Source organism: Pseudomonas sp. FW300-N1A1, assembly GCF_058789115.1.
Genome location: NZ_JBYTBK010000026.1, coordinates 8,972 through 65,380 on the forward strand (window position 1 = coordinate 8,972; position 56,409 = coordinate 65,380).

Sequence of the window (56,409 nt, forward strand, 5' to 3'; positions counted from 1 at the left end):
TGTGCACTCGACAGGATTCGAACCTGTGACCGCTCGGTTCGTAGCCGAGTACTCTATCCAGCTGAGCTACGAGTGCATGTGTGCTTTTAAACCAGATCACAACTGATTGAAACAAGGTTGCCTGCATGACTGCAAACAACCCTTTAAATGGTGCACTCGACAGGATTCGAACCTGTGACCGCTCGGTTCGTAGCCGAGTACTCTATCCAGCTGAGCTACGAGTGCATTTGGTGCTGCGCATTATAGTCCGTCGAATCTTTTTTCCAAGCACTTTTTCTAGTAATTTCAACAACTTACCGAAGAAGCCTGATTACAACGTGCTAAACAAATAATGGCGGAGAACGGGGGATTCGAACCCCCGACACCCTTTTGAGGTGTACTCCCTTAGCAGGGGAGCGCCTTCGGCCACTCGGCCAGCTCTCCGCAACACGGGGCGTATCTTAACCAACCTTTTCCCCGTTTGCAAACATAAAAATCGATAAAAATTAATGAGTTGGTTCTTCGTCCTTCTCTTTCTTTATACGCAGGTAGATTTCCTCACGGTGAACCGCGACCTCTTTGGGTGCGTTAACGCCGATGCGCACTTGATTTCCTTTAACGCCGAGCACGGTTACGGTGATTTCGCCATCACCAATAATCAGGCTTTCTGCGCACCGACGAGTCAGAATCAGCATACCTTTCTCCTCACGCATTTCAGTTCAGGGACAACAGTCTGCAAAAAAAAAGCGCTCGACCTGCAACCGGAACGGTCGCAGCTCTTCACGCCTAAGTATTGACTAGCGCGCGCAAAAGAACAGGCTTGCGCGCGCCACTCAAAAAATAAAGGGCGCGGTCAGGCCGCGCCCTCCGGGCAACGCATCACTCGCCCTGTGGGGCCGGTGCGTCCAGCTCGAAGGCTGTGTGCAGCGCGCGCACAGCCAGCTCCAGGTACTTCTCTTCGATCACTACCGAGACTTTGATCTCCGAGGTGGAAATCATCTGGATGTTGATGGTTTCCTTGGCCAGGGCTTCGAACATGCGGCTGGCTACGCCTGCGTGGGAACGCATGCCAACGCCGACGATCGATACCTTGGCGATCTTGGTATCACCCACCACTTCACGGGCACCGATCTCGCGAGCGGTGTTTTCCAGCACGGCCTGGGCCGCCTGGTAGTCGTTGCGGTGCACGGTGAAGGTGAAGTCAGTGGTGTTATCGTGCGCAACGTTCTGCACGATCATGTCGACTTCGATATTCGCGGCACTGATCGGGCCGAGAATCTTGAAGGCCACGCCCGGGGTGTCTGGCACGCCACGGATGGTCAGCTTGGCTTCATCGCGATTGAAAGCGATGCCGGAAATGATCGGCTGTTCCATGGTTTCCTCTTCATCGATAGTAATGAGGGTGCCCGGACCCTCCTTGAAGCTGTGCAGTACGCGCAGCGGAACGTTGTACTTGCCGGCGAACTCGACCGCACGGATCTGCAGCACCTTGGAACCGAGGCTGGCCATTTCCAGCATCTCTTCGAAGGTAATCTTGTCCAGGCGCTGGGCCACGGACACAACACGCGGGTCAGTGGTATATACACCATCGACGTCGGTATAGATCTGACATTCATCAGCTTTCAGGGCTGCTGCCAGTGCCACACCGGTGGTGTCGGAACCGCCACGCCCCAGGGTGGTGATGTTGCCGTGCTCGTCGACGCCCTGGAAACCGGCGACAACAACCACGCGACCCGCCTTCAGGTCACCGCGAATCTTCTGGTCATCAATCTGCAAGATACGCGCTTTATTGTGCGCACTGTCCGTCAGAATCCGCACCTGGTTACCGGTGTAGGACACCGCTGGAATGCCACGCTTGATCAGCGCCATGGCCAGCAGTGCAATCGTCACCTGCTCACCCGTGGAGACGATAACGTCCAGCTCACGGGGAACCGGTTGATCCTCACCACTGATTTGCTTGGCCAGATCGATCAGACGGTTGGTTTCGCCGCTCATTGCAGACAGCACAACCACCAGGTCATCGCCGGCATCGCGGAATTTCTTAACCTTGTCGGCGACCTGCTCGATTCTCTCGACAGTGCCGACCGAGGTGCCTCCAAATTTCTGTACGATCAAAGCCATTTCAAAGCCGCCTCTGCCCATGAAGGGCGCCCAATAATCACTCAAACAGCTGCCTGGCCCGCCACTAGACTGCGGGCCAGACACTCTGCCTTATAAACCCTGCTCTACAAATGGAACAGTCAGGGCCAAGGCCGCGTCCAGTGCGCCAGCGTCAGTACCACCGCCTTGCGCCATGTCCGGACGACCACCGCCCTTCCCGCCCACTGCCGCAGCGGCTTGCTTCATCAAATCACCGGCTTTGAGTTGGCCAGTCAGGTCTTTGGTCACACCGGCAACCAGCACGACCTTTTCCTCATGGACACTGCCGAGCAGGATCACTGCGCGGCCGAGTTTGTTTTTCAGTTGATCGACCAGCGCCAGCAGCGCCTTGCCATCCTGACCGTCCAGACGCACGGCCAGTACTTTCACGCCTTTGACGTCCTGGGCAGAAGCCGACAGGTCGTCACCCGCCGCGCTGGCGGCCTTGGCTTGCAACTGCTCGAGTTGCTTCTCCAGCAGACGGTTGCGCTCAAGCACAGCCGACAGCTTGTCGATCAGGTTGTCAGGGCTTCCCTTGACCAGGTTGGCCGCTTCCTTGAGCTGCTCTTGCGCAGCGTTCAGGTAAGCCAGCGCCGCGGCACCGGTGAGCGCTTCGATACGGCGCACGCCAGAAGCCACACCGCCTTCGCTGATGATTTTCAGCAGGCCGATGTCGCCGGTACGGTTGGCGTGGATACCACCGCACAGCTCAACGGAGAAGTCGCCGCCCATGCTCAGTACCCGCACGTCGTCGCCGTACTTCTCGCCGAACAGCGCCATGGCGCCCTTGCGCTTGGCGGTTTCGATGTCGGTCTCTTCGGTTTCGACCTCGGAGTTCCGGCGAATCTCGGCGTTGACGATTTCTTCCAGCGCCTTGATCTGCTCAGGCTTGATGGCTTCGAAGTGGCTGAAGTCAAAACGCAGGCGCTGACTGTCGACCAACGAGCCTTTCTGCTGAACGTGGTCGCCCAGCACCTGACGCAATGCAGCGTGCAGCAAGTGAGTCGCGGAGTGGTTCAACGACGTGGCGTGACGCACCTCGGCGTCAACGTGGGTCTCGACCGGCGCACCGACGACCAGGCTGCCCGAATCCAGGATACCGTGGTGCAGGAAGGCACCGCCGGTCTTGGTGGTGTCACGCACGTCGAAACGCGCGCTGCCCGCCTGCAGGTAACCGCAATCGCCGACCTGGCCACCGGACTCGGCGTAGAACGGCGTCTTGTCGAGAACGATCACGCCCTCGTCACCTTCGCTCAATACGTCGACCGACTGGCCATCTTTATACAGCGCAACGATTTTCGCCAAACCACGGGTATCGGTGTAGCCGGTGAACTCGGTGGCCACGTCGACCTTGACCAGGGTGTTGTAGTCCAGGCCGAACGAACTGGCCGAACGGGCACGCACGCGCTGGGCTTCCATCTCGCGCTCGAAGCCTTCCTCGTCGATGGTCAGCTCACGCTCACGGGCGATGTCGGCGGTCAGGTCCATCGGGAAACCGTAGGTGTCGTACAACTTGAACACCACGTCGCCCGGCACTACGGTGCCCTTGAGTTCAGCCAGGTCCTGCTCGAGGATCTTCAGGCCGTGCTCCAGGGTCTTGGAGAACTGCTCTTCCTCGGCCTTGAGCACGCGCTCGATGTTGGCCTGCTGCTGCTTGAGCTCCGGGAAGGCTTCGCCCATCTCGGCCACCAGGGCCGCGACGATCTTGTGGAAGAAGCTGCCGGTCGCACCCAGCTTGTTACCGTGACGGCACGCACGACGGATGATCCGACGCAGGACATAGCCACGACCTTCGTTGGACGGCAGCACGCCGTCGGCGATCAGGAAACCGCACGAACGGATGTGGTCGGAGACGACCTTGAGCGAAGACTGGTCGTCATTGCTGCAACCGATAGCCTTGGCCGACGCGCTCAGCAGGTTCTTGAACAGGTCGATCTCATAGTTCGAGTGCACGTGCTGCATCACCGCGCTGATCCGCTCCAGGCCCATGCCGGTGTCGACCGACGGGGCTGGCAATGGATGCAACACGCCATCGGCGGTGCGGTTGAACTGCATGAACACGTTGTTCCAGATCTCGATGTAACGGTCGCCGTCTTCTTCCGGCGAGCCCGGTGGGCCACCCCAGATATCGGCGCCGTGATCGTAGAAGATCTCGGTGCAAGGACCGCACGGGCCGGTATCGCCCATGGTCCAGAAGTTGTCGGAGGCGTAAGGCGCGCCCTTGTTGTCGCCGATGCGGACCATGCGCTCGGCCGGGACGCCGATGTCCTGGGTCCAGATGTCATAGGCCTCGTCATCGGAGGCATAGACGGTCACCCAGAGCTTTTCCTTTGGCAACATCAGCACGCCGGTCAGGAAGGTCCAGGCGTAGGTGATGGCATCACGCTTGAAGTAATCGCCGAAGCTGAAGTTACCCAGCATTTCGAAAAAGGTGTGGTGACGAGCGGTATAACCGACGTTTTCCAGGTCGCTGTTCTTGCCGCCGGCGCGTACGCACTTCTGGCTGCTGGTGGCGCGGGTATACGCGCGCTTTTCCTGGCCCAGGAAGCAGTCCTTGAACTGGTTCATCCCCGCGTTAGTGAACAGCAGGGTTGGGTCGTTGCCCGGAATCAAAGAGCTGGAGGCTACACGGGTGTGGCCTTGCTCTTCGAAGAAGCGAAGGAAGGCTTCACGGATTTCTGCGCTTTTCATTAGGTTCTTCCACGGAGGCTGCGGCCAAAGGCCTGTGCGATTCGTCAACGGACGAAGCGACGGCAAAGGGCCGCATTATATCGGCCCTGCGCGCGCGGTACAGCGTGTTTATACGATAGAAACCGTCAATTGGACGGCCAGCATTGTCATTTACCGGAAAACTCGACGAATGTCGCGATCACCTGCTCGACCTGCGCCCGACTCACATCCATGTGGGTGACCATGCGCAACCGTGGCGCCGCACTGAGCTTTACCCCGCGCTCGCCGGCAAACGCCTTGATCGCGTCGGCTTTATCGCCCATCTGCACGTAAACCATATTGGTCTGTACCGGCTCGACGTCGTAACCGGCCGCACGCAGGCCCTCGGCCAGGAACTGCGCATTGGCATGGTCATCGGCCAGGCGCTGCACATGGTGATCGAGCGCATACAGGCCCGCCGCCGCCAGGATTCCGGCCTGGCGCATGCCGCCGCCGACCATCTTGCGCAAGCGCCGGGCCTTGCCGATCATCTCGGCCGAACCGCACAACACCGACCCCACCGGGGCACCCAGGCCTTTGGACAGGCACACGGATACCGAATCGAAGTGCCGAGTGATTTCCCGCGCATCAACTCCCAGCTTGACCGCCGCGTTGTACAGGCGGGCGCCATCCAGGTGCAGCAACAGCCCCTTTTCACGGGTAAAGCTTCGCGCCTGCTCCAGATACTGCAGCGGCAACACCTTGCCCTGCATGGTGTTTTCCAGCGCCAGCAGGCGGGTCCGGGCGAAGTGGAAATCATCCGGCTTGATGGCCGCCGTGACCTGAGCCAGGTCCAGAGAGCCATCGGCCTGCACCTCCAGCGGTTGCGGCTGGATCGACCCCAGCACCGCCGCACCACCGCCTTCGTACTTATAGGTGTGCGCCTGCTGGCCGACGATGTACTCATCGCCACGTTCGCAATGGGCCATCAAGCCCAACAGGTTGCTCATGGTGCCCGTGGGCACGAACAGCGCGGCGGCAAACCCCAGTCGAGCGGCCAACTCGGCTTCCAGGCGATTGACCGTCGGATCCTCACCATAGACGTCGTCGCCGGTGGCTGCCGTGGCCATTGCCTCAAGCATCCCTGCGGTCGGTTGGGTGACGGTGTCGCTGCGAAGATCAATAACGCTCATGAATCAGGCCTCGGAATAGGACGCGCGCGTCGCTGCAGATAGGAAAGATTGGCTACATGAAGGTTTACTGCGGCCATGCCCCCGATTAATCAAGGCTGGGCACAGGAAAAGGCGGTTCAAGCCAACGGAAAAACTGATGTATATCATCAGATAGCAGCGATGCGCAGCCCTGCGATATGTGTTAAAAACGCTTCGCCGCCAGAAAAACTGTCGGCAAACGTTCTCAGGGCGGGGTGCAACTCCCCACCGGCGGTAATTGCGCGCAATGCGCATAGCCCGCGAGCGCTTGATGTCACGCAGGCTTGGGCCGTGAGTGACGACAAGGTCAGCAGACCCGGTGTGATCCCGGGGCCGACGGTCATAGTCCGGATGAAGAGAGAACGGGATTGGCACCAAAGGGCCGTCCATGGCAACGCGCAGATACTGCACGTTCGACCTGCACGCACCCTGAATCCCTTTCGATTCATATCGCCCTGTTTTTTACTCAAACAGGAGTCAGAACAGATGCAACCCACCGCAATCGATAGCAAGAGCAAACACCATCAAGGCGAGCGCGTAGCGTTCATCCAGGCATGCTGGCACAAGGAGATCGTTGACCAAAGCCGCACGGGCTTCGTCAGCGAGATGATCGCTCAGGGCTATCAGGCATCGGACATCGACTTCTTTGAAGTCGGCGGCGCCTTCGAAATCCCGCTGCATGCCAAGCTGCTGGCCAAGTCCGGCCGCTATGCCGGCATCGTCGCGGCAGGCCTGGTGGTTGACGGCGGTATCTACCGTCACGAGTTCGTCGCCCAGTCGGTGATCAGCGGCCTGATGCAGGTTCAGCTGGAAACCGAAGTCCCGGTGTTCTCGGTGGTGCTGACCCCGCATCACTTCCATGCCGGCGAAGAACACCAGAAGTTCTTCTTTGAACACTTTGTACACAAAGGCCAGGAAGCGGCGAAGACCTGCGCCGATACGCTGCACAAGATGCGCGCCCTGCGTCGTAGCGAGCCACACGCGCTAGCCATCTAGTTGAATGATCGTTCCCACGCTCTGATCTGCACCCCAAAGGTCGGATCACTCTGCGTGGGAACGATCTGCTAGACCAGGCTTTCGTCGCCAGTCGGCACGATCAGGATGCCGGCGCGCAGGCCGTTCTTCACCTTGGGGTTGGGGAAAATGATCCGGGCGCCCTGCTCTTCGATGACCCAGCGGGTATTGGCAATGTCTTCCGCCAGTACATAGCCCACGTCCAGCTCAGAAAAATTCTCGATGTCCGCTGGCAAGTTGAGCCGGAAGCTGTCGCTGTGCTTGATGACTTCCCGTGCCACGCTGAACAGTTGCAAACCCTCCAGGCCTTCCTGCGCCATCGGCGGCTCGGTGCCTTCGATGATCTGCTTCAGGCGGGTTTCAAGGCGCGAAACGTTGACCCCTTCGTTCTGGCCGAACGGCCGGGCCTTGCCCAACTCCAGGGTGAAGGATTCGGCGTCCAGCTTGTCGTAGGTGTACGAGCTGAACACGATGGACGGTTTGTTCTGCAACAGCACCGCTTCCATCCCCGCCGCACGCAGACGGGCCAGTTCCCGACGGGAATGCTGGCGCCCCTCTTTCCAGGGGTACAACGCAAACTGTTCGATCTTCGAGCCGCGAATCGCGGTATGCAGATCGTAGTGCAAACGGTCGCGGTCCGGCAGGTTGAAAAAGCTCGCCGCCAGGCGCTCCAGCTCACAGGCGCGCAGCGCTTCGTAGCCACTGCTGAGTTCGTGACGGCCGTTGAACAGCCGGTTGACATCCTGCTCGATAAAACGCTCGCCGCGGCGCATGGCCTCGGGATTACCGAACAGGAACAGAATACGTGCACACGGCTTCAAGTCACCGCGGGCGATGTCGTGCAACAGGCGATCGAGCAATTCGATCGGCGCTGTCTCATTGCCGTGGATACCGGCCGACAACAGCAGGTCCAGGCCATTGTCACGCGCTTGGGGTGGGCGGACTTCCAACGCACCTTCACTCAGCCAGCGCATCCGCACGCCTTCGACAGTCAGTTGAGTTTTCTCCGCAGGTTCACGGCCGGCGAGGGTCAGTTCAAGCAGTTTGCCGAGGGCGAGCATAGAGCGGCTTCCTTAGTGATCGTGGTTGCAATCCGGACCGTGGACGTGATCCTCGTCATCACCGATTTCAGCTGGTTCCATCTCCAGTTGCAGACTTACCAGATTAGTCGCCAATGGGCGAAGCAGCAGGTTGGCGTATTCAGCATCGCCTTCTTCGACATCAACGCCGATCAGCAACTGGCCACGGCCGTCGTGTTGAATCCACAACTCCTTGCCTTGCCACATCACCGCCACGCGGGTGCAGGAGGTTTCCAGTTGAGTGCCGTCGGTGTCTTCAAGGATCAGCTTCAGGGTATCGCTCATGTTTACGCTCTCATCTGGAGATATAGCGGCGCGCCCTGCTCGTTGGGAGCAGGGCGCGGGCTTTCAATTGATCTGGAATGGATAAACCGCGCCCAGTTTAAGGATTTGCGTCAGTTCATCCAGTGCCGTCCGGCACTCAAGCAACAATTGTGGGTCCGCCAGATCGTTTTCGGTCATGCGGTCACGGTAGTGCTTTTCGACCCATTGGGTCAGCGAGCCGTACAACGGCGCCGTCATGATAACCCCTGGGTTGACCGCCGCCAGCTCGGTTTCGTTGAGCGCGACACGCAGTCGCAGGCACGCTGGCCCGCCGCCGTTCTGCATGCTCTGCTTGAGGTCGAACACCTTCACCTCGCGGATCAGGCCGCCGGAGCTGGTCAGGGTCTGCAGGTACTGCCAGACGCGTTCGTTGTTCTGGCACTCCTGCGGCACGATCAACAGCATCGAACCATCGGCGCGCGACAACAACTGACTGTTGAACAGGTAGGAGCGTACGGCGTCTTCGACCGACACTTGCGAGCGCGGCACGCAGATTGCCTTGAACTGACCGCCCCGCTTGGCGAGCTTGGTCGACAGCTCGGCCAGCATCTGTTCGGTATCGAGGAACGCGTCCTCGTGATAGAACAGCGCCTCACCGTTACCCACGGCGATCACGTCGTTGTGGAACACGCCCTGGTCGATGACCGATGGATTCTGCTGGGCATAGACCACGCCGTCATCGCTCAGGCCGTGCAATCGGGCCACTGCTTGCGACGCTTCCAGGGTCTGACGGGCCGGGTACTTCTGCGGCGCCGGATAACGGGTATCGAACGCACTGCGACCGAACACGAAGAACTCGACACCGGCTTCGCCGTAATCACGGCAGAAACGCGTGTGGTTGGCCGCGCCTTCGTCACCGAACTGAGCGACAGCCGGCAGGGCCGCGTGGTGAGCGAAATGCTTCTGGTCAGCGAACATCGCCCCTAGCACACGGCTGGTGGTCGGGTGTTCGATGCTGCGGTGGTATTTGCAGTTGAGGTTGGCGGCGGTGAAGTGCACACGACCATCGGCGGTGTCGGCACTTGGGCTGACCGTCGCGGCGTTGGCCACCCACATGCTCGATGCCGAGCAACTGGCAACCAGCAACGGCATCGCCTGCTTGGCCGCCTGCTTGATCACCTGTGCGTCGGTACCGCTGAACCCCAGGCTACGCAGGGCGCCGACATCCGGACGCTCCTGAGGCGCGAGTACGCCCTGGACAAAGCCCATGTCCATCAGCGCTTTCATTTTCGCCAGGCCTTGCAGCGCCGCTTCCTTGGGATTGGAAGATTGCTGGCTGTTGCTCTGGGACGCAACGTTACCGTAGGACAGACCGCCGTAGTTATGGGTCGGCCCCACTAGACCGTCAAAATTGACTTCACAGGATTTCATCAGCGAGGCTCCACGAATCTGTTTTTTATAGGCTTGAGTAACTGTTCAGTACAACCGCGTCGCGGCCTTCGCGGGCAGGCTTTACTGCATCCGCACGCCCGGTGTCAGGGCCGCTGGTAGCGTCAGGCTCGGGGTTTCCAGCGAGGCCACCGGGTACGCGCAGTAGTCCGCTGCGTAGTAGGCGCTGGCGCGATGGTTGCCCGAAGCACCCACGCCACCGAATGGCGCGCTGCTGGCAGCACCTGTCAGCTGCTTGTTCCAGTTGACGATGCCGGCACGGCTTTCCAGCCAGAACTGCTGGTAACGCGCTTCAGAGTCCGACAACAGGCCTGCGGCCAGGCCGTATTGGGTGTCGTTGGCCTCGGCAATCGCCGCCTCGAAATCAGCATAGCGAATCACTTGCAGCAACGGACCGAACAGCTCTTCATCGGGACGCTCCACCACTGCGGTCACATCCACGATACCCGGTGTCAGCAAGGCGGCATTCGCCTGTGGCTGAGTCATTGCCAGCAATGTGACAGCGCCATTGGCCAGCAGGTGCGCTTGCGCATCCATCAGTGCCTTGGCCGCTGCCAGCGAAACCACCGAGCCCATGAACGGTGCCGGTTGTTGATCGAACGCGCCGACTTCAATCGTTGCGCTGACCGCCACCAGGCGCTCCAGCAGCGTGTCGCCCCATGCACCTTGCGGGACCAGCAGGCGACGAGCACAGGTGCAGCGTTGACCGGCGGAAATGAACGCGGACTGGATGATGGTGTACACCGCGGCATCGAGATCAGCCACCTGATCGACCACCAGCGGATTGTTGCCGCCCATTTCCAGCGCCAGGATCTTGTCCGGACGACCGGAGAACTGCGCATGCAGATGATTGCCGGTGCGGCTGGAGCCGGTGAAGAACAGGCCGTCTATTCCCGGATTGGCGGCCAGCGCGATCCCGGTTTCACGGGCGCCCTGCAGCAGGTTGAGGACGCCTGCCGGCAGGCCGGCTTCGATCCAGCACTTGACCGTCAGTTCGGCGACTTTCGGTGTCAGCTCGCTGGGCTTGAACAGCACGCTGTTACCGGCCAGCAACGCGGGCACGATGTGACCGTTAGGCAAGTGACCGGGAAAGTTGTAAGGCCCGAACACCGCGACCACACCATGGGGCTTGTGACGCAGCACTGCCGTGGCATCGCCCAGTGGGCCGCTCTTCTCGCCGGTACGCTCACGGTAGCTCTGCACCGAAATGGCGATCTTGTTGACCATGCTGGTCACTTCCGTCGCCGCTTCCCACAGTGGTTTACCGGTTTCTTCGCCGATGCAGTGGGCCAGTTCGTCCGCGTGGTTCTTCAGGCTGGCGGCAAAGGCCTCCAGCACGTCGATACGCTCTTGCAAGGTACGCCTGGCCCACGCCGGGAACGCTTGACGCGCAGCTTGCACGGCGCTTTCAACCTGAGCGGCGCTGGCGCCCTGCCCCGACCACAGCACTTGCTGGGTCACCGGGTTCAGCGATTCGAAGGCATCGCCCTGACCGGCCAGCCACTCACCTGCGATATATAGCGAATTCATTATTTCGACTCCCGGGCAGCAGACAACGGCACGGCACGAACCTGGTCGCCGGCGTTGAGTTGAAGACGTTTGGCGGTCAGTGGATCGACCACCAGGGTACCGGCCGCCAAGCGCGCTGGCGCGGCGGTGATCCGGCAGTCTTCGCGCTTGCGGTTATGCATCAGGAATGGGGTGGCGTCATCACCGGGGGTACCGATGGCCAGCACCAGCGCCTGGCTGTCGCGCACTGCACGAATCTTGCCGGTTTCGCACTCCACGGCCGGGCCTGCGTCGAAGATGTCGACATAACCCTGGTAGCTGAAGCCTTCGCTCTTGAGCATGGCCAGCGCAGGCTCGGTGTCCGGGTGGACCTGGCCAATCACGCGGCGTGCGTCCTCGGAAAGAAAGCAGGTGTACAGCGGGAATTTCGGCATCAGTTCGGCGATGAAAGCCTTGTTGCCCACGCCCGTCAGGTAGTCAGCCTGGCTGAATTCCATCTTGAAGAAGTGTCGACCCAGGCTTTCCCAGAACGGCGAACGGCCCGCGGCATCGGACACACCGCGCATCTCGGCAATGATCTTGTTGCCGAACAGCTGTGGGAACTCGGCGATGAACAGCATGCGCGCCTTGGCCAGCATGCGCCCGTTCAGGCCGGTGCGGTAATCGGCGTGCAGGAACAACGAACACAACTCGGAATTGCCGGTCAGGTCGTTGGCCAGGAACAGCGTCGGGATTTCGCGGTAAATGTTCAACTCTTGCGACGCGCTGACGGTCAGGCCGACCCGAAAGTTGTACCAGGGCTCACGCAGGCCGACGGCGCCAGCAATGGCGGAGATCCCCACCACGCGGCCGTCGTCGTCTTCGAGCACGAACAGGTAGTCCGCGTCACCGCGCTCAGCTTCACCACGGAAGGTCTTTTCCGCCCAGCCAACCCGATGCGCCAGGCGCTCTTCGTTGGCCGGCAAGGTAGTCAGGCCGGTGCCGGTGCTGCGGGCCAGGTCGATCAGAGCGGGTAAATCGCTGCTGCGTACGGGACGAACGATCATGCTATCTCCTCAAACGGGTAGCCGGTAACGGCCACCCGTGAAACTCGCTGTTTTCCAGGACTCTTTCCAGGCAGGGCAGCAGGCGTTAAACCGCTACCAGGCGCACGCTGGCACCTTCACCGACACCCAGGGCTTCGGCGGCTTCCAGATCCAGGGTCACGGGCTTGCCCGGCGCATAGTCCAGCTCGAGCATGACGGCGCGGTAGTCCTGCAACTGGGCATTGGCCACCAGGTACTGACGACCGGCGCCCTTCACCGGCTCGCCGATCTTCACCGGCACCACACGGCTCTGGGCAATCGAGCGGATGCCCGAGACGCGCGCATGCAGGGTCGGGCCACCGTCGAAGATGTCGATGTAGTGATCGGTCTCGAAGCCTTCACGCATCAGGATGTCGAAGGTGATCTGCGCCCGTGGATGCACCTGGCCCATCGCCTCCTGGGCGGAATCCGGCAGCAGCGGCACGTAGATCGGGTAATGCGGCATCAGCTCGGCCAGGAAGGTCCGGCTCTTGAGCCCGCACAGACGTTCGGCCTCGGCGTAGTTGAGGTCGAAGAAGTTGCGACCGATGGCATCCCAGAACGGCGAGTCGCCATTCTCGTCGCTATAACCGACGATCTCGGTCACCACCGAGTCAGCGAAGCGCTCAGGATGGCTGGCAACGAACAGCAAGCGACCGCGGGAGTTGAGTTCCGACCAGGCCGACCCCACCAGCTCCGGCAGCACGTAGAAACTGGTCAGCAGGCTATTGCCGGTCAGGTCGTGGCACTGGGAGAGCACATGGATCTTGTTGTGGATCTTCAGCTCGCGGGAGGCGTGCACGAAGGTTTCATTACGGAAGCTGTAGAACGGCTCGGAATAACCGGCCGAGGCCACGATGGCCGAGCAACCCACCAGCTTGCCGGTGGCGGTGTCCTCCAGCACGAAGAAATAGCTTTCCTCACCGTTGAAGCTGACTTCGGCTGCAAACGATGCTTCGCTTGCGGCGATCTTGTCGCTCAGGCGTTCAACGTCGTCCGGCAAGGAAGTGACACCAATCGGGCTGTCCGCAGCCAGACGCTGTACCTCGCCCAGATCAGCCATTTGCGCAGGGCGCATCACCAGCATGGTGTCACTCCTTTATCCAGAAAATTACAGGAAAAAAAGCCGGGCCGGCCTTGAAGACACTGTGGGAGCGGGCCCGGCATGAAATTCGGTACGACGCCTGAAGGGTCAGGCGTCGAAGGGCCTATCAGGCTTGTGTCAGTTTTGCAGCAGCACGTTCGAAGCGGTCCAGACCGGCATCGATGTCGGCATCTTCCACCACCAGGCTCGGAGCGAAACGCACCACGTCCGGGCCGGCTTGCAGGACCATCAGGCCTTCTTGTTCAGCGGCATTGAAAATGTCCTTGGCCTTGCCTTTCCAGGCATCGCTCAAGACGCAACCGATCAACAGGCCCATGCCACGGACCTTGGTGAACAAGCCGTACTTCTCGCCGATCTGCTCAAGACGGGCCTTGAACTTGTCGTGCTTGGCGTTGACGCCAGCCAGCACTTCAGGGGTGTTGATCACGTCGATCACGGCTTCCGCGACCGCGCACGCCAGCGGGTTACCGCCGTAGGTGGTGCCGTGGGTGCCGACGACCAGGTGTTTGGACAGGTCTTCGGTCGTCAGCATCGCTGCGATCGGGAAGCCGCCGCCCAGGCTCTTGGCACTGGTCAGGACGTCCGGGATCACGCCGTAATGCTGGTAAGCAAACAGATGGCCAGTACGGCCCATGCCGGTTTGCACTTCGTCGAAAATCAGCAGCGCGTTGTTCGCGGTGCAGAGTTCGCGAGCACCTTGCAGGTATTCGAGTTCTGCCGGGATCACACCGCTTTCGCCCTGGATCGGCTCCAGCACCACCGCGCAAGTCTTGTCGGAAATGGCAGCTTTCAGCGCAGCCAGGTCGTTGTACGGTACGTGGGTGATACCGGTGATTTTCGGACCGAAGCCGTCGGAGTACTTCGACTGACCACCGACGTTCACGGTGAACAGGGTGCGGCCGTGGAAGCTGTTGAGCGCGGCGATGATCTCGTACTTCTCGCTGCCGAAACGGTCGAAACCGACACGACGGGCCAGCTTGAAGGCGGCCTCGTTGGCTTCGGCGCCGGAGTTGCAGAAGAAGGCGCGGTCGGCAAACGTGGCGTCGATCAGCTTATGGGCCAGACGCAGTGCCGGCTCATTGGTGAACACGTTGGACACGTGCCACAGCTTGTTCGCCTGCTCGGTCAAGGCACCGACCAGCGCCGGATGCGCGTGGCCCAATACGTTAACGGCAATCCCGCCGGCGAAGTCGATCAGCTCGCGACCAGACTGGTCCCAAACGCGGGAACCGGCGCCACGCACAGGAATGAATGCGGCAGGCGCATAGTTGGGAACCATTACCTGGTCGAAATCGGCGCGTTTTACCGCAGCGTGCTCAACGGACATCGGAGTCTCCTGATGAGAAACACCCGCCTGAAACTGGCGAGCGATGGGGGGATTGTAAGGACAGTTTCGAGCTTGGCCTTGCCGCCAAGCGACAACTTCTTATAGCGCAAAACCCGCTTTTGACCGGGTTTACGGCAATGCGACAAATAGCGTCGCAAAGGCGCAGTTTAAACTGCCGCGCAGGTTAGAGGCAGGGTTACCGGGATTTGATTTCGAGCCGTGTGTCCGCCCGTAATTATGTACCGCACCCTGGCCGTTGCCCTCTGATCTGCTTGGCACTCTTTAGACAGCCAAGGATGAGCACGATGTCATTACCTGAAGGACAACACCCCGCAGCCACACTCAACACCCAGCACTCAGAACACCCAGACAGCCACTATCTCCCCCTCAGAAACGCCGTTCCCGACTGGCTCGCCAAGGCATCATCCGCGAGGCGCCAGGCCCTCAAGCGCACACGACCACAGTTGCTCGACCGCTTGACCACGGCACCGGCCGACCAGCATACCGAGCTCAACGCTCTCAACGCCGCACACTGGAGCGCACAAAATGCTGTGGACCAGGCGCTGGAACGCCTGCAAGACGTCAACAGCTTCGCCGAACCCTTACTCAGGAATGCGCTGAAAACCCGCTTCAACCTGGAGGTGGACGTCAAGAAAACCTTCTTGCGCCTGTATATCCCCGCGACAATCCCCTGGTTCCCGATCAAGTCTGGAGCCGCCCGGACCTGGACGGTTTCGTTACTGGACGCGGCGCTGCACAACTTTGAAAGCAAAGAAACCGAAGCCGACGCCTACGAACCTGACTCAACTTTCATCACTGAACCCTCGGCCACCGGGCAATTCACCATCCTGCCCGAATTCAAGGCAACGATCGGCATCCCGGCATTTACCCGACTGTGCCGGGAACTGGATATTGGCGCCCAGTACAAGACTTACCTCGAAGACAACCTGGGCGTCTCCAACCCGGTTGTGACCACCCTTCTCCAGCCCAAGGTCATCCAGAGCCAGAAAGCCGCACTAATGGCGGCGCTGAAATTTGCACAGATGAACGGCAATATTCAGGCGGATTATTTCCTGTTGATTCAGGGGCTGCTCGAGGGCTTGCAAGGCATGAGGCTGGACGGTGAGACGTTGCTTTGTCACGACCTCAGCATAATGTCCTCCGAGCTCACCGGCATCGTGCTGTTTGCCCCGAACCTTGAGCAGAGCCGCAGGCCGGTGCGAGTGGTGGCCTATGTCCCGGATGATCCCAATCACCCGATCAAGGAGTACCCCTCGACCTCTGACTTCATGCAAGCGCTGACGGAACAACTGCGCGATGCCGACTATCAGACATTCTTCAGCCGGTTCGTTGCCCACGAACATCGAGGCTATTTTTTTGGCAATCTCGCCAATCGGCTCACGCAAGTCACCTGGCATCAACACCAACAAGGCGACCCGCAAGCCTCATGGCGCGAATCCGCCATCGACAATCCCGACCTGCAGTTCTCCGCTACCCCCATCAGGCGCACGCTGTGGCAGCACCTCTACCAGGAAAAACTGAACAAAATCCTCAATGATGCAAGGGTCATCGCCGTATCGACCGCAACAGCCGATCAGAAAGCCCGTTGGGCGCTGTGGGACTCTTTCGTCAACATCGCGACATCGATCCTCGAGATCGCGGTGCTCGTGGTAACCCCCTTCGTACCTTTTGCGGGGGGATTGATGATGGCCTACATGGCCTATCAGTTACTGGACGAGACATTCGAAAGTATCATTGACTGGACCCAAGGCCTGAAAAGTGAAGCCTTTGAGCATTTCATGGGTGTGGTCGAGTCGCTCATCCAACTGGGTACCTTTGCCGTGGGTGGCATGGTCGCGGCGGGCGAATTCCGCACTCTGCTGCCCAAGGAAATTGTTACCTTCATCGATCAATTCCAAACGGTCTCGGCACACGGCGGCAAAACCCGCTACTGGCAACCCGACCTCAGTGCCTACGAGCAGAAAGTCGAGTTGCCAGCAGGCTCGAAGCCTGACGCCCAGGGCATCTATCGGCATCAAGGCAAACGCATTGTGCGCATCGAGGACAAACACTACGCCGTGCAGTCAGCGAGCGACGCGGACAGCCATTACCTGCAACACCCCAACAGACCTGACGCCTATCAGTCACCGCTGAAACACAATGGCTCAGGCGCATGGAAAACCGAGCTTGACCAACCGCTGCATTGGGACAAGACAAAGCTGGCGCGCCGTCTCGGCCACAAGGCTGATGCCTTCACTGATCTTGAACTTGACCAGGCCCTGCACATCAGCAACACCCATGAAGACGTTCTGCGCAAGATGCATGTCCATAGCGAGTCTGAACCGCCCCTGCTGACAGACACCCTTGAACGAATGCGAATTGAAAAAGATATTCAGAACCTGATCAATCAGCTCAACAGCGACGACCCTCTGGAGTATCGCAAAGCCGATCCGCAAGCCCAGTTGCAATTACTGACGAGCTACGGTCTTTGGCCAGAAACAAAAGCGCTACGCTTTCTCAATACAGAGGGAGAGTCGGTCTGGGAATACTCCGCGAAGGAGCACCTGCCAGTCGTACAGATACACGAGGCCCAACTGCGTAATGGCGACTTGCTTAAAACCGTACTGGAGAGCCTTGACCAGAGTGAAATCAAGAGCATATTCGGTGAAAACTTCGGCGATCCGCCAATCAACATCGATGTTCGCGTTGGAAGCCTGAGCAAAAAACTCGGGCAAATCGCCGAAGACAAACGCGCCTCGCTTTTCGAGTCACGCTACAGGGGACAGGAGGCCACACAGCCGCCTCATGTCCAGACAATCATTAAGGCGGCACCGGAACTTCCCCTGAGCGTTGCCCGGGAACTACTGAGCCGGGCCAGCGGCGATGAGCTTAAAGAAATCGATCGCGGGCATCTGCCAAAGCGTCTGGTGGACCTTGCACACCAGGCCAATGAAGAGGTGCGCGTGACACGCGCGTATGAAGGGCTTTATCTGGATTCGCCAGACTCGGCGGACACCAAAACGCTGGCGCTGCGCTCGCTCGAACGATTACCCGGCTGGTCTACCGACGTGCGGATCGACGTTCATGACCAAACCTTTGACGGCCCACAGGTCGACAGCATAGGTGACGTCCAGACCCCAATCCGCAAAGTACTGGTGCTGACCAGCGATGGCCGCTACCAGGCCTACGACGCCGAAGGCCAGGAGCTGTCTGGTGCCACCGACCTTTACTCCGCCACATTGCAAGCCTTGCCGGACGCCCAGCGAAACAGCCTGAACATTCATATTGGCCAAAACACCAAACTGGAGCAGGCAATCCGAGACAACCCCCTGGAACGAACCGAGTTTCGAACAGTCCTTTCACTCCCACCCGCACCCGAACCGATCATTGAAACCCTGCGCTTGCTAGGGGCCGAAGGTTACAGCCGCAGTTCCGGCGGGCAGCCACGCACACTGGAAGATCGAGCGCGGGAGCTTTATCCCAGTCTTTCCCCGGAAGCTATCCAGACCCTGCTTCAACGACTGCAAAGCCACCCCAATGGCCCGCGCGCGGAACTCTCACGCCTGCGCAACGAGTATTACCAACTACAGGATGACCTGCATATCTGGGCCAATAACCCGCCCGCCGTGCACCCGATAACCAACGTTGCACTCAGCGAACAGGAGTTACTGATAGAAACACAAAACCGCCGATTGCTCAGGGAGCAAATACTCCGCTGCTGGCGCCGGGAGACCGCGCTCTTTGATGATGCATTGGGAACCGAGAGCGGGCATGTTTTCGAATTTTCCCAGCCGATCATCGGCGATCTCCCCATCCTGAGCGCCGACTTCAGCCATGTTTCCTCCATTTCGCTCCAGAACAGCGCGAGCGCACACTCCATTGGCCCTTTCCTGGAACGCTTCCCGGGTCTGCGCCGGCTGGGGCTGCGCAACTTTACCCTGCTGGAACTACCGCAGCCGATCAATGCACTGCCGGAACTCGAGGAGCTGGTACTGAGCGATTGCGGCCTTGTACTCACCGCCGAAAGCCAGGCAACACTGTCATCACTGAGCAAGCTTTCCGTTCTGGACCTGTACAACAATCCATTGGGGCTCACACCCAGCCTGGCAGCCATGCCTGAACTGACCTACATCGACCTTTCCAACACCGGAATTTCCAGAATTCCCGATGGACTGGTGAATCACCCTCGCATTCAAACAGCTCTTTTCAATGACAACCAGATCACCGAATTGCCCGCGGCCCTCTTCGATCTTCCCGGCAACATCAGTGAAGGATTTGATTTTGGCAACAACCCACTGTCCCCGATCACCCGTGAACGTGTAAAGATTCACTACAGCCGGACCGAGAAAGACTTTGGGGTCTATGCCGAACAGGCCGATATCGATCGAGCCAAAGCCCTGTACCCCAGCCTGGACAATGAAGAGGCCAGTGATTTCATCTATCGCTTACCCGGAACACTGACAGACGGTCGAGCCGACCTTTCACGTCGCGAGCTTGAGTTCACCAGACTCCGTAACGACCTGAGTCTATGGACGGCCGATGTGCCCGACACCCACACCGTTACTGGCGCCCCCATGACGGCCGACGAGCTGTTTGCCGAGCAGGTAAAAAGAGATGAATTCAAGCAAAAGCTGGAACAGTGCTGGCGCCAGATACCGATCGAGAGCATAGCCGTCAGCGAGTATGGTTTCACCTCACACCTGGCAATCATGGGCGACTTGCCGGTGCTGACAGCGGACTTCGGCCATGTGCCAGAAATGTACCTGACGAGCGTAGGAGACATTGCCCCGCGAATCAGCCGATTCCTGGAAGCTTTTCCGAACCTGGACAGCCTGACCGTGCGCGGATACCAGCTGGACAACATCCCCGATGGCGTCTTCAGAATGAGCAGGCTGACGGCACTGAGCCTGCCTGAGTGCAGCATCACCCTGACTCAGGAAACCGTCGATGCATTGGCGGACATGGATCGTCTTGACCACTTGAATCTGCGGGACAATCCGCTAGGCCTTAGCCCCGACCTCAGCCTGATGACGGATATCTCATCATTGGACCTTAGCCATACAGGCATCACCGAGATCCCTAGAGGAGTGTTGAGCATCAACAGCTGGACGGATGTCGACCTGAGCTACAACGCCATTACCGAGATGCCCATCGAGCTCATGGAGGTCGATCCCGGTGTCGGTGAAAGCTTTGACTTCAGTGGCAATCCATTCACCGAACAAAGCATGCAACGCATCGCCGCTTACTACCACGCAACCGAAAATGACCTGGGGTTCGAGCAAACCGACCTACCCGCCCCCATTGATCCGGCGCCTGTTACAGATATTGAAGCCTGATTACTCCCTATTGGGTCAGGTCATGGGGAGCTCTCGCTCCCTGTGGCCAACCGCGGTCTAGCCGCGTTCCGACGGCACCGACGACAGTTCGAACGGGCTGCTGCTGCGGCGCTGGTTACGGTCTTCACGCGGCGTGGCGCCAAAGAAGTTACGGTAGGCACTGGAGAAATGCGGCCCGGAGGAAAAGCCACAGGACAAGCCGATCTGAATGATCGACTTGCTGGTTTGCATCAACATCTGCCGGGCCTTGTTCAGGCGCAACTCCAGGTAGTACTGGCTCGGCACACGGTTGAGGTACTGCTTGAAAATCCGCTCCAGCTGCCGACGGGATACGCACACATGCTGGGCGATTTCGTCGGTGGTGAGCGGCTCTTCGATGTTGGCTTCCATCAGCAACACGGCTTGCGTGAGTTTCGGATGGCTGGAGCCGAGGCGGTTCTGCAACGGAATGCGCTGACGCTCCCCGCCTTCGCGAATGCGCTCGACCACCAGTTCTTCGGACACCGCACCGGCCAGCTCGGCACCGTGATCACGGGCCAGCACCGCCAGCAACAGGTCGAGCACCGACATCCCGCCGCACGCCGTCAGGCGATCACGATCCCAATCGAACAGATGACTGGTGGCAATGACCTTGGGGAAACGCTCGGCGAAATCGTCCTGCCAACGCCAGTGCACTGCCGCACGGTAACCATCGAGCAATCCGAGCTGAGCCAGGGGATACACCCCGGCCGACAGGCCACCGATCACACAGCCGGCACGCACCAGTTGCTTGAGCGCGCTACTCAGGGCCGGGGTCAATGCGGTCGGCGGCTCATCGGCGAGCAGAAACACCTTCTGGAAGTTTTCCAGCTTGCCGGTCCAGGCCTCGCCGGGCAGTTGCCAGGCTCCTTCGGCCGGCGGTTCGGCCTGCAGGAACACCAACTCGTAAACCACTTCCGGATGCACGCGCTGGGCAACACGCAAGGCCTCCTCGGCCAGCGCCAGCGTCAAGGCTTTAGTGCTGGGCCAAATCAGGAAACCAATTCGATGGGCAGTCATGGCGGGCAATCCGAAACGAAAACAGTGTTAAAAGCCGAAGGCGGCTGCAACCAAATTAGACCATCTGGCGCGCGGTGCGCAGCATGACCTAATTGGGTGCATAACGGGAGCGATTACTTCAGGCTGCCCGAGAGGAATTGCTGCAAGCGTTCGGATTGAGGATTGACCAGCACTTCACGCGGGTTGCCGCTTTCTTCGACAACGCCTTGGTGCAGGAACACCAGTTGGTTCGACACTTCACGGGCAAAGCCCATTTCGTGGGTCACCACCACCATGGTCCGGCCTTCCTGGGCCAGGGCCTGCATGACTTTCAGCACGTCGCCGACCAGCTCAGGGTCCAGCGCCGACGTCGGCTCGTCGAACAGCATCACCTCAGGCTCCATCGCCAGCGCGCGGGCAATCGCCACGCGCTGCTGCTCACCGCCGGACATGTGGCCCGGGTAGGCATCCTTGCGATGGGACACGCCGACCTTGGCCAGGTACATCTCGGCCTTTTCACGAGCGTCAGCCTTGGACATGCCGAGTACGTGCACCGGCGCTTCCATGATGTTTTCCAGCGCAGTCATGTGCGACCACAGGTTGAAATGCTGGAACACCATCGACAGGCGCGAACGCATGCGTTGCAGCTGCTTGGGATCGGCCGCCTTCAGCGCGCCGTCCTTGTTCGCCACCAGCTTGAGCTCTTCATTGTTGAGCAGGATCTTGCCCGCGTGGGGTTGCTCAAGCAGGTTGATGCAACGCAGGAAGGTACTTTTGCCGGAGCCACTGGAGCCGATGATGCTGATCACATCGCCCGCCGCTGCTTTCAGGGACACGCCCTTGAGCACTTCGTGACTGCCATAGCGCTTATGCAGGTCTTGGACTTCAAGTTTGTACATGCTGTCGGTTCTCACAAAAACAGTCAGTCGTTGAGCAAGCGCCCGTGACGCAGCGCTTCGCGCCCCGCCACCTTGGCCAGCCAGAAACCGGGTTGGGCATACCGCAGCCGTTCAACGGCAAACAGCACACCGGCCGTACCAGCACATACCGTGCTGACCCGATCAGCCAAAGGATCGATCACCTCGAAAATCTCGTCACCGGCCTCGACCCACTCACCAGGTTGACGCAAAAAACTCACCACACCGGGGTGCGGTGCAAACAGCAATTCGGTGCCCTCGAACGGCAGGCCTTCGCAGGCTTCATGGGAAGGCTTCGGCCATTCACCACTGATCAGCCCCTGCTCAGCCAGGAACGCCAGAATGCCTTCGGCGTGTGCGCAGGCCGTCGGGCGCCCGGTGTCGGCCTGACCACCCAACTCGAGGGTAGTCGCCAGGCAGGCCAATGGAATCTGTGCATCGGGGAACTGCCGGGACAGGCGTAACCACGGCAGCGAACAGGCCTCGTCAAACGAGCTGCCACCGGAGTCTTCCGCCAGCAGACCGACCCGCACATTCAGGTGCGCGGCCAACGAACGCCAGTGCGGCCAATGCTGTGGCAAGGCGTACATATGCAACGCCGCTTCGGCATCGCAATGCAGGTCCAGCACCACATCCGCCGTACACGCATGAGCGAGCAGCACACGCTGCATGCCCTGCAACTGGCTGCTGGCCGGTGGCAATGCGGCCAACACATCGCCCATGGCCTGACGGATCAGTTGCACATTGGCGTGAGCATCATCCCCCAGGCGCCCTTCCAGCAAGGCAGCCACGGGAGCACTCAGCTCAACGAAATCGCGGTTGAAATTCTTGCCGCTGCCGGCTTCGAAGCGTCCCTGGTGATTGCCTTGCAGCAATTGCCCGAGCCCCAACGGATTGGCCACCGGCACCAGCTCGATCACGCCTTTCAGGGCGCCCTGCGCTTCCAGTTCGGTCAGGCGCTTTTTCAGCTCCCAGGCCGTGCGCATCCCCGGCAGTTCGTCAGCGTGCAGGCTCGCCTGGATATAGGCCTTGCGCTCGCCGCTGCCGAAGCGGAACACCGAAATCCGGCGTTCGCTGCCCAGATGGCTCCACGGCAAAGCGTGATCGATACGTTCCATATCAGTGCTTCCGCGGAGCCAGATAGCCCAGCCAGCGACGCTCGGCGAGCTTGAACAGGCGCACCAGAATGAACGTCAGGCACAGGTAGAAAACACCGGCGGTGATGTAGGCCTCGAACGGCAAGTAGTACTGGGCGTTCACGGTACGCGCGGCACCGGTGATGTCGATCAGGGTCACGATGGACGCCAGACTGGTGGTCTGCAGCATCATGATCACTTCGTTGCTGTACTGCGGCAACGCCCGGCGCAGGGCCGACGGCAGCAGGATGCGCTTGTACATCTTGATGCGCGACATGCCCATGGCCTTGGCCGCTTCGATTTCACCATTGGGCGTGGCCCGCAGGCTGCCGGCAATGATTTCCGCCGTGTAGGCACTGGTATTGATGGCGAACGCCAGGCAGGCACAGAACGTCGCGCTGGACAGCCATGGCCAGAAAATACTCTCACGCACTGCTTCGAACTGCGCCAGACCGTAGTAGATCAGGAACAGCTGCACCAGCATCGGCGTACCGCGAATCACGTAGGTGAAGAGCCAAGCGCTCATGTTGACGATCGGCTGCTTGGAGACACGCATCAACCCCAGCGGCAGCGCCGCCAGCAGGCCGAAAAACAGCGACAGTGCAAGCAGTTTCAGGGTGGTCAGCAGGCCGCCGAGGTAGAGCGGCAGCGCCTCCAAAATGACGTTGTAGTCGAAGATCATAGATCAGCCGCCCTTACGCCTACCGAGTAGCGCTTCTCAAGGTGACGCAATGCCAGCAACGAGACACTGGTGATCACCAGGTACATCGCCGCCACTGCGAGGAAGAAGGTAAAAGGCTCGCGAGTGGCATCCGCCGCCTGCTTGGCCTTGAACATCATGTCTTGCAGACCGACCACCGAAATCAGCGCGGTTGCCTTGGTCAGTACCAGCCAGTTATTGGTAAAGCCAGGAATCGCCAGGCGAATCATCTGCGGCACCAATACCCGGAAAAACACCTGGAAGCTGCTCATGCCGTACGCCATGCCGGCTTCGGCCTGGCCTTTGGGGATAGCCATGAACGCTCCACGGAAGGTTTCCGACAGGTACGCACCAAAGATGAAGCCCAGGGTGCCGATACCGGCCGCCAGTGGATTCAGGTCGATGTAATCGTCGTAGCCAAGCAATGGCGCCACACGATTGAGCAGGTCCTGGCCGCCGTAGAAAATCAGCAGGATCAGCACCAGATCGGGAATCCCGCGGATCACCGTGGAATACAGATCGCCCAGCCAGGCCAGCCAGCGTATCGGCGACAGGCGCAGCGCGACCCCGATCAGACCCAGAACAATGGCCAAGACCATGGACGACAAGGCGAGCTGAAGCGTCAGCCATGCGCCATCGAGGATGACAGCCCCGTAGCCTTTCAACATGTTTCAGGTCCTCGAAAGTTGGGATGAAAAAATGGCGCAAACCTCAGAGCCCCTGCTGCTTGCGCCATTTCGGACTTATCGCTGCGACGTATTACTTGCCGTAAATATCGAAGTCGAAGTACTTGTCCTGGATTTGCTTGTACTTGCCGTTCTCGCGAATGGCGGCGATGGCCGCGTTGATCTTGTCCAGATCAGCCTTGTCGCCCTTGCGCACCGCGATGCCTACGCCGTCACCGAAGTACTTGACGTCGGTGAATGCCGGGCCCACGAACGCGAAACCTTTGCCGGAGTCGGTCTTCAGGAAGCCATCATTCAACAGGGTAGCGTCTGCCACGGTGCCGTCGAGGCGACCGGCAGCCACGTCCAGGTAGATTTCGTTCTGCGAGCCGTAAGGCTTGATTTCAGCCCCCAGTGGCGCCAGGACTTCACGGGCGAAACGCTCGTGGATCGAACCGCGCTGCACACCGATGTTCTTGCCCTTGAGCTCGGTCAGGCCATCGCTGACCTGGGTACCGGCCTTCATGACCAGGCGTGCCGGGGTGTTGTAGTACTTGCTGGTGAAGTCCACGGACTTCTTGCGATCTTCAGTGATCGACATGGAAGACAGGATCGCGTCGATCTTGCGCACCTTGAGTGCCGGGATCAGACCGTCGAACTCTTGCTCGACCCAGACGCACTTGACCTTCATCTCTTCGCACAGGGCGTTGCCGATGTCGTAGTCGAAACCAACGATGCTGCCATCCGGCGCCTTGGACGCGAACGGAGGGTAAGCCGCCTCGATACCAATTTTCAGAGGCTTTTCATCGGCGAACGTTGGCAAAGACAGCACGGACAGTGCCAGGGCGCCAAGAAGCACGAGTTTCTTCATCTTTGGACTCCATCGGTAAAGGGCGAAAACGGCAGAGTGAGCGACAGCCCAATATGCGAATGGGTGAAACGAAATAAACGCTGCTGCGTCCCGGCAATCGCGCGCTGAATTCAACACGGACTACGACGAGCGAGTGATCGGCATTCTAACGACAGGCCCGAGGCCGATATTTCTTCAATGCGACAACATATTACAGAAGCACCGAGAAAGCCGTTCGAGCACATTGACAGCCCTTGATGTTTATGCAAGAGCAAAAGACATTGAACCGATCCATGTTGCAAATAGCGGGCCTATTATTCGCAAACCCTTCTAATCCGGCAAGCGCAGCGTAATGTCTTATTTTTCACACCGCCTGCAAGGGCACTAAAACGGGGTTTGGCGTTTCCCTTTGCCCCGAAATCAGGTGAGCGGTGACACCTTTCAACCCACGGGTAACGCCCGGAAACGCCCGACTGGCAAACCGATATTTATTCGGTCGAGGCTTGGGCGCCTGACACGCCTGCGCCTACACGCCTTACACACTCCCCCCTGCCCGCGCGGGCTCGCCGGCGAACAGCGTTCGGTGCCCCCATGAAAAAACCCCGCCAAGCACAAGGCCTGGCGGGGTTCAGAGACTCAGGAACGGCGTTACGCGACGTTCATGGTCTTGTGGGTATCGATCAGGTGCTGCACCACACCCGGATCAGCCAGGGTGGAGATATCCCCCAGGCCTTCGTACTCGGCGGTGGCGATCTTGCGCAGGATACGGCGCATGATTTTCCCGGAACGGGTTTTCGGCAGGCCCGGCGCCCACTGGATGACATCCGGCGAGGCAATCGGACCGATCTCCTTGCGCACCCAGTTTTTCAGTTCCAGGCGTAGCGCCTCATCCGGCTCTTCACCGCCATTGAGGGTGACGTAGACGTAGATGCCCTGCCCCTTGATGTCATGCGGCACACCGACCACCGCCGCTTCGGCGACCTTCGGGTGAGCGACCATCGCACTTTCGATCTCGGCGGTGCCCATGCGGTGGCCAGAGACGTTGAGCACGTCGTCCACACGACCGGTGATCCACCAGTAGCCATCTTCATCGCGACGAGCGCCGTCACCGGTGAAGTACATGCCGCGGAACGTCTTGAAGTAGGTATCGACAAAACGGTCGTGGTCGCCGTACAACGTACGCGCCTGGCCCGGCCACGAATCAAGAATCACCAGGTTACCCTCTGCCGCCCCTTCGATGATGTTGCCCAGGTTGTCCACCAGTGCCGGCACCACGCCGAAGAACGGCCGCGCCGCGGAACCGGGCTTGAGTGCGTGAGCCCCCGGCAGCGGGCTCATCAGGGTGGCGCCGGTTTCGGTCTGCCACCAGGTGTCGACGATCGGGCAACGGGACTGACCGACGTTCTTGTAGTACCAATCCCAGGCTTCCGGGTTGATCGGCTCACCCACCGAGCCCAACAGGCGCAAGCTGCTGCCGTCGGCGCCTTCGCAAGCTGCCGTGCCCGAGGCCATCATCGCGCGAATGGCGGTCGGTGCGGTGTAGAGGATGTTGACCTTGTGCTTGTCGACGATCTTCGCCACCCGGGTGATGTCCGGGTAGTTCGGCACACCTTCGAACAGCAAGGTGGTCGCGCCATTGGCCAGCGGGCCGTAGACGATATAGGTGTGACCGGTGACCCAGCCGACGTCGGCGGTGCACCAGTAGATTTCACCCGGACGGTAGTCGAACACGCGCTCATGGGTCAGCGCGGCATAGAGCAGGTAGCCACCGGTGGTGTGCTGCACGCCCTTGGGTTTGCCGGTGGAGCCGGAAGTGTAGAGGATGAACAGGGCTTCTTCGGCGCCCATCTCTTTCGGCGCACACACGGTGCCCGCCACTTTCATCAGGTCTTCGAACCAAATGTCGCGATGCTGGTTCCACTTGATGTCGCCACCGGTGCGCTTGCACACGATGACTTTCTGAATGCTGCTGGTTTCCGGATTGGTCAGCGCATCATCGACGTTGGCCTTGAGGGGGATTTTCTTGCCGGCACGCAAGCCTTCGTCTGCGGTAATGACCACTTTGGACCGGCAGTCGATGATGCGACCCGCCAGGGCTTCGGGCGAGAAACCACCGAACACCACCGAGTGAATCGCGCCGATCCGGGTACAGGCCAGCATGGCGACCACGGCTTCGGGGATCATCGGCATGTAGATGGTCACCACGTCGCCGCGATGCACATCCTGGCCGCGCAGGGCGTTGGCAAACTTGCAGACTTGCTCGTGCAGTTCACGGTAAGTGATGTTGCGACTCTCGGAAGGATCATCGCCTTCCCAGATAATCGCGACCTGATCGCCGCGCTCGGCGAGGTGACGGTCCAGGCAGTTGTAGGAAACGTTCAGGGTGCCATCGGCGAACCACTTGATGTCGACATGGTGGTCGTCGAAAGAGGTCTGCTTCACCGTGGTGAAAGGTTTGATCCAGTCGAGGCGCTTGGCTTGTTCGCGCCAGAAGCCGTCCGGGTTGACGACCGACTGCTGGTACATGGCCTTGTAGGTCGCTTCATCAGTCAGGGTGTTGGCCGCAACCTCGGGACGAACGGGATACAGAGAAGCCGCACTCATCTTTCTTACCTCGGTGAAATAGTTGTTTTTGTAGACCTGGGTTGTAGCCCGAGGCGGGCTTATAGAACCATTCGACGATGGTAGTAACAACCCCCTTACAAAACACCGAGGCATGTGCAAACCCCTTGTAAACCGGGGCTGGGACGCCAGTCCCGTTTCACCGCCAACCCCCGAGGTAGCCAGCTTGCCGACGGACGCAACGACGCGCCGCACGGTTTTTATGCACACACATCACCCGCGCCGCTGACGAGAAAGTTTTTCTGATTGTTACAGAATATGCCAACAGTCTTTATCAAAAGCGCACCTATATGTGCGTAACCCAGGCGCCTAAAATCCGCCCTGCCAACAAGGCAATGTGATTAACCACGTTACAGCCCCCACGAAGGCCGTTAATCCAACACCCTGCAATCAAGTTCCACACGCAGCCCTACAACGGCTGCGTGCCCCCACTCGACCTTAGAAAGGTAAATCTGAAATGAAAGCTTTATTGGTTCTGGCCCTCGGCAGTCTGTGCGCAACCGCCATGGCAGACGAGGTCCCGACTGATGTCGCCCGCCATTCGGTCCCGGTAGAGGAATACACTTACTCCACTGACCTGGACATCGCCAAAGTTATCTCCATGAGTGAAGTTCCCAATGTCTGCGAAGTTGTACCGGCGCGCATGGAATATGAAGACTCGAACGGACAACGGCATATCTTGCGCTATAGCGTAATGGGCAACGGCTGCTCTAACGGCTGATCCGCGAAGTGAGCTTCAAGTCTCTCGACTGACGGACCCTGGCCGCAATTCGGTTCACTTGAGGATAGGGCTGCCTATACACACCCGTGGCGAGGGAGCTTGCTCCCGCTGGGCTGCCCAGCAGCCCCAAAAGCGGTCGCCGAGTTTTTTATGAAAGACCGCAGTAACTGTTTTTTTTTTTGGGGGGGGGCTTCGCACCCCAGCGGGAGCAAGCTCCCTCGCCACGGGACTCTCACTCACCTCAAGCTTTTCCTGAATGAACAGCATTGCGGCCTTGACCGGGCTTGGTTACTTGCCCAGGTAACTGGCACACAACCATTACCCGGCGATAAAGCTGACCCGCACCTTCAAGCCACCCTGCGCACCGTCGTGCAAGCTGATTTGCGCCAGGTGCGCCCGGCAGATTTCACCGACAATCGCCAAGCCAAGCCCCGACCCTGCGACCTGCTGATTGCGTCGGTAAAAGCGCTCGAATACCCGGCCACGGTCTTCCAGCGGAATCCCCGGCCCGTCGTCCTCGACCTCAAGTATGGCCGGGGCGCTAACGCGCAAGATCACGTTACCGCCCGACGGGGTATGGGCCAGCGCGTTATCCACCAGGTTGCTCAGCAACTCGTTCAGCAGTGTCGGCTCGCCGCGCAGCCATACCGGCTCGTCAGCCTCCAGCGCCAGCGCGACACCCCGTGCATGGGCCAGCGGCGCCATGGCCATGCCCAACTCGCGAGCCAGTTGACTCAGGTCGAGCAACTGCGCCCCACCTTCGGCAATCGCCCGCGCCCCGTTCTCGACCCGCGCCAGCGACAGCAGCTGGTTGGCCAGGTGAGTCAGGCGATCGGTACCTTGGGCGGCGTCCTCCAGCGTGTTGCGCCAGGTGTGCGGCTCGTTTGCCCGCAGCCCCAACTCAAGACGCGCCTTGAGTGCCGCCAAAGGTGTGCGCAGTTCGTGGGCCGCATCGGCGATAAACTGCGCCTGGCGCTCGAACTGCACACGCAGGCGTTCGGTGAAATGGTTCAGGGCACGCACCAATGGCCACAACTCGCGCTGCACTTGCACCAGCGGCAGCGGTCGCAGGTCATCGGGCTGGCGCTCCTCCACCGCCGTGCGCAAGCGCTCCAGCGGACGCAACGCGGCACTGACGGCGAACCACACCAGCAACAACGCGCCCCCCGCCAGCATCCCCAGACGCAGCAACGTGTCGGCCATCAGACTGCGCGCCATACTGACCCGTGCCTCATCGGTTTCCGCCACGCGGATTTCCGCCATGCCATTCATGTTCGGCTCGGTCACCGCCTTGAGCAGGCTCACCACGCGCACGTTCTGCCCCAGGTAGGTGGCGTTGTAGAAGCGTGCCAACGCCGGGTAGTCATCGGTTCGCGGCGTACCGGGCGGCGGTCCGGGCAGGTTCTCGTAGCCGGAAATCAGCTGCTGGTGAATGTCGTTGACCTGGTAGTAGATCCGCCCGGCGCTGTCGTAGGCAAAGGTGTCCAGCGCCACATAAGGCACATCGGCACTGAGGCTGCCGTCACGCTGGGAAAGCCCGGCGGCAATGGTGCGCGCCGAGGCCAGCAGGGTTCGGTCATAGGCCGTGTCGGCCGCTTCGCGACCGTTCCAGTAAGCACTCAAGCCGCTGGCGATCATCAGCACCACCAGCAACAGCGCCAGGTTCCACAGCAACCCCCAGCGCAGGCTCCTGGGCTTATGCATCGCGGCTTTCCAACAGGTAACCCAAGCCCCTGAAAGTCACGATGGCCACCGAATGGCCGTCGAGCTTTTTACGTAGTCGGTGGACATAGATTTCGATGGCATCGGGGCTGGCCTCTTCATCCAGCCCGAATACCTGGGCGGCCAGTTGCTCCTTGCTCATCACCCGGCCGGGACGGGCAATCAAGGCCTCGAGCACGGCCTGCTCGCGCGAGGTCAGGGTCAGCCATTCACTGCCCAGGGTGAAACGCCGCGTGTCCAGGTCATACACCAACACGCCGCAACGCTGCTGGCGTTCGCCCCCCAGGACGCTACGGCGCAACAGCGCCTTGACCCGCGCTTCCAGCTCGGTCAGTTCGAACGGCTTGGCCAGGTAATCGTCGGCCCCCAGGTTGAGCCCGTGGACCCGATCCTTGACGTCGCTGCGAGCGGTCAGCATCAGCACCGGCAGGTTCTTGCCCCGGCTGCGCAACCGCGCCAGCACCTCGAAACCGTCCATGCGCGGCAGGCCGACATCGAGGATAGCCACCGCATAGTCCTCGCTGCTCAAGGCCAGGTCCGCAGCCACCCCGTCGTGCAGCACATCCACCGTCAACCCCGTGCTCTTGAGCGCCTGGGCGACACTTTCGGCCAACTGCAGATGGTCTTCGACGAGAAGAACACGCATGAATCCTTACCTCATTCCGGGGATGGTCGACACCACTCTTTGGCGCGGAGTTTACAGCCGCATCCGCCGCTGTGAAGCCCGAAAATCGTGAAAGTCTTCTGAAAGGTTAGCGAAAGGTTCGCCCGTTAGAGTCCAGCCACGGACAGTTTCGACTGCCGTATTTTTGAGAGTAGTGAACGAAAAACGCCTCGATGCGTTTTCGCCCCAATAAGAACAATAAATGGAGTGTTTCACGATGCTGTCTACACAGCCTCAGGCTTCTACGCCTGCTCGCTTCTCCCGCCTTGGTACCACCGCCCTCGCCAGTGCCGCCGCCGTTGCCGGCTTTTCGCCTGTCAGTCAGGCTGCCTTCTTCGAAGACAGCAGCGCGACCCTGGAAACCCGCAACATGTACTTCAACCGCGACTTTCGCAGCGGAACCAGCGCCCAGCAATCCAAACGTGACGAGTGGGCCCAGGGCTTCATGCTCAATCTCGAGTCAGGCTACACCGATGGCGCCGTGGGGTTTGGTGTCGACGCACTGGGCATGCTCGGGATCAAGCTCGATTCCAGCCCCGACCGCACCGGTACCGGTTTGCTGCCGGTCCACGATGACGGGCGTGCCGCTGACGAGTACTCGAAACTCGGCCTGACCGGCAAAATGAAAATCTCCGCCACCGAGCTGAAGATCGGCAGCCTGATTCCGGAACTGCCGATCCTCAAGGCCAACGACGGGCGCATCCTGCCGCAGACCTTCGAAGGCGGCATGCTCAGTTCCAAAGAGTTCAAGAGCCTGACCTTCACCGGCGGACGCCTGGAGAAAGCCAAGGACCGCGACAGCACCGACTTCGAGGACATTGCCCTCAACAATAAGAACAGCCGCTTCGCCGGCACCGTACCGGGCACGCATTTCGACTTCGGCGGCGTTGATTACAAGTTCACCGACAAGATCACCGGCAGCTACCACTTCGCGCAACTGGGCGAAGTCTACAACCAGCACTTTCTCGGCCTGATCGCCTCGCAAGCGTTCGGCCCGGGTACGTTCGGCACCGACCTGCGGCTGGCCATCAGCGATGACTCGGGGCAGGCACGCGGCGGAGAAATCGACAACAACTCCCTCAACGGCCTGGTGAGTTATGCCTTGAGCGGGCATAAAATCAGCGCCGGCTACCAGTACATGTCTGGCGACAGCGCATTCCCCTACGTCGACGGTTCCGACCCCTACCTGGTCAACTTCGTACAGATCAACGACTTTGCCGGTGCCGAAGAACGCTCCTGGCAAGCCCGTTACGACTACGACTTCGCCAGCCTGGGGGTTCCCGGCCTGAGCTTCATGAGTCGCTACATCAACGGTGACAACATCAAGCTCAACAACGGTGACACCGGCAAGGAATGGGAACGCAACACCGAGATCAAGTACGTGGTGCAAAGCGGCGCCCTGAAGGACGTTGCCGTGCGCCTGCGCAATGCCACCTATCGCTCGAACTACTCCGCCCGCGACGCTGATGAAGTACGGGTGCTGGTGAGCTATAGCGTTGCCCTTTGGTGATGGACTCAACCCGTAACAACTCCAACACAACAACAACTCCTGTGGAGACGATCGATGAACTTCTCACTGCGTAACGTTACACTCGCCGCCAGTTGCCTGCTGTTCGCCGGCCCCTTGCTCGCCGCCGAATCGAGTGAACCCAAGCGTCCCGAATGCATCGCCCCGGCCTCACCGGGCGGTGGTTTTGACCTGACGTGCAAACTGGCGCAAAGCGCGCTGGTGAACGAAAAGCTGCTGACCAAGCCGATGCGCGTGACCTACATGCCGGGTGGTGTCGGCGCAGTGGCCTACAACGCGGTGGTTGCCCAGCGTCCGGCCGACGCAGGCACTCTGGTCGCCTGGTCCAGCGGTTCGTTGCTGAACCTGGCTCAAGGCAAGTTCGGCCGTTTCGATGAAAGCGCCGTGCGCTGGTTGGCAGCGGTGGGTACCAGCTACGGGGCCATCGCGGTGAGAAGCGATTCTCCTTACAAAACCCTCGACGATCTGGTTCAGGCCCTGAAGAAAGATCCGAGCAAAGTGGTGATCGGTTCCGGCGGCACCGTCGGCAGCCAGGACTGGATGCAAACCGCCTTGATCGCCAAGGCCGCCGGGATCAACCCGCGTGACCTGCGTTACGTGGCGCTCGAAGGCGGCGGCGAAATCGCCACCGCCCTGCTCGGTGGCCACATCCAGGTCGGCAGTACCGACATCTCCGACTCCATGCCACACATCCAGAGCGGTGACATGCGCCTGCTGGCGGTGTTCGCCAACGAGCGTCTGGACGAGCCGGAAATGAAGGATATCCCGACCGCCAAGGAGCAGGGCTACGACATCGTCTGGCCAGTGGTTCGTGGCTTCTACCTGGGGCCAAAAGTCAGCGATGCCGAATACGCCTGGTGGAAAGACGCCTTCGACAAACTGCTGGCCTCCGAAGACTTCGCCAAGCTGCGTGACCAGCGCGAACTGTTCCCGTTCGCCATGACCGGGCCTGAGTTGGACACCTACGTGAAGAAACAGGTCGCCGACTACAAGATGCTGGCCAAAGAGTTCGGCCTGATTCAGTAATCGCCTCTCTGTCTCGTGGCCATGCCCTTGTGCTATCCAGGGTGTGGCCCAGGAGTTTGTCATGCTCTTACAACGTATTTTTGCCTCCACGCTGTTGGTGGCCTGCTTCTGCCTGATCCTGATGGCCTGGCCCTACCAGGCGCCTTTTTCGTACGAGCCGATCGGTCCACGCGCCTTCCCCTTGCTGATGCTCGGACTGATGGGGCTGGCGCTGGTGTACATGGTGTATCGGCCATCTCCCATCAAACACAGCGAAGAAGATCCACCACTGGACCGCGAAACCCTGTTCAAGATCGCCCGTTGCGTGTTGCTGCTGCTGGCGTTCGCCGCCCTGTTCGAACCCTTGGGCTTCATCCTCAGCAGCATCCTGGTCGGCATTCCGATGGCCCGCCTGTACGGCGGCCGCTGGTTGCCCGGCACGGTGATCATCTGCCTGCTGAGCGTGGGCCTGTACCTGCTGTTCGACAAAGTGATGGACGTGCCTCTGCCTCTGGGCCTGCTCGACGTTCTGGAGAACTGAAATGGATACGCTTGGTTATTTGAGCCACGGGTTCGGCGTGGCATTGACCCCCTACAACCTGATCACCGCGTTGAGCGGCACCCTGATCGGCACCATCGTCGGCCTGTTGCCAGGGCTGGGACCCATCAACGGCGTGGCCCTGTTGATCCCGATCGCTTTCGCCCTTGGCCTGCCACCGGAGTCGGCGCTGATCCTGCTGGCGGCGGTGTACCTGGGTTGCGAGTATGGCGGGCGCATCAGCTCGATTCTGCTGAACATTCCTGGCGAAGCTTCGACCGTCATGACCACCCTCGACGGCTACCCGATGGCCCGTCAAGGCATGGCGGGCGTGGCGTTGTCGCTGTCGGCGTGGAGTTCGTTCATCGGTGCATTCATTGCCACCTGCGGCATGGTGGTGTTCGCCCCGATACTGGCCAAATGGGCAATAGCCTTCGGCCCGGCGGAATACTTCGTACTGATGGTGTTCGCCATCGTCTGTCTCGGCGGAATGGCCGGTGACCGACCGCTGAAAACCTTTATTGCGGCCTTGATCGGGCTGTTCCTGTCGACGGTCGGCATCGACGCCAACAGCGGCGTATACCGCTTCACTGGCGACAACATCCACCTTACCGACGGCATTCAGTTCGTGGTGCTGGTACTGGGCCTGTTCTCCATCAGCGAAATCCTGCTGCTGCTGGAAAAAACCCACCGTGGCCAGGAAGCGTTCAAAGCCACCGGCCGGATGATGTTCAACTTCAAGGAAGCCGCCTCGGTATTCTGGGTGAACCTGCGGTGTGGTGTGCTCGGCTTCATCATGGGCGTACTGCCGGGTGCCGGCGCCACACTGGCCAGTGCCGTGGCCTACATGACCGAGAAACGTATCGCCGGACCCAAGGGCAAGTTCGGTCAAGGTGACAAACGTGGCCTCGCCGCCCCGGAAACCGCGATCGGTGCAGAAGCCTGCGGCGCACTGGTCCCGATGCTGACCCTTGGCGTTCCAGGTTCGGGTACCACGGCGGTGATGATCGGTGCGCTGTCGCTGTACAACATCACTCCTGGCCCCCTGTTGTTCCAGCAGCAACCCGACATAGTCTGGGGCCTGATCGCCTCGTTGTTCATCGCCAACGTCATGCTGGTGATCCTCAACATTCCGATGATCCGCATCTTCACCCGTATCCTCGCCGTACCAAACTGGGCGCTGGTGCCCATGATCGCGATCATTACCGCGATCGGCGTTTACGCCGTGCACGCCACCACCTTCGACCTGTTCCTGATGATCGGCATCGGCATCTTCGGCTACATCCTGCGCAAGCTGGACTTCCCATTGTCGCCGGTCCTGCTGGGTTTCATCCTCGGTGGCTTGATGGAGCAGAACCTGCGTCGCGCCTTGTCAATCTCCAACGGTTCACTGGAGATCCTCTGGTCCAGTTCGATCACCGTGGGCGTCTGGGGGCTGATTGTGCTGATGTTGCTGGTGCCGCTGCTGCGCATCTGGCGTAAACGTGCGGTGGCAAGGCGTGTCATCGCCGATGTCTGACCGGTCTTTCAACACCTGGTGGGGAACCCCGCTGGTCGGTCTGCTGGGCGGTTACCTCGCCAGCCAGATCGGCTGGCCACTGCCCTGGATGGTCGGCTCGTTACTGGCGATCATCCTGGTGCGCTGCCTGACCCCCTGGCAATTGGCTGAGATCCCTGGCGGGCGCAAATGCGGCCAGTGGATCGTCGGCATCGGCATTGGCCTGCACTTCACCCCGGTGGTGATGGAGCAGGTCATGAGCCACTTTGGCCTGATCTTTTTTGGCGCCTTGGTCACCAGCCTGTCGGCAGTGGTCGGGGTCTGGTTACTGCGGCGTACCGGTGAAGATCGCGCCACCGCGTTCTTCTCCAGCATGCCGGGCGGTTCCGGTGAGATGGTCAATCTCGGCGCGCGCAACGGCGCCGTGCTCAGTCGCGTGGCGGCAGGGCAAAGTCTTCGCGTGCTGGTGGTGGTGCTCTGCGTACCAGCCGCCTTCAAATACCTGCTGGGCGACGGGGTGCCGTTAACGCACCCGGCCACCGTCGACTGGCGCTGGCTGGCGGTACTGTTCCCGGCGGGCGCCCTGCTCGCCTGGGGCTGGCAGCGCTTGCGCCAGCCCAACCCGTGGCTGTTCGGCCCGTTGCTGGTGAGTGCGGTGGTCAGCATCAGCGGGAACTTGCACATCGGCCTGCCCGATGGCGGTAGCCAGATCGGTCAATGGTTGATTGGCAGCGGCCTGGGCTGTCACTTCAATCGGCAGTTCTTTCGCCGCGCGCCGTCATTCATGGGCCGAACCCTGATCGGCACGGCACTGACCATGTTGATCGCGACATTGGCAGCGTTGGGCCTGAGCGCCCTGACGCAGTTGGACCTGCGCTCGCTGACCCTGGGCATGATGCCCGGTGGTATCGCGGAAATGAGCCTCACCGCCGAAACCTTGCAACTGTCGGTGCCATTGGTGACGGCGATGCAGGTGATGCGGTTGTTGTTCGTGCTGTTTCTGGCGGAGCCATTGTTCAGGCATTGGGACCGGCAGCCGAATTCGGCCTGACTTGATCGTTCCCACGCTCCCGCGGGGAATGCAGCCCGTGACGCTCCGCGTCACATTCCGAAGCGGACGCAGAGCGTCCATTGAGGCGTGACCACGCAGAGCGTGGGAACGATCACTAGACCGTTATACGACTGGCGGCAACCGCCACTCGATCGGTGTTTCACCATTCTGCTCAAGAAACTTGTTGGTGCGACTGAAGTGCCCGCAACCGAGAAAGCCGCGATAGGCGGACAGCGGTGACGGGTGCACCGAGGTCAGGACCAGGTGCTTGGTGGCGTCGATCAGTTTCTGTTTGCTCTGGGCATGCGCGCCCCACAGCAAAAACACCAGATGCGGTTGATGCTCGCTGGCCAGTTCGATGATCCGGTCGGTGAAATGCTGCCAGCCCTTGCCCGCATGGGCGTTGGCAGTGGCGCGCTCCACGGTCATGGTGGTATTGAGCATCAGCACCCCCTGGTCGGCCCAGCTTTGCAGGCAGCCGTGGCTTGGGATGTCGATGTTCAGGTCGCGCTTGAGCTCTTTATAGATGTTCAACAGCGAAGGCGGTGTCGGGATGCCCGGCTGCACCGAGAAGCACAGGCCATGGGCCTGGCCCGGACCGTGATACGGGTCTTGTCCCAGGATGACGACTTTGACCTTGTCCAGCGGCGTAGAGTTGAGCGCATTGAAGATCATCGGCCCTGGCGGATAGATCTCTTTGCCGGCAGCATTTTCCTGCCGCAGAAACTCGCGCAACTCTGCCATGTAGGGCTGGTCGAACTCGGCACGCAGCGCGTCCTTCCAGCCCGGTTCGAGTTTGATACGGTCGTCAGCAGTCATGGTTACATCCACAGTTTCAATCGGGCGAACCCTAGGAAAACCAACCGCGCTTGTCAATTGATCTGACACGGATCCAGCACTTTCCCACGCAACGATCATACTGAATCTTCAAATCAGTCATCGAGGTCAAAATGAACCTGCACTTCGAAGAACTCACCGGCACGGACGGCGCGCGCATCGGCATTGCCAGCCTGGATGCCGAACACACCCTCAATGCCCTCTCGTTGCCGATGATCAGGGCCTTGAGCGACCAACTGGATGCCTGGGCCAAAGAACCTCAGGTCGTTTGCGTGCTGCTGCGCGGCAACGGGGCCAAGGCGTTTTGCGCCGGAGGGGAAGTGCGCGGCCTGGTGGAGGCCTGTCGCGCCCATCCTGGCGAGGTGCCGCCGCTGGCCGCACAATTCTTCGCGGCGGAGTACCGACTGGACTTTCACCTGCACACCTATCCGAAACCGCTGATCTGCTGGGGCCATGGCTACGTGCTCGGCGGCGGCCTGGGCTTGCTGCAAGGTGCCAGCATCCGCATTGTCACCCCCAGCAGCCGCCTGGCCATGCCCGAGATCAGTATCGGCCTATATCCGGACGTCGGCGCCAGTTGGTTCCTGTCACGCCTGCCCGGCAAGCTCGGGCTGTTTCTCGCCCTGACCGGCGCTCACATCAACGGCCGCGATGCCATTGACCTGGACCTGGCCGACCGCTTCCTGCTGGACGAACAACAGGAAGCACTGATCGAAGGCCTGCTGCAGCTCAACTGGCAGGAGCAGACGCCGATGCAGCTCAACAGCCTGCTCAAGGCCTTGCAGCGAGAGGCGCTCGGGCACATGCCCGAAGCGCAATGGCTGCCGCGACGCCAGCAGATCGATGAGTGGCTCGACGTCAGCGACGTCCGCTGCGCCTGGCGGGCGATCAGCCTGTTGCGCGATCACTGTGACGTGCTGCTGGCCCGTGCGGCGAAGCAGCTGCATGAAGGCTGCCCGCTGACCGCTCATCTGGTCTGGGAGCAGATTCGCCGAGCCCGGCACCTGTCATTGGCCGAAGTATTCCAGATGGAATACACCCTGAGCCTCAATTGCTGCCGACACCCGGAATTCAGCGAGGGCGTTCGAGCACGGCTGATTGACAAGGACCAGAAGCCGCACTGGCATTGGCCGGACATCAACGCGATACCCGATACCGTGATCGCGGCGCATTTCCACAAGGTGTGGGAGGGTCGACATCCGCTGGCGGACCTGTCGGATGTTTGAAGTCCCCGGGATAGACAAGCGGCGTTGAATGCGCCGCTTGTTCGTTGCAAGACTCAGCGGTTGCGCCCGCCTCTGTCACCACGACCATCATGGTCGCCATGCCTGCCATGTTCACGCCCGCCATGCCCGCCATCGTTATCCCATTGGCGATGACGCGGGCTGCCGTACTGGTTGCTCCATCCCTGTTGGTGATGGTCGTCCCAGCCACGGTTCGGGTAAGACCGATAAACCGCTCGCGGCGCCTGGTAATAGCGGGGCGATGACTGATAGTAACGGGGAGCCGTCTGGTAGTAACGAGGGGCGACCTGGTAGTAGCGCACTGACGGGTAGTACCGCGTGGATGGGGAGTAATAGCTGCGTGGATAGGTGTAATAACTACGCGGATAAGCGTAATTCGGTCCACCCGCATAGTAAGCCGGTACCGGCGAAGAATAGACCTCTGAGCTGTAGTAGCTGGAACCTCCATCGTAGTAAGGGACGCACGCAGTAAGACTCAAACTCATCGAAGCAATCAGAAGCAGTCGGCGATACATGGCGGCCTCCTGGACCGCGAAAACGCCCTGCCAGCGACGCTGGCCGGCGACAGTCAATTGAACTGACTGACGCAATATCAGACATCGAAATCGGAATCTGGTGCGCCGCCGCAATACGCTGATACATGTCATCCGTCGACTCATTCGCCCCATCTCGACGTAGCCGGCTGGCACATCGAGCCTGCGCAACACTGGCAATCAACAGCAGCGGCGATTGGGCGCAAATACACGCGTTTCCTTTCCACGGTGACGCTAGAATGCGCTGACTGAATCCCTGCCAAGCGGACCGTCGGGCCGCTACACTCTGCAACCCGATGACACCCAAGCCCCCATCATGGGATGTACCGGGCCAGGCACCCCGTACCCAATCGAACCGGCCCACAGATACCTACTCCATTGATGAATAAACCTGACTTTTGCCCGGCCTGTGGCGCCCGCAACGACTGTAGCCTGGCTGACCCACGAACCGCCGACCGGGCCTGCTGGTGCTACGGCGTGACGATCGACTCGGCTGTGCTGCTGGCCCTACCCGCCGGACTGCGCGACCAATCGTGCCTGTGCCCGCGCTGTGCCCGGGTCGAGGCGCAGTTGCAGGCAGCCGGCGCGTCTATCGAGTAAGATGCGCGCCCTTTTCCGATCTGCCGACCGTCATGCGCGTTGACCGTTTTCTCAGCAACCTGCCCCGCTTCAACCGTAAACAGGTGCGCCTGCTGCTGGTGGAACGGCGGATCAAGGTCGACGGGCAGGTGGTCAGCGACCCGCATTTCGAAGTGCGCGAGTTCAGCTGTGTCGAGTGCGACGGCGAGGTGCTGCAAGCCGGCAAACCACCGCGCTACTTCATGCTGCACAAACCCCAGGGCTGCGTCAGCGCCACCCGCGACCCCAAGCACCCGACCGTCCTCGACCTGATCCATGAACCCGACAGGGACGACCTGCACATCGCCGGGCGCCTGGACTTCAACACCACCGGACTGATGCTGATCACCAATGACGGCAGTTGGTCGCGACGCTTGACCCAGCCGCAGACCAAACTGCCGAAGCTCTACTACGTCGAGACCGAGCAGCCGATCACCCCCGACTATGCACGGACCTTCGCCCAAGGTCTGTACTTTGCCTACGAAGACCTGACCACCCAGCCTGCCGAGCTGGTGGTGCTGGCGTCCCGCTGCGCCCGGTTGAGCATTGTTGAAGGCCGTTATCATCAGGTGAAACGGATGTTTGGCCACTTCGACAACAAGGTGTTGCGCTTGCATCGTGAGCAGATGGGCCCATTGGTATTGGACAGCCGGTTAAAACCGGGCGAATACCGCCCACTCACGGCCGCCGAGATTGCCTTGATCTGATCACGGGACCGCCGGGCAAAATTTGTCGAACAATTCACAAACGGCACTTGCGCGATAGCGCTCTCCCTGCTTGAATCAAACCGTCGGCCGAATTGTGACCGGCAAGTCACCTATAACGTCTAAGAAACTTTTTGTCGGCAGAGAGCCTCAAGGCTCCACCTCCCCCGACAGACTGCCCGCCTATAACAACACCCGTCGACCAGACCTCACCGGATCGACATGGGCCCTCAATCTCAGGCGTATGCCTACCTGTCATATATCCCGTGCACACTCAGTTGCGCGCATATACACGCTTGCCAGGAGTCCCAGGACATGAGGCCAGAAATCGCTGTGCTGGATATACAAGGTCAGTATCGGGTTTACACGGAGTTCTATCGCGCAGACGCCGCAGAAAAGACCATTATCTTGGTCAACGGCTCAATGGCCACCACTGCATCGTTTGCACAGACCGTGAAAAACCTGTACCCGCAGTTCAACGTGGTGCTGTACGACCAACCCTACGCGGGCAAATCCAAAGCCCACAACCGACACGAGAAGATGCTCACCAAGGAAGTCGAAGGGCAGATTCTGCTGGAGCTCATCGACCACTTCGCCGCCGAGCATGTGCTGTCGTTTTCGTGGGGCGGAGCCGCCACGCTGCTCGCCCTGGCGCAACGCCCGCGACGGATTGAGAAAGCCGTGGTCAGTTCGTTCTCGCCGGTGATCAACGAGCCGATGCGCGACTACCTCGAGCGAGGGGTCGATTACCTCGGCAACCTGGAACGCGATCGTGTCGGACACCTGGTCAATGACACCATCGGCAAACACCTGCCATCCCTGTTCAAGCGCTTCAACCATCGCCACGTCAGCAGCCTGGCCGAACACGAATACGGGCAGATGCACTTCCACATCAGCCAAGTCCTCAACAGCGACCGGCTGTGCTACCTCAAGGCGGCCAAGCAAATCGATGTACCGGTGCTGTTCATGAACGGCGAATGGGACGAGTACACCGCCGCCAGCGATGCCCAACTGTTCGCCAACCATGTGCAATACAGTACGTTCAGTACTCTCCAGGCCACCGGGCACTTTCTCGACATGGAGCACAAAGCTGCCTGCCGAGACAGCCGCCAGGCACTGCTGGGTTTCCTGAAACCGGCACACCATGAAGGCCGAACGCGTTCCAACTTCATTCAGGACCACCATGCACTGGCCATTTGAAACAACGTCCTCGCGAGCAACCTCGGCCCACAGGTAACCTCATTACCCGCAGGATCGAGGCTTGCTCGTGACAGACCGCAACACGGTTTCAAAACCTGCCCCTCACCCCCATCGCCTGCGCCAAACCGGTCGCCGACGACGTCTTGCCGTGCCGGTAGAAGCCGCGTAACCGCAGATATTGCAAAGAAAAACTTCAGTTTTCCTGCCGCATCTGGTACAAAGTCAACCGCTCTGAGCGGGTGTCGTATAATGGCATTACTCCAGCTTCCCAAGCTGATAACGAGGGTTCGATTCCCTTCACCCGCTCCAATCGAATTTTGTCTCACGTTAAAGTGGTTTTGACGGGGGATGCAGGAATACAAAAAACCGGTCCACGTGGCCGGTTTTTTTGTGGGCGGGATTTGGAGCGCTGCTGCTGCCGAGCGATTTGACAGAAACCTGCCGCTCCCTGAAATAGATGCAAGCCTTCTCCGGAGCCGGACGATCCAGAAAAAGTAAACACGCCCCTCTTTTCTCGCCCCTAGATCTTGACCACGACAGCCGAGCATGATAGCGAGTGCTATACTTCCCTCGGATTGCATGAAGTGTGCAACGTTCCCCATGGGTACAGATACCGACTGCAAATCTCAGTCAACGGTTGCAGGACAGAGGAGGTCTGCAGCAAACACGAGATGGGAGGTGCGCCATGAATCGACACTATTACATCAGTGATAATCTCGACGAACTTGAAACCGTTGAAAATGAATTGGAAGCCGGCGGCATCAATACCGAACAAATTCATGTGCTCAGTGAAGAAGTTGCCGATGTTGAACACCATCACCTCCACGAAGTTAACTCGTTAATGAAACAAGATGCTGTTCACTCTGGCGAGATTGGTGCGGTGATCGGTGTGCCACTCGCGGCGCTGGTCCTGGGTGGCGCCTATTGGATGGGCTGGACCGAATCCGCGGCAGGCTGGGTGCCTTTTATCTTCCTTGCCTTTGTTATTTTTGGCTTCTGCATCTGGGAAGGCGGTTTTTTTGGGTTCCAGGTGCCGAATACTCACTTCCGCAATTTCAAACAGGTGGTCGATGAGGGTAAACATATCTTCTTTGTGGATGTCGAGCCGGATCAGGAGTCGGTATTGGACCGGGTAATCGAACATCATCCAATGCTGAAGATCGCCGGCACGGGCACAGCCGCCCCTCACTGGACAGTCGCCTGGCAGCACAAATGGCATCAGTTCAAGCGAGTGATATCGGGTTAGCCCCTGGGTTTAAGGCCATCCAGAAGTTGTTTATTGGCCAAAGAAAACCACCCGACTGAGGAAAACATACTCCGCCTCGGAGGCCATCAGTCCGACGAGCACCAGTAAACACAACGGTGGCACCAATATGGCGTAGACCATGGCCAACCGTTCCCAGGCCATATGCATGAAGATGGAGACAATCAGACCTGCCTTCAACAACATGAAAGTGATAATCAGGGACCACCTGAGGTAGCCCTGAAAGTGAAAGTAGTCGACCAGATACGACAATGTGCTGAGGACGAATAACAGCCCCCAGATTTTAAGGTACAAACTGATTGGATGTTGCTGACCCTGAGCATGCGCCATCATCCGTGCTCCTCTTCAAAACCATGAACAGTCTCTTGGACCTACCATAAATAAAAGAAAGCAAAGATAAACACCCACACCAAGTCCACGAAGTGCCAATAAAGCCCGGCTATCTCGACGATCTGATAGTTTCCGGAGCGTTCATAATCTCCCCGCAATACTTTCAGCGCCACGATGCTGAGGTAGATGACGCCGATTGACACATGCAGTCCGTGGAACCCGGTAATCATGAAAAAGCTGGCACCAAATTGCGCCGCCCCCATGGGGTTCCCCCAGGGACGCACCCCTTCTGAAATGAGCTTGCTCCATTCAAATGCCTGCATGCCGACGAAGGTCGCACCCAAGGCTGCGGTCGCCAGCATCAGGGCAGTGGTTTTCGCACGATCACGGCGATAGGCGAAATTGACTGCCATGGCCATGGTGCCGCTGCTACTGATCAGCACAAAGGTCATGATGGCGATCAGAATAAGCGGGATTGCTCTACCGCCGATCGTTAATGCGAACACTTCACTGGGGTTCGGCCAAGGGACAGTGATGGTCATGCGTACCGACATGTAGCCGATTAAAAAACAGGTGAATATAAAAGTATCGCTGAGCAGGAATATCCACATCATCGCCTTGCCCCAAGGCACCTGCTTGAAAGCCTCCCTATCCGAGGACCAGTCGCTGGCGATGCCCTGCCATCCCGGTGCAGGCAGCACGCTGGGTGGATCGGATGAACGGGACTCGTCTGGGGCGGGTGGGTGCGATGCCATGGCTTTTCACCTCAGGCCGCAGAATCTGGCGATGGCTTCATAGGTTTCCGGCGTGCTGGTCAGCAGAGCGAATAGCACGAACCAAAGACCCAACAAGTAATGCCAATAGATGGCACAGAGTTCTATGCTGGCGCGAAGTTGCGGCAACGGCACGCGATGCAGGAATTTAGCGACGGTTCTGCTCCAGGCTATCAGCCCGCCCAGCAAGTGAAACCCATGCAGGCCGGTCAACAGGTAGAAGAAACTGTTGGCCGGATTACTGGCGACAAAGTAGCCCCAGGCGACAAACTGCTGCCAGAGCCAGAGTTGCCCCGCCAGAAAGGCAATTGCGAATACGCCCCCCAATGCAAAGCCAATGACCGTTGCATCCAGTCGAGCCTTTCGGGCGGCCATACGCGACCACTGCAGTGCGATGCAACTGAACACCAGAAAAGCCGAATTCAGCCATAGCAGCCATGGATTGGCTAACGGCGCCAAGGGCTCTGTCAGGGGTAGCCAGTCGGCCATTTGTGAGCGGGCGATAAAGGCAATCAGGAACAGAAAGAATAACGAGCTCACCACCACCAGAAACAAGCGCAGGCCTATTCTTGCGGTTCTATCGGCACCCTCGGCAGCCTGAATGCCCTCGGGATCGCGACTCCAACTGCCGCCGGGGTCTGCGCCGTCGGCGTTTCTCAATAGCAGTCTGTTCATGTTTTAACGTCCGCTATTCTGGTTCCGGCACTGAGTTGCCGCATTTGCTCCAGCTCCTCGGCGGAAACCGTTTGCGGAACGAAATCCTGCTCTATCCCCGGCACGCTGTAGTCATAGGCCCAACGATGCACGACCGGCAGCTTCGCGCCCCAGTTACCGTGTTTCGGCGGGGTGTCCGGCGTTTGCCATTCCAGACTGGCTGCGCCCCATGGATTACTGCCTGCGGGCTTGCCTTTAAATACACTCCAGGCCAGGTTGAACACGAACAGCAATTGGGAAATGCCGACGGTCAATGCGACCACCGTAATGAAGGCATTCAAATCTTGCGCCGACTGCGGGATGAACGCGTAGTTTTCATAGGCGTAGTAGCGGCGTGGCATGCCCTGGAAACCCAAGTAGTGCATGGGGAAGAAGATGGCGTAGGTGCCCAGAAAGGTGATCCAGAAATGCAGCTTGCCCAGGGTGTCGTTCAACATGCGCCCGGTGACTTTCGGGAACCAATGATAAATGCCGCCGAACACCACCAGTACCGGTGCGACCCCCATGACCATATGAAAATGGGCGACGACGAAATAGGTGTCCGAGAGCGGAATATCCACGATCACATTGCCGAGAAACAACCCGGTCAGACCGCCGACCAGGAAGGTGACGATAAAGGCCAGGGCAAACAGCATCGGCACGGTCAGATGGATGTCGCCCCGCCACAGGGTCAGCACCCAGTTGTAGACTTTCAGCGCAGTTGGCACCGCGATGATCAAGGTGGTGATGGCGAAGAAAAAACCAAAGTAGGGGTTCATTCCACTGACATACATATGGTGGGCCCACACCACAAAACTGAGCACGCCAATCGCGATAATGGCCCACACCATCATTCGGTAGCCGAAGATATTTTTACGCGCATGCGTGCTGATCAAGTCGGAGACCAGACCAAACGCGGGAAGAGCAACGATGTAGACTTCCGGGTGGCCGAAGAACCAGAACAGATGCTGGAACAATATCGGGCTGCCACCCTGGTGATCGAGCTGCTGCCCCAGCGAGATGATCGCCGGCATGAAGAAGCTGGTACCCAACAGCTTGTCGAACAGCATCATGACCGCGCTGACAAACAACGCCGGGAAGGCTAGCAAGGCCATGATCGAGGCCATGAAGATGCCCCATACGGAGAGCGGCATGCGAAACAACGTCATGCCATGCGTGCGTGCCTGCAACACCGTGGTGACGTAGTTCAACCCGCCCATGGTGGCGGCGACAATAAAAATCGCCAGTGAGACGAGCATCAGCACGATGCCCCACTCGACCCCTGGTGTCCCCTGAGTAATGGACTGTGGCGGATAGAGCGTCCAGCCCGAACCGGTGGGGCCGCCAGGGACAAAAAAACTGGCGAGCAACACCAGTACCGCTACTAGATAGAACCAGTAACTGAGCATGTTGACATAGGGGAAGACCATGTCGCGGGCGCCCACCATCAGTGGGATCAGATAGTTGCCGAAGCCACCCAGAAACAAGGCCGTCAGCAAATAAATGACCATGATCATGCCGTGCATGGTCATCGCCTGATAGTAAGCACTGGCGTCCATGAACGCCAAACTGCCGGGGAAGCCTATCTGCATGCGCATCAAGCCGGACAACACCACGGCGATAAGACCCACGAACAGAGCCGTCAAGGAATATTGAATGGCTATGACCTTGTGGTCCTGACTCCAGATATATTTGGTCAGGAAGCTTTTAGGTTCGTGCAGTCCAGCTGTTTCGGCTTGATCCGTATAGGCCATCACGTCATCCTCCTGCCGAAGTTTCGGTGTATTTCTGGCTCCTTTACGGCTCCTTTCCTGGCTCCGCCTTGCTCGCATCAGCGTCGGTATTCGCTTTGGATTTGATAAAAGCGATCAGTGCGTTCAACTCCTTATCACTCGGAGCAAAGGTCGGCATGACGGCTGCATAGCCCTTGACGATTTTGGCGCCGGGATTAACAACCGAATCCTTTATATAGCTCTCATCGGCCTTTATCGTCGTGCCGTCGGCAAGGGTTACTGCCTTGCCATACAGGCCCTGCCAGCTGGGGCCGACGCCCTTACTGCCATCGACACTGTGGCAGACCACGCAGCCAAGCGACTCGGCAAGCCGCTGTCCCTGCACCGCCAAGTCTTCACCTGGGCCCGACGCTTCACCAGTAGAAAGCTCATCGTCTTGCCGCGCAGCACCCAGTGATTTGATCAAGGCGACGAGAGCACCCAGTTCATCGTCATTGAGAGTATAGGCCACCATAATCGGCGGGTAGCCTTGTACCAGTCGGGCCTTCGGATCGAGGATCGACTCTTTCAGGTAGGCCTCATCGACCAGCACATGGGTGCCATCGGCAAGCTGTTCCGTGCGGCCATACAGCCCCTTCCATCCCGGGCCGAGACTGGCGCTGCCATCCTGGCTATGGCAGGCACCGCAGCCGTATGTTTCGACCAACTGGCGGCCTTTTTCCAGCACGTTGTCCCGACTGGGCTTGGCCGCTGTCGTTAATGTCTGCGCAAACGTCGGTTGGCTGTTCAGCCATTGAACGAAGGCATCCCGTTCTTCCACGATCATATGGCCACGCATGTTGTAATGACCAAGACCACAATACTCAGCGCAAAGGACTTCATATTTCCCGGTTTTAGTTGGCGTAAACCAAAAGTGCGACACCATCCCCGGCACCATATCCATCTTGCTGCGAATTTGCGGCACATAGAAATTGTGCAGCACATCTTTAGAGCGCAGTAAAACTTTCACCGGTTGATCGAGCGGAAGGCGAACTTCATTGTTTTTTATCAGTACATCGTCCTGCCCGGCAGGATCCTTGGGATCTAGACCGAAGGGATTGGCGGAATCCACAAACTTAATATCCGACCGGCCCAGTTTCCCGTCCTGGCCGGGAAAACGAAAGGCCCACTGCCACTGCTGGGCGACCACTTCAAGTTCATACGCATTTTTCGGCACCCGGATGAAATCGTTGTAAACAACCAGACCCGGCGCCAACATCGCGGCAATACCTACCGAGGTGACGACAATCAACCATAATTCCAGTTTTTTACTTTCTGGCTGGTAGTGTGCCCTGGCACCCTCCTTGTGACGATAACGCATCACGGCGACCGCCATAAATACCGTGATGGCAATGAAAAATATTCCACTAATGATCAGGGTGATGAACAGGGTGGTGTCTATTGACCCCCAGTTGGAAGCTGCCGGTGTCGCCTGCCAAGGCGCTAATATATGGAATAGCACTGATGCAATAACGATTAGTATCAAGATAATTGCTATTGCCATTTCCTCTTCATCCTATTCCTGTTGTTCATTGGTTATGCAAAAGCATCGCCGCTGACGTCCAAGCAGGGCAGACAAACACCACCCATCCGGGCGGTAAAGTCAGTAAGGAGTATAGAGCCATCGGGTTGTACCGTGAGGTTGGCAAGCGAGGCCCGGCTACCCGCTATACTGAATCTCTGATGACGGACGGCAGAGATCGGCCAGAAGCGGCCCCAAAGGACGAACCCTGCCCTTGTGTGGTCATCAAACATAAGTGATGGCATTGAGCAGGGACGATCGCTACAGAGTCCAGCAATCCACATGGGAGGTTTCGTCATGAGTGCCCTGACGATCGAAGGCTGGTGCAAAACCAGCGGAGCCCAAAAGTCCACCCCGATGGGGGAAGTCCATTTCTACGTCGATGGGCCTCTCCATCTCCGCCTGGAGGAGGCCGAAGAGCGCCTGCAGAAGACCCACGAGCCTGAAGCCATGGTCGATGTCGATATGGACACGATGGAGTTGATCATGCCCGAGGGCTACGCCCCCTTGTCCGACTGTCAAATGCGCGTCTATTTGCACGACGAACGCGGTCAGTTTCACCTGGTCGGGCACCGTGCGAGCGATGGCAGCTTGATCTATACCAACGCGGTGTTGATTGATCAGTTGCTTGAGTAACGACTACGCGATTCTCGGCATCGGTTTTCTCTGTGGAGTAGTGCGGTGCTGAAAACTCACCGTTTAAAAAGAGTCAGTCAATGACTCTTTGGGTTCAGGCTGTGTAAAAACGCGGGCCCCGTCCCGATCCTGACAGTCAAACCTGCTCTGAAACGTTTTTACACAGCCTCCTCCGTGATCGTTTTTTACGCTTGTGATTTCTCATTTCAACAGTCCTTCCGAGCGAATCGAACCATCCGGCAATACTTGCGTCCCCTTCCCCGACCGCCATGCCTCGCTGCGATTCCTACACTGATCCCTACCATTCATCACTTGGACCGCCAAGCCTGGTGGTTATAGTGTTGATAACAAAGTTTCAGTAGGTATAGTAACTACCTACACAGCACAGGGACGTGATGTGAATAGCCGATACTTGATCGCCCAAATCGTCGCAGACGGCTGGTACCTGGTACGGGTCAGGGGCAGTCACCACCACTTCAAGCATCCAGCCAAGCCTGGACTGGTGACTGTTCCACATCCGAAAAAGGACTTATTGACCAAGACGGCCGTGAGCATCCTGCAACAGGCCTTGCTGTACTGAATCGGCGCATGGCAACCAGAGGACAACGAACATGCTTTACCCGATTGCGATTTCAATGGGCGATGACACACACGCCTGGGGCGTTGAAGTGCCGGATATTCCGGGGTGCTTCTCGGCCGGTGACGACCTGGACGATGCCATCGCCATGGCACGGGAGGCCATCGAGGGTCACTTCGAGATTCTGGCCGAAGACGGCTCGGCGATTCCGCCGGCCAACAAAGTCACCCTGCATGCGGCCAATCCGCAATACGCCGGTGTCACCTGGGCACTGGTGGACATCGACGTCACCAAGTACCTGGGCAAGGCGCAGAAACTCAACATCACCCTGCCCGGTTATCTGCTGACCCGTATCGACGAATACGTGCTGCATCACCCGGAAGAAAAGAGCCGCTCCGGCTTTCTGGCCTCGGCGGCGTTGAAGGTGTTGCAACAGGGCTGATCGCCCTTAGCGGGTCGCGACGATGAAGACGCGCGGGAATGGCAACAACACCGAGCCATCGGCCAGTTCCGGGAAGAAGGGCTCGATTGCCTCCAGGTACTGCGCCAGGTACCGGTGTTTCTCCGCCTCGCCAAGCGGTTCCAGAAACGGTCGCAGACCACTGCCCTTGAACCACTCGACCACCGCCGCCGGGCCACCCGCCAGCGGGTGATGGTAGGTAGTGCGCCACACATCGACTCGCGAGCTGCAGGTACAGAGCATCTGGTAGTAGGTCGTGGCATCGTCCAGGGTCGTGCGCTGTCCGGCGATGTCCGCCAGCTTGCCCGCCCATGGGCCGTTGGCGGCGACTTCGCGCATCATGCGGTGCGCGGGTTGCTCGAGGTTGTCGGGCATCTGGATCGCCAGGCTGCCACCGGGCGCGAGCTTGGCCACCAGCGATGGCAGCAACGTGGCGTGGTCGGGCAACCACTGGAGCACCGCGTTGGCGAAGATCACATCGAACGGGCCAGGCTCGTTCCAGGTCGCGATATCCGTGGTGTCAAAACGCACACTCGGCAAGCGCTTGCGGGCGGACTCAATCATGTCGGCAGAACTGTCGATGCCACGGACCGAAGCGTCGGCAAAACGCTGCACCAGCAACTCGGTGGAGTTACCAGGGCCGCAACCGATGTCGATCACCGAACGCGCATCCCGGTTGGGGATTGCAGCCAGCAGATCACGCGCCGGGCGCGTGCGCTCATCTTCGAAAGCCACGTACTGTTTGGCGGACCAACTCATCGCATACTCCTGTAACCGATCAGGACGGGAGCGACCTGCCAGGCTCAGCCTTTCGCTCGCGGGACGTCAGTAAGCGACGGCCCCGGCAACTTCGTCAAGCTGCAGTAACCGGTTGAAACATCTGCGCCATGCAACCGACGACAAGCCAAATGCCTACAAAAGTCCGTTCTGAATGCAGCTTTTTTTATCGCAAACCAGAAAAAAATCGACCACTCGTCGAGCTGTACACCCTCTGTTTTGACAGCATCAAGTGGGCACCTATAGTGCAGACGCGGCCTGTTGGAAGGAACCCTGGCCGTCACTTTTGTAGGTAAGGAGCCAGGCCAGCTCGTGCCCTGTGATCGGTGGGTTCCAGTAGTAGCGCTTACGACAGCCGCAAGGCTAGCAAGCGATATGGTGTCTGACAGAGGTCAGGCGCTCACTATGAACAAGGAGCTTTACTATGTCTCGAGTCACGGATGTGCTTGTTTCAATCGATACTGAAACCATTCTGAAAAACTACCCGAGCATCAGCAAAAACCCCGCAGCGCCAACGATGATCGATGTCAATCACGTATACATGGTTACCAATCAGAACAACGTGATCAATGGCCAAGCGGGTGGTGAACTCAACCTGAAGGCCCAGGTGGGTGACCTGATTCGCTGGCGCGAAACCAGCCTGTCGCAGAGCTTTGAAACGGCGGTCATTTTCTACAAGTTCATCGGCAACGTGGGTAACGAGCTGATCTCCACCCCAGTCCCACGCAAGGCCACGGCCTGCGTTGCGGTACCCAACACCAGCAACCCGTCAGTGCCCAGCTGCCAGAAAGTCGATAACTACTACTGGTCATCGGAAACACTGGCATGCGGCAGCGTGACCTATCACTTCAACTTCCTGATCGTGGACCGCGACTGCAAGATTGTCGGTTGCTGTTCGTGGGATCCGTTCATCACCATCCGCAACTGATCCGGGCGGCCCCTTGGCAACAAGGGGTCACACCCTCGTCGCTCGCCCTGACAAGAACGGAATGTCCTACAAAGGTCGAAGCGGTGACCGTATTTCCCTACATCATGAAAGGAATCCGTGATGTCCACAGATACTTGCGCAACCTCGCCACTCCCACTTGAGCAAGCGACCAATCTGCTACTGATCATCGACGCTGAAACCCTGCTGACTCATTACTCCCAGCCAAGCCTCGATCCACAGCGTCCGACCATGATTGAGGACGGTTTTATTTTCAGCGTGGGCGCTAGCAGCTCCGGCCATGAACTGATCATCCCCCTCTCAGGCACCCTCCACCTGCGCGGTCGCACCGTGGGTCTGCATGCCGAACACAGCGTGGTGCTTTACAACCTTACCGTGGGTAATGCTGGCGTGCTCGAACCACCGCAACTGGTGGTGCACAGCCAGTTGCCCCTGCCCGCACCCAACCCCGAAATCCCCACCGAACCGCTGACCGGAAAAGCCAACGATCACTATTGGCGCTGCCCCCCATTGAGTCCGGGTGTCGAGCGCTGCGAACTGAGTTTCATGCTGGTGGACAGCAACTGTGAGGTGCTGGGGCACTTCGGCTGGGAGGTTGAGGTGACGGTGTCGGGCTGAATGCCGGGACTGCAAGCGACGGGAGGCGCCAAGAATGCGCAGCCGCGACCAGGGCGAAGACGGAACGATCCCTCTGGAAAGCACACCGGCTGCTGACGGGCGCAGCAGTACTCGAATCAATGCCAACGCGTATTAACGGTTCGCCCGCAAGGCCCTGGCCAACTCCAGGTGATGTTCAAGCCTTGGCAAGGTTTCTTCGACGAAGGCCTTGATCTCCGGCACGTCGGTGGTGCTCGCTTCTTGTTGCAGGTGTTCGATGGTGTGCTCGGTGGTTTTCACCTGGCTGGCGGTGTAGGCCGAATCGAACGACTCGCCGTCCTGGATGTGCGGTATCAGGGCTTTGGCCTTGCTCATGACCTCTTCCCGCGACGCCACCGGCAGGTCGAGTTTCCTGGCTATTTTCGCCAGGTGCTGGTTGGCCGTGGTGCGGTCGTTGATCACCACAATGGTGTAGTCCTTGATCGCCTTGGACTCGGTTTTCTGGTGCGCCATACGGCTGGTTTCAATATCCGCCATGCCCTGGGCCGAGGCCTCGTTGATGAAGTCGACCGGGGATTCGGCCAATGCATTGCTGGCACCACCCCCCAGTAACGCCGCAAGTGTGAGGGTCGATAGTCGGCTGGCCACCGTGATCATGGTCACGCCCTCCTGGAACAGACAAATGAGTGCAGCGGGTGTCCCCACTTGTCTTCAGAAGGCAAAACAAGGCAAAGGTTTAGCCAATCGTCACTGCCAGCGACGAACGGCGCGACGAGCCCCGCTCAGGCGCGATCCAGGCGCTCGCTCAAGCGTTTGGCGGCGTACATGGCTTCGTCGGCATGCTTGAACAGTTGCTTCTCTTCGGTGCCGTGCTCGGGGTACAGCGCCACGCCAATGCTCGGCAGGATGTTCAGGCTATGGCTGTCCAGGCGCATGGGTTGAGCCAGCACCTGACGGATCTTGATCGCCACCCGCGAGGCATCTTCAGCGGCCTGGACACTGTCGAGCAGTACGACGAATTCATCGCCGCCAATGCGCGCCACGGTGTCAGACTCACGTACACAGCCTTGCAGCCGATTGGCCACCGCTTGTAGCAACATGTCGCCAATGCCATGGCCGTAGGTGTCGTTGACCTGCTTGAAGTCATCCAGGTCGACGTACAGCAGCGCCATGCGCCCCAGGTCCCGCTTGGCTTTGCCCAAGGCCGAGGCCAGGCGCTCGCGCAGCAACTCGCGGTTGGGCAAACGGGTCAGGTGGTCGTGCTGGGCCATGTATTGCAGACGGCTGTGCAACTGCTTGCGCTCAATGGCCGCCGCGACTTGGGCGCAGACGTACTGCAGCAGTTCCTTGTCGCGCTCGGTGTAGTGCACGTCACCCGGCATGCTTTTGACGATCAAGGCACCAATGGTGCCTTTTTGCGAGTTCAGGGGCACACCCAGCCAGCACGGAGAGTCCTGATCACCGACGACGCCGGAACAACCGGACACTGTAAATGGCTGCTCGGGTGTCACCAGCACCGGTTGCCCGGTGCGGATCACCTCGGCGCACAGCCTCCCGGTCACACTGAACTCGGGATCACACTCGTGATGGTCGACATGGTAGGGAAAGTTCAGTTGTTCGCAGTGCTCGTCATAGAGCGCCACCGAAAAGTTCAGCGCCGGCAACCACTCGCCGATCAACTGGTGAATTCGCTTGAACAGCGCCAGCAGATCCTCGGCGGCGTGGGCGGCTTCGGAAATTGCATACAAGGCTGCCTGCCGGGACTCGGCCAGCTTGCGCTCGGTGATGTCGCGGGCCACGGCGATGCGCAATTGATCGACCTCGGACCAGCGCGCCGACCACATGATATGCACCACCTGGCCGTCCTTGCGCAGGTAGCGGTTCTCGAAGTTGGGGTTCGGTTGGCCGCGCATGATTTCCCGGGCAGCGTCCAGGGTCCGCTGACGGTCGGCCGGGTGCACCATCTCGATCATCTGCTGGCCGATCAGCTCGTCCTGGGTGTAACCGAACACTTGCTCGCAGGAAGCACTGACAAAGACAAAGCGTCCCTGGCGGTCGACGGCACATACGACGTCGAGCAGCAGATCGATGTAACTGGCCAGCGGTGCGGAATTTCTGGTGGTCATGTTGGATGGATACTGTCCAAAAATGCAGCTATGAGTATCAGTCCATGGACCTGGCAATCCCTGAGCACGGGTGCCTTGTTACAACTGACGCAGCCTTGCGTGCAGCTTCAAGTCTTGTTTGCCAGCAGGCCCGGCACCGCGTGCAGCAGGGCATTGATGGCGAAACCGATGAACATTACCCCGCAAATCCGGGTGATTGCCAGCTCATGACGCTGATACAGCGAGCGCACCCGACGAGCGCCCACGACCCCGATCAGAATAGCGTATGCAGCGACACCGCCAAGGAAGCTCAGCGCGATCAGCCACGGCAGCATTGACCAGTGCAGCAGCTCGGCGCGGCTGGACAGCAATGCGGTAAAAGTCGCCACGGCCACCGGGTACGCCTTGGGATTGGTCAGGCCGAACATGATCCCGTGCCAGAACGGCTGGCGTGCCGGTCCTTGCTCCGTGCCTCCGCTGCCGGGGCGGCTGCGGATCGCCCGCACGCCCAGCCAGAACAGATACAGGCCACTGAGCACCCCGAGCACGTCAAACGCGCTGCTGCCGATTTCCCGCGCACCGACAATGGCGATCAACGCCGTGCTGCACCAGACCACATCGCCCAACAGGTGACCACAGAGAAACCCCGCGCCCGCGCGCCGGCCTCGGGCCGCGCCAATCCCGAAAACCGCGAGCACACCCGGCCCCGGCGTGATGCCGTAGATAAAACCCGAGGCAAGTACGGCGAACAACAATGAAGACGTCATCGGTTAACACTCCCTGTAAGGCCATCCAGGCCATGACGGCGTGCTGGAATGCGCTTTTTTATCACAAGCCCGGGCGCTGCCTGTAACCATAAAAATTCAGAAGGTCATGACCTGAAGTCATACCTCACCCGCCGCGTCGATGCCGGGCGTTACGCTGTGAAGATCTTCATCCCGGCATAGGGCCGCTGGCGACAGGCCTCAAGCCGTGATGCCAGGTCACCGACGTGGGCTTCAAGCTGATGCCCGTCGGGGTCCAGGAAATAGAACGACTCGCCTTCGCTGCGGTTATCTCGCCACTCTGGCACAGCGGCTGTTCGCAAGCGTGCGACAAACGCCGGGAAATCGTCGGCACCCAGGCTGAAGGCGTAATGGGTGTAATCGACAGCGGCGCCAGGCGCACGCCTGGGGTCGAGCGACAGGCACAACCACAACCCTGGCAACGACAGATAGGCACCGTTGTCCCAGGTGGCATCGAGGCGCAGCTGCAGCAGGCCATGATAAAACGCCACGCTGCGCTCCAGGTCAGTGACCGCCAGGGTCAGGTGGTTGAGGCCGTGGAGCATGCTGGGTACCTCGGAGTGATGTTTTGAATCAAAGCACTGGGTGCAACAGACGAGCGGGACTAGCTCCGCCCCCCTGACTGCAATGTAGTATGTTGTATTACAAACCACTACATCGAGACAGCTATGTCCGTCATGTCTTTGCGCCTGCCAGACGAAATCGCCGACACCCTCGCCAGCCTGGCCAAAGCGACAGGTCGGAGTAAATCTTTCCTGGCCGTCGATGCGCTCCGTGAGTACCTGGCTCGAGAAACCTGGCAAATCGAAGAAATCCAGCACGCGTTGAAAGAGGCTGATGCCGGAGACTTTGCCAGTGATGAAGAAGTCAGCGCCCTCACCGACAAGTGGACCGGTAATGCGCGTTGAGTGGCTGAGAACCGCACTCAAAAATATTGATGACGAAGCCACTTACCTTGCCTTGGAAAATCCGAAGGCGGCAACCGACTTCGTCAACGCCATCTTCGCCAGTGTCGAGCAGCTCTCCCGATTTCCGGCCATGGGCCGTGAGGGCCGCCTGCCCGGCACTCGAGAGTGGGTGCTACCCGACCACCCCTACCTCATCCCTTATCGTGTTCGCCAAGGCAAGCTTCAAGTACTACGCGTGTTCCATACCCGTCGCTTACCGCCCGGAGCATGGTAGGTCACGGTCAGTGTCATAGACCCTGCAACTCCTTGGGAACCACATACTGCCGACCGTCATAGCGCAGTGTCGTCAGCACTGTCTTACCCACCGTT

Annotated in this window: 53 protein-coding genes, 4 tRNA genes and 1 riboswitch (1 of these 58 running past the window's edge); of the genes, 21 read left to right on the plus strand and 36 right to left on the minus strand. The window is 59.4% G+C overall.

What is annotated here, in order from left to right; translation table 11 throughout:
* Positions 1-2: 2 nt before the first annotated feature.
* The 7 genes from AC3WQN_RS17430 to ltaE all read right to left on the minus strand — a co-directional run bounded on the left by AC3WQN_RS17430 (position 3) and on the right by ltaE (position 5,960).
* A tRNA-Arg gene (locus AC3WQN_RS17430) sits at positions 3-76 on the minus strand.
* A 72-nt stretch (positions 77-148) separates the two neighbouring features.
* Positions 149-225: transfer RNA gene (locus tag AC3WQN_RS17435), tRNA-Arg, on the minus strand.
* 107 nt (positions 226-332) lie between these two features.
* A tRNA-Ser gene (locus tag AC3WQN_RS17440) sits at positions 333-423 on the minus strand.
* A 62-nt stretch (positions 424-485) separates the two neighbouring features.
* Positions 486-674 carry a carbon storage regulator CsrA gene (gene csrA / locus AC3WQN_RS17445; RefSeq protein WP_010226667.1) on the minus strand — a complete coding sequence of 63 codons (189 nt, stop codon included), beginning with the start codon at positions 672-674 and terminating at the stop codon, positions 486-488.
* A 184-nt stretch (positions 675-858) separates the two neighbouring features.
* Positions 859-2,100 (minus strand): aspartate kinase, encoded by a 1,242-nt coding sequence (locus AC3WQN_RS17450; RefSeq protein WP_095083544.1) that lies wholly within the window; start codon positions 2,098-2,100, stop codon positions 859-861.
* A 90-nt stretch (positions 2,101-2,190) separates the two neighbouring features.
* Entirely contained in the window at positions 2,191-4,809 is a 2,619-nt protein-coding gene (alaS, locus tag AC3WQN_RS17455; RefSeq protein ID WP_103400390.1) for an alanine--tRNA ligase, read from the minus strand.
* Between the two features lie 146 nt (positions 4,810-4,955).
* Positions 4,956-5,960, minus strand: a complete 1,005-nt coding sequence (ltaE, locus tag AC3WQN_RS17460; protein ID WP_103400389.1) for a low-specificity L-threonine aldolase — start codon at positions 5,958-5,960, stop codon at positions 4,956-4,958.
* Between the two features lie 215 nt (positions 5,961-6,175).
* Positions 6,176-6,346, plus strand: a riboswitch (FMN riboswitch).
* A gap of 118 nt (positions 6,347-6,464) precedes the next feature.
* Between ltaE and AC3WQN_RS17465 the strand changes: the two genes are divergently transcribed.
* Complete coding sequence (locus AC3WQN_RS17465) at positions 6,465-6,974, plus strand: 6,7-dimethyl-8-ribityllumazine synthase (protein ID WP_103400388.1); 510 nt, start codon at positions 6,465-6,467, stop codon at positions 6,972-6,974.
* Positions 6,975-7,042: 68 nt separating this feature from the next.
* Here the strand turns inward: AC3WQN_RS17465 and astE are convergent, their stop codons facing one another.
* The 7 genes from astE to AC3WQN_RS17500 form a co-directional block, all read right to left on the minus strand.
* Complete coding sequence (astE, locus tag AC3WQN_RS17470) at positions 7,043-8,053, minus strand: succinylglutamate desuccinylase (RefSeq protein ID WP_103400387.1); 1,011 nt, start codon at positions 8,051-8,053, stop codon at positions 7,043-7,045.
* Positions 8,054-8,065: 12 nt separating this feature from the next.
* Positions 8,066-8,356 carry a topoisomerase II gene (locus tag AC3WQN_RS17475; RefSeq protein WP_103400386.1) on the minus strand — a complete coding sequence of 97 codons (291 nt, stop codon included), beginning with the start codon at positions 8,354-8,356 and terminating at the stop codon, positions 8,066-8,068.
* Between the two features lie 63 nt (positions 8,357-8,419).
* Positions 8,420-9,766, minus strand: coding sequence for an N-succinylarginine dihydrolase (gene astB / locus AC3WQN_RS17480; RefSeq protein WP_103400385.1), 1,347 nt, complete (start codon positions 9,764-9,766; stop codon positions 8,420-8,422).
* Between the two features lie 81 nt (positions 9,767-9,847).
* Positions 9,848-11,317 carry a succinylglutamate-semialdehyde dehydrogenase gene (gene astD / locus AC3WQN_RS17485; RefSeq protein WP_178081905.1) on the minus strand — a complete coding sequence of 490 codons (1,470 nt, stop codon included), beginning with the start codon at positions 11,315-11,317 and terminating at the stop codon, positions 9,848-9,850.
* Positions 11,314-12,339: an arginine N-succinyltransferase gene (gene astA, locus AC3WQN_RS17490; RefSeq protein WP_095149168.1), complete on the minus strand. Its 1,026-nt coding sequence runs from the start codon at positions 12,337-12,339 to the stop codon at positions 11,314-11,316. The genes astD and astA overlap by 4 nt, the downstream gene beginning before the upstream one ends.
* Positions 12,340-12,424: 85 nt before the next feature.
* On the minus strand, positions 12,425-13,444 hold the full coding sequence (aruF, locus tag AC3WQN_RS17495; protein WP_095083564.1) for an arginine/ornithine succinyltransferase subunit alpha: 1,020 nt from the start codon (positions 13,442-13,444) through the stop codon (positions 12,425-12,427).
* Positions 13,445-13,568: 124 nt separating this feature from the next.
* Complete coding sequence (locus AC3WQN_RS17500) at positions 13,569-14,789, minus strand: aspartate aminotransferase family protein (protein WP_103400383.1); 1,221 nt, start codon at positions 14,787-14,789, stop codon at positions 13,569-13,571.
* Positions 14,790-15,094: 305 nt separating this feature from the next.
* Between AC3WQN_RS17500 and AC3WQN_RS17505 the strand changes: the two genes are divergently transcribed.
* On the plus strand, positions 15,095-20,125 hold the full coding sequence (locus AC3WQN_RS17505) for a dermonecrotic toxin domain-containing protein (protein WP_103400382.1): 5,031 nt from the start codon (positions 15,095-15,097) through the stop codon (positions 20,123-20,125).
* 57 nt (positions 20,126-20,182) lie between these two features.
* Here the strand turns inward: AC3WQN_RS17505 and argR are convergent, their stop codons facing one another.
* From argR to acs, 7 genes are all read right to left on the minus strand, one after another.
* Positions 20,183-21,163 carry a transcriptional regulator ArgR gene (gene argR, locus AC3WQN_RS17510; RefSeq protein WP_095146943.1) on the minus strand — a complete coding sequence of 327 codons (981 nt, stop codon included), beginning with the start codon at positions 21,161-21,163 and terminating at the stop codon, positions 20,183-20,185.
* Between the two features lie 113 nt (positions 21,164-21,276).
* Complete coding sequence (locus AC3WQN_RS17515; protein ID WP_103400381.1) at positions 21,277-22,041, minus strand: ABC transporter ATP-binding protein; 765 nt, start codon at positions 22,039-22,041, stop codon at positions 21,277-21,279.
* A gap of 23 nt (positions 22,042-22,064) precedes the next feature.
* Positions 22,065-23,177 carry a M14 family metallopeptidase gene (locus tag AC3WQN_RS17520; RefSeq protein WP_103400380.1) on the minus strand — a complete coding sequence of 371 codons (1,113 nt, stop codon included), beginning with the start codon at positions 23,175-23,177 and terminating at the stop codon, positions 22,065-22,067.
* Position 23,178: 1 nt separating this feature from the next.
* Positions 23,179-23,877: an ABC transporter permease gene (locus tag AC3WQN_RS17525; RefSeq protein ID WP_095146946.1), complete on the minus strand. Its 699-nt coding sequence runs from the start codon at positions 23,875-23,877 to the stop codon at positions 23,179-23,181.
* Positions 23,874-24,563 (minus strand): ABC transporter permease, encoded by a 690-nt coding sequence (locus tag AC3WQN_RS17530; protein WP_095146947.1) that lies wholly within the window; start codon positions 24,561-24,563, stop codon positions 23,874-23,876. Before AC3WQN_RS17530 ends, AC3WQN_RS17525 begins: the two co-directional genes overlap by 4 nt.
* 91 nt (positions 24,564-24,654) lie before the next feature.
* Positions 24,655-25,431 (minus strand): ABC transporter substrate-binding protein, encoded by a 777-nt coding sequence (locus AC3WQN_RS17535; RefSeq protein WP_095146948.1) that lies wholly within the window; start codon positions 25,429-25,431, stop codon positions 24,655-24,657.
* A 627-nt stretch (positions 25,432-26,058) separates the two neighbouring features.
* Entirely contained in the window at positions 26,059-28,014 is a 1,956-nt protein-coding gene (gene acs / locus AC3WQN_RS17540; protein ID WP_103400379.1) for an acetate--CoA ligase, read from the minus strand.
* 475 nt (positions 28,015-28,489) lie between these two features.
* Between acs and AC3WQN_RS17545 the strand changes: the two genes are divergently transcribed.
* Positions 28,490-28,753 carry a DUF2790 domain-containing protein gene (locus AC3WQN_RS17545; RefSeq protein ID WP_103400378.1) on the plus strand — a complete coding sequence of 88 codons (264 nt, stop codon included), beginning with the start codon at positions 28,490-28,492 and terminating at the stop codon, positions 28,751-28,753.
* A 318-nt stretch (positions 28,754-29,071) separates the two neighbouring features.
* On the opposite strand, the gene AC3WQN_RS17550 is transcribed toward AC3WQN_RS17545, so the two are convergent.
* A complete protein-coding gene (locus AC3WQN_RS17550) occupies positions 29,072-30,457 on the minus strand; it encodes a sensor histidine kinase (RefSeq protein ID WP_103400377.1) in 1,386 nt (461 codons plus the stop codon).
* Complete coding sequence (locus AC3WQN_RS17555) at positions 30,450-31,121, minus strand: response regulator (protein WP_103400376.1); 672 nt, start codon at positions 31,119-31,121, stop codon at positions 30,450-30,452. Before AC3WQN_RS17555 ends, AC3WQN_RS17550 begins: the two co-directional genes overlap by 8 nt.
* A gap of 235 nt (positions 31,122-31,356) precedes the next feature.
* Between AC3WQN_RS17555 and AC3WQN_RS17560 the strand changes: the two genes are divergently transcribed.
* The 5 genes from AC3WQN_RS17560 to AC3WQN_RS17580 all read left to right on the plus strand — a co-directional run bounded on the left by AC3WQN_RS17560 (position 31,357) and on the right by AC3WQN_RS17580 (position 36,759).
* On the plus strand, positions 31,357-32,649 hold the full coding sequence (locus AC3WQN_RS17560; RefSeq protein WP_103400375.1) for an OprD family porin: 1,293 nt from the start codon (positions 31,357-31,359) through the stop codon (positions 32,647-32,649).
* Between the two features lie 54 nt (positions 32,650-32,703).
* Entirely contained in the window at positions 32,704-33,693 is a 990-nt protein-coding gene (locus AC3WQN_RS17565; protein WP_103400374.1) for a Bug family tripartite tricarboxylate transporter substrate binding protein, read from the plus strand.
* 61 nt (positions 33,694-33,754) lie between these two features.
* The gene (locus tag AC3WQN_RS17570) at positions 33,755-34,213 is read left to right on the plus strand and encodes a tripartite tricarboxylate transporter TctB family protein (protein ID WP_103400373.1); all 459 of its coding nucleotides are present in this window, start codon (positions 33,755-33,757) and stop codon (positions 34,211-34,213) included.
* 1 nt (position 34,214) lies between these two features.
* Positions 34,215-35,729, plus strand: a complete 1,515-nt coding sequence (locus AC3WQN_RS17575) for a tripartite tricarboxylate transporter permease (protein ID WP_103400372.1) — start codon at positions 34,215-34,217, stop codon at positions 35,727-35,729.
* Positions 35,722-36,759, plus strand: a complete 1,038-nt coding sequence (locus AC3WQN_RS17580; RefSeq protein WP_103400371.1) for an AbrB family transcriptional regulator — start codon at positions 35,722-35,724, stop codon at positions 36,757-36,759. The genes AC3WQN_RS17575 and AC3WQN_RS17580 overlap by 8 nt, the downstream gene beginning before the upstream one ends.
* A gap of 123 nt (positions 36,760-36,882) precedes the next feature.
* Here AC3WQN_RS17580 and ung read toward each other — a convergent pair whose 3' ends face one another.
* Positions 36,883-37,578 carry a uracil-DNA glycosylase gene (gene ung / locus AC3WQN_RS17585; protein WP_103400370.1) on the minus strand — a complete coding sequence of 232 codons (696 nt, stop codon included), beginning with the start codon at positions 37,576-37,578 and terminating at the stop codon, positions 36,883-36,885.
* Between the two features lie 131 nt (positions 37,579-37,709).
* Here ung and dspII point away from each other — a divergent pair, with 131 nt between their 5' ends.
* Positions 37,710-38,822: an enoyl-CoA hydratase/isomerase DspII gene (gene dspII, locus AC3WQN_RS17590; protein WP_103400369.1), complete on the plus strand. Its 1,113-nt coding sequence runs from the start codon at positions 37,710-37,712 to the stop codon at positions 38,820-38,822.
* Between the two features lie 53 nt (positions 38,823-38,875).
* Here dspII and AC3WQN_RS17595 read toward each other — a convergent pair whose 3' ends face one another.
* Complete coding sequence (locus tag AC3WQN_RS17595; protein ID WP_103400368.1) at positions 38,876-39,355, minus strand: hypothetical protein; 480 nt, start codon at positions 39,353-39,355, stop codon at positions 38,876-38,878.
* Positions 39,356-39,754: 399 nt separating this feature from the next.
* Here AC3WQN_RS17595 and AC3WQN_RS17600 point away from each other — a divergent pair, with 399 nt between their 5' ends.
* From AC3WQN_RS17600 to AC3WQN_RS17620, 5 genes are all read left to right on the plus strand, one after another.
* Positions 39,755-39,973: a cysteine-rich CWC family protein gene (locus AC3WQN_RS17600; RefSeq protein WP_103400367.1), complete on the plus strand. Its 219-nt coding sequence runs from the start codon at positions 39,755-39,757 to the stop codon at positions 39,971-39,973.
* A gap of 32 nt (positions 39,974-40,005) precedes the next feature.
* Positions 40,006-40,698, plus strand: a complete 693-nt coding sequence (locus AC3WQN_RS17605) for a pseudouridine synthase (RefSeq protein ID WP_103400366.1) — start codon at positions 40,006-40,008, stop codon at positions 40,696-40,698.
* A 312-nt stretch (positions 40,699-41,010) separates the two neighbouring features.
* Positions 41,011-41,895, plus strand: a complete 885-nt coding sequence (locus AC3WQN_RS17610) for an alpha/beta fold hydrolase (RefSeq protein ID WP_095146963.1) — start codon at positions 41,011-41,013, stop codon at positions 41,893-41,895.
* A 235-nt stretch (positions 41,896-42,130) separates the two neighbouring features.
* A tRNA-Gly gene (locus tag AC3WQN_RS17615) sits at positions 42,131-42,204 on the plus strand.
* A 376-nt stretch (positions 42,205-42,580) separates the two neighbouring features.
* Positions 42,581-43,141, plus strand: a complete 561-nt coding sequence (locus tag AC3WQN_RS17620) for a hypothetical protein (RefSeq protein WP_103400365.1) — start codon at positions 42,581-42,583, stop codon at positions 43,139-43,141.
* A 30-nt stretch (positions 43,142-43,171) separates the two neighbouring features.
* Here the strand turns inward: AC3WQN_RS17620 and AC3WQN_RS17625 are convergent, their stop codons facing one another.
* From AC3WQN_RS17625 to AC3WQN_RS17645, 5 genes are read right to left on the minus strand one after another with little or no spacing between them, the layout of a single operon-like run.
* Positions 43,172-43,489, minus strand: coding sequence for a cytochrome C oxidase subunit IV family protein (locus AC3WQN_RS17625; protein WP_095147399.1), 318 nt, complete (start codon positions 43,487-43,489; stop codon positions 43,172-43,174).
* A gap of 41 nt (positions 43,490-43,530) precedes the next feature.
* Positions 43,531-44,244, minus strand: coding sequence for a heme-copper oxidase subunit III family protein (locus tag AC3WQN_RS17630; protein WP_103400364.1), 714 nt, complete (start codon positions 44,242-44,244; stop codon positions 43,531-43,533).
* Positions 44,245-44,250: 6 nt separating this feature from the next.
* The gene (locus tag AC3WQN_RS17635; RefSeq protein ID WP_103400363.1) at positions 44,251-44,937 is read right to left on the minus strand and encodes a cytochrome c oxidase subunit 3; all 687 of its coding nucleotides are present in this window, start codon (positions 44,935-44,937) and stop codon (positions 44,251-44,253) included.
* Entirely contained in the window at positions 44,934-46,709 is a 1,776-nt protein-coding gene (ctaD, locus tag AC3WQN_RS17640) for a cytochrome c oxidase subunit I (RefSeq protein ID WP_103400362.1), read from the minus strand. The genes AC3WQN_RS17635 and ctaD overlap by 4 nt, the downstream gene beginning before the upstream one ends.
* A gap of 43 nt (positions 46,710-46,752) precedes the next feature.
* Entirely contained in the window at positions 46,753-48,231 is a 1,479-nt protein-coding gene (locus tag AC3WQN_RS17645) for a cytochrome c oxidase subunit II (RefSeq protein ID WP_103400361.1), read from the minus strand.
* Positions 48,232-48,546: 315 nt separating this feature from the next.
* On the opposite strand from AC3WQN_RS17645, the gene AC3WQN_RS17650 reads away from it, so the two are divergent.
* The 3 genes from AC3WQN_RS17650 (at position 48,547) to AC3WQN_RS17660 (ending at position 49,904) form a co-directional block, all read left to right on the plus strand.
* Positions 48,547-48,885, plus strand: a complete 339-nt coding sequence (locus AC3WQN_RS17650) for a hypothetical protein (RefSeq protein ID WP_103400360.1) — start codon at positions 48,547-48,549, stop codon at positions 48,883-48,885.
* Between the two features lie 397 nt (positions 48,886-49,282).
* On the plus strand, positions 49,283-49,465 hold the full coding sequence (locus tag AC3WQN_RS17655; RefSeq protein WP_103400359.1) for a type II toxin-antitoxin system HicA family toxin: 183 nt from the start codon (positions 49,283-49,285) through the stop codon (positions 49,463-49,465).
* A gap of 31 nt (positions 49,466-49,496) precedes the next feature.
* On the plus strand, positions 49,497-49,904 hold the full coding sequence (locus tag AC3WQN_RS17660) for a type II toxin-antitoxin system HicB family antitoxin (RefSeq protein ID WP_103400358.1): 408 nt from the start codon (positions 49,497-49,499) through the stop codon (positions 49,902-49,904).
* A gap of 6 nt (positions 49,905-49,910) precedes the next feature.
* Here the strand turns inward: AC3WQN_RS17660 and tam are convergent, their stop codons facing one another.
* Positions 49,911-50,681, minus strand: a complete 771-nt coding sequence (gene tam / locus AC3WQN_RS17665; RefSeq protein ID WP_103400357.1) for a trans-aconitate 2-methyltransferase — start codon at positions 50,679-50,681, stop codon at positions 49,911-49,913.
* 442 nt (positions 50,682-51,123) lie between these two features.
* Here tam and AC3WQN_RS17670 point away from each other — a divergent pair, with 442 nt between their 5' ends.
* Both AC3WQN_RS17670 and AC3WQN_RS17675 read left to right on the plus strand, forming a co-directional pair.
* Entirely contained in the window at positions 51,124-51,627 is a 504-nt protein-coding gene (locus tag AC3WQN_RS17670; RefSeq protein ID WP_103400356.1) for an inclusion body family protein, read from the plus strand.
* A 120-nt stretch (positions 51,628-51,747) separates the two neighbouring features.
* Positions 51,748-52,263 carry an AidA/PixA family protein gene (locus AC3WQN_RS17675; RefSeq protein ID WP_103400355.1) on the plus strand — a complete coding sequence of 172 codons (516 nt, stop codon included), beginning with the start codon at positions 51,748-51,750 and terminating at the stop codon, positions 52,261-52,263.
* A 132-nt stretch (positions 52,264-52,395) separates the two neighbouring features.
* Here the strand turns inward: AC3WQN_RS17675 and AC3WQN_RS17680 are convergent, their stop codons facing one another.
* The 4 genes from AC3WQN_RS17680 to fos form a co-directional block, all read right to left on the minus strand.
* Complete coding sequence (locus AC3WQN_RS17680; RefSeq protein WP_103400354.1) at positions 52,396-52,899, minus strand: DUF4142 domain-containing protein; 504 nt, start codon at positions 52,897-52,899, stop codon at positions 52,396-52,398.
* 125 nt (positions 52,900-53,024) lie between these two features.
* Complete coding sequence (locus tag AC3WQN_RS17685; protein WP_103400353.1) at positions 53,025-54,368, minus strand: GGDEF domain-containing protein; 1,344 nt, start codon at positions 54,366-54,368, stop codon at positions 53,025-53,027.
* Between the two features lie 107 nt (positions 54,369-54,475).
* A complete protein-coding gene (locus AC3WQN_RS17690) occupies positions 54,476-55,114 on the minus strand; it encodes a LysE family translocator (RefSeq protein ID WP_103400352.1) in 639 nt (212 codons plus the stop codon).
* Between the two features lie 149 nt (positions 55,115-55,263).
* Positions 55,264-55,677, minus strand: a complete 414-nt coding sequence (gene fos / locus AC3WQN_RS17695) for a fosfomycin resistance glutathione transferase (RefSeq protein WP_103400351.1) — start codon at positions 55,675-55,677, stop codon at positions 55,264-55,266.
* A gap of 123 nt (positions 55,678-55,800) precedes the next feature.
* Here fos and AC3WQN_RS17700 point away from each other — a divergent pair, with 123 nt between their 5' ends.
* Together AC3WQN_RS17700 and AC3WQN_RS17705 are read left to right on the plus strand one after the other, a co-directional pair.
* Positions 55,801-56,040 carry a CopG family ribbon-helix-helix protein gene (locus tag AC3WQN_RS17700; protein WP_103400350.1) on the plus strand — a complete coding sequence of 80 codons (240 nt, stop codon included), beginning with the start codon at positions 55,801-55,803 and terminating at the stop codon, positions 56,038-56,040.
* Positions 56,030-56,314, plus strand: a complete 285-nt coding sequence (locus AC3WQN_RS17705; protein ID WP_103400349.1) for a type II toxin-antitoxin system RelE/ParE family toxin — start codon at positions 56,030-56,032, stop codon at positions 56,312-56,314. The genes AC3WQN_RS17700 and AC3WQN_RS17705 overlap by 11 nt, the downstream gene beginning before the upstream one ends.
* A 13-nt stretch (positions 56,315-56,327) precedes the next feature.
* On the opposite strand, the gene AC3WQN_RS17710 is transcribed toward AC3WQN_RS17705, so the two are convergent.
* Positions 56,328-56,409 carry the 3' portion of a PA3715 family protein gene (locus AC3WQN_RS17710; RefSeq protein ID WP_103400348.1) on the minus strand. Its footprint extends 659 nt past the window's final position, so 82 of the gene's 741 nt are visible here — the last part of the coding sequence; its start codon lies beyond the right edge, outside the window — the gene reads right to left on this strand; its stop codon occupies positions 56,328-56,330.

What these genes read in the sequence shown, in the direction of transcription:
- AC3WQN_RS17595 (WP_103400368.1), bottom strand. Translation starts at nt 39,355, where the DNA reads ATGTATCGCCGACTGCTTCTGATTGCTTCGATGAGTTTGAGTCTTACT.
- AC3WQN_RS17550 (WP_103400377.1), bottom strand. Translation starts at nt 30,457, where the DNA reads ATGCATAAGCCCAGGAGCCTGCGCTGGGGGTTGCTGTGGAACCTGGCG.
- AC3WQN_RS17575 (WP_103400372.1), top strand. Translation starts at nt 34,215, where the DNA reads ATGGATACGCTTGGTTATTTGAGCCACGGGTTCGGCGTGGCATTGACC.
- AC3WQN_RS17620 (WP_103400365.1), top strand. Translation starts at nt 42,581, where the DNA reads ATGAATCGACACTATTACATCAGTGATAATCTCGACGAACTTGAAACC.
- AC3WQN_RS17515 (WP_103400381.1), bottom strand. Translation starts at nt 22,041, where the DNA reads ATGTACAAACTTGAAGTCCAAGACCTGCATAAGCGCTATGGCAGTCAC.
- AC3WQN_RS17475 (WP_103400386.1), bottom strand. Translation starts at nt 8,356, where the DNA reads ATGAGCGATACCCTGAAGCTGATCCTTGAAGACACCGACGGCACTCAA.
- AC3WQN_RS17535 (WP_095146948.1), bottom strand. Translation starts at nt 25,431, where the DNA reads ATGAAGAAACTCGTGCTTCTTGGCGCCCTGGCACTGTCCGTGCTGTCT.
- AC3WQN_RS17570 (WP_103400373.1), top strand. Translation starts at nt 33,755, where the DNA reads ATGCTCTTACAACGTATTTTTGCCTCCACGCTGTTGGTGGCCTGCTTC.
- astB (WP_103400385.1), bottom strand. Translation starts at nt 9,766, where the DNA reads ATGAAATCCTGTGAAGTCAATTTTGACGGTCTAGTGGGGCCGACCCAT.
- AC3WQN_RS17625 (WP_095147399.1), bottom strand. Translation starts at nt 43,489, where the DNA reads ATGGCGCATGCTCAGGGTCAGCAACATCCAATCAGTTTGTACCTTAAA.
- alaS (WP_103400390.1), bottom strand. Translation starts at nt 4,809, where the DNA reads ATGAAAAGCGCAGAAATCCGTGAAGCCTTCCTTCGCTTCTTCGAAGAG.
- AC3WQN_RS17705 (WP_103400349.1), top strand. Translation starts at nt 56,030, where the DNA reads ATGCGCGTTGAGTGGCTGAGAACCGCACTCAAAAATATTGATGACGAA.
- AC3WQN_RS17600 (WP_103400367.1), top strand. Translation starts at nt 39,755, where the DNA reads ATGAATAAACCTGACTTTTGCCCGGCCTGTGGCGCCCGCAACGACTGT.
- acs (WP_103400379.1), bottom strand. Translation starts at nt 28,014, where the DNA reads ATGAGTGCGGCTTCTCTGTATCCCGTTCGTCCCGAGGTTGCGGCCAAC.
- AC3WQN_RS17465 (WP_103400388.1), top strand. Translation starts at nt 6,465, where the DNA reads ATGCAACCCACCGCAATCGATAGCAAGAGCAAACACCATCAAGGCGAG.
- argR (WP_095146943.1), bottom strand. Translation starts at nt 21,163, where the DNA reads ATGACTGCCCATCGAATTGGTTTCCTGATTTGGCCCAGCACTAAAGCC.
- AC3WQN_RS17645 (WP_103400361.1), bottom strand. Translation starts at nt 48,231, where the DNA reads ATGGCAATAGCAATTATCTTGATACTAATCGTTATTGCATCAGTGCTA.
- AC3WQN_RS17670 (WP_103400356.1), top strand. Translation starts at nt 51,124, where the DNA reads ATGTCTCGAGTCACGGATGTGCTTGTTTCAATCGATACTGAAACCATT.
- dspII (WP_103400369.1), top strand. Translation starts at nt 37,710, where the DNA reads ATGAACCTGCACTTCGAAGAACTCACCGGCACGGACGGCGCGCGCATC.
- AC3WQN_RS17610 (WP_095146963.1), top strand. Translation starts at nt 41,011, where the DNA reads ATGAGGCCAGAAATCGCTGTGCTGGATATACAAGGTCAGTATCGGGTT.
- ung (WP_103400370.1), bottom strand. Translation starts at nt 37,578, where the DNA reads ATGACTGCTGACGACCGTATCAAACTCGAACCGGGCTGGAAGGACGCG.
- AC3WQN_RS17685 (WP_103400353.1), bottom strand. Translation starts at nt 54,368, where the DNA reads ATGACCACCAGAAATTCCGCACCGCTGGCCAGTTACATCGATCTGCTG.
- AC3WQN_RS17680 (WP_103400354.1), bottom strand. Translation starts at nt 52,899, where the DNA reads ATGATCACGGTGGCCAGCCGACTATCGACCCTCACACTTGCGGCGTTA.
- AC3WQN_RS17560 (WP_103400375.1), top strand. Translation starts at nt 31,357, where the DNA reads ATGCTGTCTACACAGCCTCAGGCTTCTACGCCTGCTCGCTTCTCCCGC.
- AC3WQN_RS17520 (WP_103400380.1), bottom strand. Translation starts at nt 23,177, where the DNA reads ATGGAACGTATCGATCACGCTTTGCCGTGGAGCCATCTGGGCAGCGAA.
- astA (WP_095149168.1), bottom strand. Translation starts at nt 12,339, where the DNA reads ATGATCGTTCGTCCCGTACGCAGCAGCGATTTACCCGCTCTGATCGAC.
- tam (WP_103400357.1), bottom strand. Translation starts at nt 50,681, where the DNA reads ATGAGTTGGTCCGCCAAACAGTACGTGGCTTTCGAAGATGAGCGCACG.
- AC3WQN_RS17555 (WP_103400376.1), bottom strand. Translation starts at nt 31,121, where the DNA reads ATGCGTGTTCTTCTCGTCGAAGACCATCTGCAGTTGGCCGAAAGTGTC.
- AC3WQN_RS17660 (WP_103400358.1), top strand. Translation starts at nt 49,497, where the DNA reads ATGCTTTACCCGATTGCGATTTCAATGGGCGATGACACACACGCCTGG.
- AC3WQN_RS17565 (WP_103400374.1), top strand. Translation starts at nt 32,704, where the DNA reads ATGAACTTCTCACTGCGTAACGTTACACTCGCCGCCAGTTGCCTGCTG.
- aruF (WP_095083564.1), bottom strand. Translation starts at nt 13,444, where the DNA reads ATGCTGGTGATGCGCCCTGCGCAAATGGCTGATCTGGGCGAGGTACAG.
- ctaD (WP_103400362.1), bottom strand. Translation starts at nt 46,709, where the DNA reads ATGGCCTATACGGATCAAGCCGAAACAGCTGGACTGCACGAACCTAAA.
- AC3WQN_RS17530 (WP_095146947.1), bottom strand. Translation starts at nt 24,563, where the DNA reads ATGTTGAAAGGCTACGGGGCTGTCATCCTCGATGGCGCATGGCTGACG.
- astE (WP_103400387.1), bottom strand. Translation starts at nt 8,053, where the DNA reads ATGCTCGCCCTCGGCAAACTGCTTGAACTGACCCTCGCCGGCCGTGAA.
- AC3WQN_RS17505 (WP_103400382.1), top strand. Translation starts at nt 15,095, where the DNA reads ATGTCATTACCTGAAGGACAACACCCCGCAGCCACACTCAACACCCAG.
- AC3WQN_RS17580 (WP_103400371.1), top strand. Translation starts at nt 35,722, where the DNA reads ATGTCTGACCGGTCTTTCAACACCTGGTGGGGAACCCCGCTGGTCGGT.
- fos (WP_103400351.1), bottom strand. Translation starts at nt 55,677, where the DNA reads ATGCTCCACGGCCTCAACCACCTGACCCTGGCGGTCACTGACCTGGAG.
- AC3WQN_RS17700 (WP_103400350.1), top strand. Translation starts at nt 55,801, where the DNA reads ATGTCCGTCATGTCTTTGCGCCTGCCAGACGAAATCGCCGACACCCTC.
- AC3WQN_RS17675 (WP_103400355.1), top strand. Translation starts at nt 51,748, where the DNA reads ATGTCCACAGATACTTGCGCAACCTCGCCACTCCCACTTGAGCAAGCG.
- AC3WQN_RS17545 (WP_103400378.1), top strand. Translation starts at nt 28,490, where the DNA reads ATGAAAGCTTTATTGGTTCTGGCCCTCGGCAGTCTGTGCGCAACCGCC.
- AC3WQN_RS17650 (WP_103400360.1), top strand. Translation starts at nt 48,547, where the DNA reads ATGAGTGCCCTGACGATCGAAGGCTGGTGCAAAACCAGCGGAGCCCAA.
- csrA (WP_010226667.1), bottom strand. Translation starts at nt 674, where the DNA reads ATGCTGATTCTGACTCGTCGGTGCGCAGAAAGCCTGATTATTGGTGAT.
- AC3WQN_RS17635 (WP_103400363.1), bottom strand. Translation starts at nt 44,937, where the DNA reads ATGAACAGACTGCTATTGAGAAACGCCGACGGCGCAGACCCCGGCGGC.
- AC3WQN_RS17450 (WP_095083544.1), bottom strand. Translation starts at nt 2,100, where the DNA reads ATGGCTTTGATCGTACAGAAATTTGGAGGCACCTCGGTCGGCACTGTC.
- AC3WQN_RS17525 (WP_095146946.1), bottom strand. Translation starts at nt 23,877, where the DNA reads ATGATCTTCGACTACAACGTCATTTTGGAGGCGCTGCCGCTCTACCTC.
- AC3WQN_RS17690 (WP_103400352.1), bottom strand. Translation starts at nt 55,114, where the DNA reads ATGACGTCTTCATTGTTGTTCGCCGTACTTGCCTCGGGTTTTATCTAC.
- AC3WQN_RS17605 (WP_103400366.1), top strand. Translation starts at nt 40,006, where the DNA reads ATGCGCGTTGACCGTTTTCTCAGCAACCTGCCCCGCTTCAACCGTAAA.
- AC3WQN_RS17630 (WP_103400364.1), bottom strand. Translation starts at nt 44,244, where the DNA reads ATGGCATCGCACCCACCCGCCCCAGACGAGTCCCGTTCATCCGATCCA.
- AC3WQN_RS17500 (WP_103400383.1), bottom strand. Translation starts at nt 14,789, where the DNA reads ATGTCCGTTGAGCACGCTGCGGTAAAACGCGCCGATTTCGACCAGGTA.
- ltaE (WP_103400389.1), bottom strand. Translation starts at nt 5,960, where the DNA reads ATGAGCGTTATTGATCTTCGCAGCGACACCGTCACCCAACCGACCGCA.